49 protein-coding genes and 1 tRNA gene (1 of these 50 running past the window's edge) are annotated in these 57,065 nt (G+C 73.3%); 34 read left to right on the top strand and 16 right to left on the bottom strand.

Features of this window, described 5'->3' with window-relative positions:
• On the bottom strand, positions 1-1,669 hold the start of the coding sequence (locus AB0F18_RS03485; protein WP_362054528.1) for an acyltransferase domain-containing protein. Its footprint begins 2,462 nt before the window's first position; only the first 1,669 of its 4,131 coding nucleotides appear in the window; its start codon is at positions 1,667-1,669; its stop codon lies off the left edge, out of view.
• Positions 1,670-1,915: 246 nt separating this feature from the next.
• Here AB0F18_RS03485 and lpdA point away from each other — a divergent pair, with 246 nt between their 5' ends.
• Both lpdA and AB0F18_RS03475 read left to right on the top strand, forming a co-directional pair.
• A complete protein-coding gene (gene lpdA / locus AB0F18_RS03480; RefSeq protein WP_362054525.1) occupies positions 1,916-3,307 on the top strand; it encodes a dihydrolipoyl dehydrogenase in 1,392 nt (463 codons plus the stop codon).
• A gap of 167 nt (positions 3,308-3,474) precedes the next feature.
• A complete protein-coding gene (locus tag AB0F18_RS03475; protein WP_362054522.1) occupies positions 3,475-4,044 on the top strand; it encodes a DUF1772 domain-containing protein in 570 nt (189 codons plus the stop codon).
• 34 nt (positions 4,045-4,078) lie between these two features.
• Here the strand turns inward: AB0F18_RS03475 and AB0F18_RS03470 are convergent, their stop codons facing one another.
• A complete protein-coding gene (locus AB0F18_RS03470; RefSeq protein WP_362054519.1) occupies positions 4,079-4,570 on the bottom strand; it encodes an anthrone oxygenase family protein in 492 nt (163 codons plus the stop codon).
• Between the two features lie 183 nt (positions 4,571-4,753).
• Between AB0F18_RS03470 and gdhA the strand changes: the two genes are divergently transcribed.
• Both gdhA and AB0F18_RS03460 read left to right on the top strand, forming a co-directional pair.
• A complete protein-coding gene (gene gdhA, locus AB0F18_RS03465; RefSeq protein ID WP_362054516.1) occupies positions 4,754-6,103 on the top strand; it encodes an NADP-specific glutamate dehydrogenase in 1,350 nt (449 codons plus the stop codon).
• A gap of 147 nt (positions 6,104-6,250) precedes the next feature.
• Positions 6,251-7,588: an AMP-binding protein gene (locus tag AB0F18_RS03460; protein WP_362054513.1), complete on the top strand. Its 1,338-nt coding sequence runs from the start codon at positions 6,251-6,253 to the stop codon at positions 7,586-7,588.
• A 7-nt stretch (positions 7,589-7,595) separates the two neighbouring features.
• Here AB0F18_RS03460 and AB0F18_RS03455 read toward each other — a convergent pair whose 3' ends face one another.
• A complete protein-coding gene (locus AB0F18_RS03455) occupies positions 7,596-8,015 on the bottom strand; it encodes a MarR family transcriptional regulator (RefSeq protein WP_362054742.1) in 420 nt (139 codons plus the stop codon).
• Positions 8,016-8,204: 189 nt separating this feature from the next.
• On the opposite strand from AB0F18_RS03455, the gene AB0F18_RS03450 reads away from it, so the two are divergent.
• Positions 8,205-9,026, top strand: coding sequence for an alpha/beta hydrolase (locus tag AB0F18_RS03450; protein WP_362054510.1), 822 nt, complete (start codon positions 8,205-8,207; stop codon positions 9,024-9,026).
• Positions 9,027-9,101: 75 nt separating this feature from the next.
• Positions 9,102-10,019: a DMT family transporter gene (locus AB0F18_RS03445; RefSeq protein ID WP_362054507.1), complete on the top strand. Its 918-nt coding sequence runs from the start codon at positions 9,102-9,104 to the stop codon at positions 10,017-10,019.
• A 381-nt stretch (positions 10,020-10,400) separates the two neighbouring features.
• Here the strand turns inward: AB0F18_RS03445 and AB0F18_RS03440 are convergent, their stop codons facing one another.
• Both AB0F18_RS03440 and AB0F18_RS03435 read right to left on the bottom strand, forming a co-directional pair.
• The gene (locus AB0F18_RS03440) at positions 10,401-10,817 is read right to left on the bottom strand and encodes a cytidine deaminase (protein ID WP_362054505.1); all 417 of its coding nucleotides are present in this window, start codon (positions 10,815-10,817) and stop codon (positions 10,401-10,403) included.
• Positions 10,818-11,505: 688 nt separating this feature from the next.
• Positions 11,506-11,958: a hypothetical protein gene (locus AB0F18_RS03435; protein ID WP_362054502.1), complete on the bottom strand. Its 453-nt coding sequence runs from the start codon at positions 11,956-11,958 to the stop codon at positions 11,506-11,508.
• A 149-nt stretch (positions 11,959-12,107) separates the two neighbouring features.
• Between AB0F18_RS03435 and AB0F18_RS03430 the strand changes: the two genes are divergently transcribed.
• Together AB0F18_RS03430 and AB0F18_RS03425 are read left to right on the top strand one after the other, a co-directional pair.
• Positions 12,108-13,361, top strand: a complete 1,254-nt coding sequence (locus tag AB0F18_RS03430) for a sensor histidine kinase (RefSeq protein WP_362054499.1) — start codon at positions 12,108-12,110, stop codon at positions 13,359-13,361.
• Positions 13,352-14,002, top strand: coding sequence for a response regulator transcription factor (locus AB0F18_RS03425; RefSeq protein ID WP_362054496.1), 651 nt, complete (start codon positions 13,352-13,354; stop codon positions 14,000-14,002). Before AB0F18_RS03430 ends, AB0F18_RS03425 begins: the two co-directional genes overlap by 10 nt.
• A 51-nt stretch (positions 14,003-14,053) precedes the next feature.
• Here AB0F18_RS03425 and AB0F18_RS03420 read toward each other — a convergent pair whose 3' ends face one another.
• Positions 14,054-14,908 (bottom strand): helix-turn-helix transcriptional regulator, encoded by an 855-nt coding sequence (locus tag AB0F18_RS03420; protein ID WP_362054493.1) that lies wholly within the window; start codon positions 14,906-14,908, stop codon positions 14,054-14,056.
• Positions 14,909-15,210: 302 nt separating this feature from the next.
• On the opposite strand from AB0F18_RS03420, the gene AB0F18_RS03415 reads away from it, so the two are divergent.
• From AB0F18_RS03415 to AB0F18_RS03330, 18 genes are all read left to right on the top strand, one after another.
• Positions 15,211-15,468: a hypothetical protein gene (locus AB0F18_RS03415; protein WP_362054490.1), complete on the top strand. Its 258-nt coding sequence runs from the start codon at positions 15,211-15,213 to the stop codon at positions 15,466-15,468.
• Positions 15,469-15,543: 75 nt separating this feature from the next.
• On the top strand, positions 15,544-16,380 hold the full coding sequence (locus tag AB0F18_RS03410; RefSeq protein WP_362054487.1) for an alpha/beta fold hydrolase: 837 nt from the start codon (positions 15,544-15,546) through the stop codon (positions 16,378-16,380).
• Positions 16,381-16,422: 42 nt separating this feature from the next.
• Positions 16,423-17,370, top strand: a complete 948-nt coding sequence (locus AB0F18_RS03405; RefSeq protein WP_362054484.1) for an isocitrate lyase/phosphoenolpyruvate mutase family protein — start codon at positions 16,423-16,425, stop codon at positions 17,368-17,370.
• A complete protein-coding gene (locus tag AB0F18_RS03400; protein ID WP_362054482.1) occupies positions 17,367-18,440 on the top strand; it encodes a 3-oxoacyl-ACP synthase in 1,074 nt (357 codons plus the stop codon). The genes AB0F18_RS03405 and AB0F18_RS03400 overlap by 4 nt, the downstream gene beginning before the upstream one ends.
• Positions 18,437-20,731: an iron-containing redox enzyme family protein gene (locus AB0F18_RS03395; RefSeq protein WP_362054479.1), complete on the top strand. Its 2,295-nt coding sequence runs from the start codon at positions 18,437-18,439 to the stop codon at positions 20,729-20,731. Before AB0F18_RS03400 ends, AB0F18_RS03395 begins: the two co-directional genes overlap by 4 nt.
• 11 nt (positions 20,732-20,742) lie before the next feature.
• On the top strand, positions 20,743-21,942 hold the full coding sequence (locus AB0F18_RS03390; RefSeq protein WP_362054476.1) for an acyl-CoA dehydrogenase family protein: 1,200 nt from the start codon (positions 20,743-20,745) through the stop codon (positions 21,940-21,942).
• Positions 21,943-22,062: 120 nt separating this feature from the next.
• Positions 22,063-23,253: a cytochrome P450 gene (locus tag AB0F18_RS03385; protein ID WP_362054473.1), complete on the top strand. Its 1,191-nt coding sequence runs from the start codon at positions 22,063-22,065 to the stop codon at positions 23,251-23,253.
• A 250-nt stretch (positions 23,254-23,503) separates the two neighbouring features.
• Positions 23,504-24,568: a saccharopine dehydrogenase gene (locus tag AB0F18_RS03380; RefSeq protein ID WP_362054470.1), complete on the top strand. Its 1,065-nt coding sequence runs from the start codon at positions 23,504-23,506 to the stop codon at positions 24,566-24,568.
• Complete coding sequence (locus AB0F18_RS03375) at positions 24,558-25,760, top strand: saccharopine dehydrogenase C-terminal domain-containing protein (RefSeq protein WP_362054467.1); 1,203 nt, start codon at positions 24,558-24,560, stop codon at positions 25,758-25,760. Before AB0F18_RS03380 ends, AB0F18_RS03375 begins: the two co-directional genes overlap by 11 nt.
• Before the next feature lie 84 nt (positions 25,761-25,844).
• Positions 25,845-27,173 carry a SidA/IucD/PvdA family monooxygenase gene (locus tag AB0F18_RS03370; RefSeq protein ID WP_362054464.1) on the top strand — a complete coding sequence of 443 codons (1,329 nt, stop codon included), beginning with the start codon at positions 25,845-25,847 and terminating at the stop codon, positions 27,171-27,173.
• Complete coding sequence (locus AB0F18_RS03365; protein WP_362054461.1) at positions 27,173-28,420, top strand: FAD-dependent oxidoreductase; 1,248 nt, start codon at positions 27,173-27,175, stop codon at positions 28,418-28,420. Before AB0F18_RS03370 ends, AB0F18_RS03365 begins: the two co-directional genes overlap by 1 nt.
• Positions 28,417-30,705, top strand: coding sequence for a class I tRNA ligase family protein (locus AB0F18_RS03360; RefSeq protein ID WP_362054458.1), 2,289 nt, complete (start codon positions 28,417-28,419; stop codon positions 30,703-30,705). The genes AB0F18_RS03365 and AB0F18_RS03360 overlap by 4 nt, the downstream gene beginning before the upstream one ends.
• Complete coding sequence (locus tag AB0F18_RS03355; RefSeq protein WP_362054455.1) at positions 30,702-33,995, top strand: amino acid adenylation domain-containing protein; 3,294 nt, start codon at positions 30,702-30,704, stop codon at positions 33,993-33,995. The genes AB0F18_RS03360 and AB0F18_RS03355 overlap by 4 nt, the downstream gene beginning before the upstream one ends.
• Positions 33,992-35,602 (top strand): AMP-binding protein, encoded by a 1,611-nt coding sequence (locus AB0F18_RS03350; RefSeq protein WP_362054452.1) that lies wholly within the window; start codon positions 33,992-33,994, stop codon positions 35,600-35,602. Before AB0F18_RS03355 ends, AB0F18_RS03350 begins: the two co-directional genes overlap by 4 nt.
• The gene (locus AB0F18_RS03345; protein WP_362054450.1) at positions 35,595-35,885 is read left to right on the top strand and encodes an acyl carrier protein; all 291 of its coding nucleotides are present in this window, start codon (positions 35,595-35,597) and stop codon (positions 35,883-35,885) included. The genes AB0F18_RS03350 and AB0F18_RS03345 overlap by 8 nt, the downstream gene beginning before the upstream one ends.
• A 3-nt stretch (positions 35,886-35,888) precedes the next feature.
• A complete protein-coding gene (locus AB0F18_RS03340; RefSeq protein ID WP_362054447.1) occupies positions 35,889-36,497 on the top strand; it encodes a GNAT family N-acetyltransferase in 609 nt (202 codons plus the stop codon).
• Complete coding sequence (locus AB0F18_RS03335; protein ID WP_362054445.1) at positions 36,494-37,552, top strand: C45 family peptidase; 1,059 nt, start codon at positions 36,494-36,496, stop codon at positions 37,550-37,552. Before AB0F18_RS03340 ends, AB0F18_RS03335 begins: the two co-directional genes overlap by 4 nt.
• 51 nt (positions 37,553-37,603) lie before the next feature.
• Positions 37,604-38,341: a 4'-phosphopantetheinyl transferase superfamily protein gene (locus tag AB0F18_RS03330; RefSeq protein ID WP_362054442.1), complete on the top strand. Its 738-nt coding sequence runs from the start codon at positions 37,604-37,606 to the stop codon at positions 38,339-38,341.
• Here AB0F18_RS03330 and serS read toward each other — a convergent pair.
• Genes serS through AB0F18_RS03300 form a run of 6 tightly spaced genes read right to left on the bottom strand, consistent with a single transcriptional unit; the run spans position 38,328 to position 44,410 of the window.
• Positions 38,328-39,605, bottom strand: coding sequence for a serine--tRNA ligase (gene serS, locus AB0F18_RS03325; protein WP_362054439.1), 1,278 nt, complete (start codon positions 39,603-39,605; stop codon positions 38,328-38,330). The genes AB0F18_RS03330 and serS overlap by 14 nt on opposite strands.
• A gap of 18 nt (positions 39,606-39,623) precedes the next feature.
• The gene (locus AB0F18_RS03320) at positions 39,624-41,099 is read right to left on the bottom strand and encodes an APC family permease (protein WP_362054436.1); all 1,476 of its coding nucleotides are present in this window, start codon (positions 41,097-41,099) and stop codon (positions 39,624-39,626) included.
• A gap of 4 nt (positions 41,100-41,103) precedes the next feature.
• Entirely contained in the window at positions 41,104-42,087 is a 984-nt protein-coding gene (locus AB0F18_RS03315; RefSeq protein WP_362054433.1) for a VlmB-like protein, read from the bottom strand.
• Positions 42,084-42,677, bottom strand: coding sequence for a flavin reductase family protein (locus tag AB0F18_RS03310; protein WP_362054430.1), 594 nt, complete (start codon positions 42,675-42,677; stop codon positions 42,084-42,086). The genes AB0F18_RS03315 and AB0F18_RS03310 overlap by 4 nt, the downstream gene beginning before the upstream one ends.
• Entirely contained in the window at positions 42,674-43,219 is a 546-nt protein-coding gene (locus AB0F18_RS03305; protein ID WP_362054427.1) for a hypothetical protein, read from the bottom strand. Before AB0F18_RS03305 ends, AB0F18_RS03310 begins: the two co-directional genes overlap by 4 nt.
• Before the next feature lie 51 nt (positions 43,220-43,270).
• Positions 43,271-44,410, bottom strand: a complete 1,140-nt coding sequence (locus AB0F18_RS03300; protein ID WP_362054424.1) for an acyl-CoA dehydrogenase family protein — start codon at positions 44,408-44,410, stop codon at positions 43,271-43,273.
• Positions 44,411-44,658: 248 nt separating this feature from the next.
• Between AB0F18_RS03300 and AB0F18_RS03295 the strand changes: the two genes are divergently transcribed.
• Positions 44,659-45,672 (top strand): DUF2156 domain-containing protein, encoded by a 1,014-nt coding sequence (locus tag AB0F18_RS03295; protein WP_362054421.1) that lies wholly within the window; start codon positions 44,659-44,661, stop codon positions 45,670-45,672.
• Positions 45,673-45,686: 14 nt separating this feature from the next.
• Positions 45,687-45,839, top strand: coding sequence for a hypothetical protein (locus AB0F18_RS03290; RefSeq protein WP_362054754.1), 153 nt, complete (start codon positions 45,687-45,689; stop codon positions 45,837-45,839).
• Between the two features lie 110 nt (positions 45,840-45,949).
• Here AB0F18_RS03290 and AB0F18_RS03285 read toward each other — a convergent pair whose 3' ends face one another.
• The 3 genes from AB0F18_RS03285 to AB0F18_RS03275 form a co-directional block, all read right to left on the bottom strand.
• On the bottom strand, positions 45,950-46,621 hold the full coding sequence (locus AB0F18_RS03285; RefSeq protein ID WP_362054418.1) for a hypothetical protein: 672 nt from the start codon (positions 46,619-46,621) through the stop codon (positions 45,950-45,952).
• A 6-nt stretch (positions 46,622-46,627) separates the two neighbouring features.
• The gene (locus tag AB0F18_RS03280; protein WP_362054415.1) at positions 46,628-47,719 is read right to left on the bottom strand and encodes an iron-containing redox enzyme family protein; all 1,092 of its coding nucleotides are present in this window, start codon (positions 47,717-47,719) and stop codon (positions 46,628-46,630) included.
• Positions 47,720-47,982: 263 nt separating this feature from the next.
• Positions 47,983-48,067 (bottom strand) — tRNA-Lys (locus AB0F18_RS03275).
• Positions 48,068-48,244: 177 nt separating this feature from the next.
• Here AB0F18_RS03275 and AB0F18_RS03270 point away from each other — a divergent pair.
• A complete protein-coding gene (locus AB0F18_RS03270) occupies positions 48,245-48,628 on the top strand; it encodes a hypothetical protein (protein WP_362054412.1) in 384 nt (127 codons plus the stop codon).
• A gap of 66 nt (positions 48,629-48,694) precedes the next feature.
• On the opposite strand, the gene AB0F18_RS03265 is transcribed toward AB0F18_RS03270, so the two are convergent.
• Positions 48,695-49,051: a nuclear transport factor 2 family protein gene (locus tag AB0F18_RS03265; protein WP_362054410.1), complete on the bottom strand. Its 357-nt coding sequence runs from the start codon at positions 49,049-49,051 to the stop codon at positions 48,695-48,697.
• Positions 49,052-49,340: 289 nt separating this feature from the next.
• Here AB0F18_RS03265 and AB0F18_RS03260 point away from each other — a divergent pair, with 289 nt between their 5' ends.
• The 5 genes from AB0F18_RS03260 to AB0F18_RS03240 all read left to right on the top strand — a co-directional run bounded on the left by AB0F18_RS03260 (position 49,341) and on the right by AB0F18_RS03240 (position 56,973).
• Positions 49,341-50,624 (top strand): aminotransferase class V-fold PLP-dependent enzyme, encoded by a 1,284-nt coding sequence (locus tag AB0F18_RS03260; RefSeq protein WP_362054407.1) that lies wholly within the window; start codon positions 49,341-49,343, stop codon positions 50,622-50,624.
• A 239-nt stretch (positions 50,625-50,863) separates the two neighbouring features.
• Positions 50,864-52,495, top strand: coding sequence for an AMP-binding protein (locus tag AB0F18_RS03255; RefSeq protein WP_362054404.1), 1,632 nt, complete (start codon positions 50,864-50,866; stop codon positions 52,493-52,495).
• A gap of 53 nt (positions 52,496-52,548) precedes the next feature.
• A complete protein-coding gene (gene hemA, locus AB0F18_RS03250; RefSeq protein ID WP_362054739.1) occupies positions 52,549-53,745 on the top strand; it encodes a 5-aminolevulinate synthase in 1,197 nt (398 codons plus the stop codon).
• Positions 53,746-53,828: 83 nt separating this feature from the next.
• A complete protein-coding gene (locus AB0F18_RS03245) occupies positions 53,829-55,364 on the top strand; it encodes a long-chain fatty acid--CoA ligase (protein WP_362054401.1) in 1,536 nt (511 codons plus the stop codon).
• An 88-nt stretch (positions 55,365-55,452) separates the two neighbouring features.
• Positions 55,453-56,973 carry an MDR family MFS transporter gene (locus AB0F18_RS03240; RefSeq protein ID WP_362054398.1) on the top strand — a complete coding sequence of 507 codons (1,521 nt, stop codon included), beginning with the start codon at positions 55,453-55,455 and terminating at the stop codon, positions 56,971-56,973.
• Positions 56,974-57,065 lie beyond the last annotated feature (92 nt).

The following is a 57,065-nucleotide window of genomic DNA, read 5'->3' as shown; positions in this document are numbered from 1 at the left end:
CCCCGGCCGCCGCCTCCGGCCGCGAGGACACGGTCAGCCGGCGCCGGCCCGCCTCGTCCGGGGCCAGCACCAGCAGCTGCAGCCGTACGCCGCCCCGCCCGGGCAGCACCAGCGGGGCCTCGGCGGCCGCCTCCGCGACCTCCGGCAGGCCGACGGCCCCGCCCGCCGCCAGGGCCGCCTCCACGAGCGCCTCGACGGGCACCGCGCCGCCCGCCGGCCAGGGGTGGCTGCGCGCGGAGACCGTACCGGTGAACAGCACGGCGCCGGCCTCCGGCAGGTCCAGGCGGAACGCGGCCAGCGGATGCCCCGTCGCCGTCATCCAGGACGTGCCCGCGCCCCCGCCCGCCGGGGTCGCCGTCTCCTCCGGCGGGGACGGCTCGTGCGGGAAGGCGGGGCCGGGCAGGTCGCACGCGGACGGGCCGGCGGGGATCCCCAGCGGGAGCGCGGCGAGGGCGCCGTGCGCGTACAGGGTCGCGGTCGCGGTGAGCAGCGTCCGCACCTCGTCCCCCTGCCGCCGCAGGGACGGCACCAGGACGGCGCCCGCGCCGGCGTCGGCGAGGCAGGCGCCGGCCATGGCGGTCAGCGGGCCGTCGGGGCCCAGCTCCAGGAAGGCGGAGGCGCCTTCGGCCTCCAGGGTCCGGACGGCGTCGAGGAAGCGGACGGTCTCACGGAGGTGCGCGGCCCAGTAGCCGGGCCGCGCGACCTCGTCGGTGACCAGACCGCCCGTCAGGGCCGACACGAAGGCGATCCGCGGCCGGCGGAAGTCCAGGCCCGCGAGGACGGCGCGGAACTCCTCCACCACCGGATCCATGAGGGGGGAGTGGAAGGCGTGGCCCACCCGCAGGGCCTTGGACTTCACGTCCCGCTCGGCCAGCCGCGCGACCACGCCGGAGACGGCCTTGCGGGCGCCGGACACCACGACGGCGTTCGGCCCGTTGACCGCGGCGAGGGCCACGCCCGGCACCAGCAGCGGGGCGACCTGCTCCTCGCCCGCCTGGACGGAGACCATGGCCCCGCCCCCGGGCAGCGCCTCCATCAGCTTCCCGCGCGCGGTGACGAGTACGGCGGCGTCCTCCAGCGACAGCACACCGGCCACGTGCGCGGCGGCGATCTCGCCCGCCGAGTGCCCGCCGACGAACTTCGGCACCACACCCCAGGACTCCACGAGCCGGTACAGCGCCACCTCGACGGCGAACAGGGCCGGCTGCGCGGTCCCGGCCCGCTCCAGCGCTCCGGCGTCCCCGCCGAAGACGAGTTCCCTCACCCCGCCGCCCAGCGCCGCGCACACCTCGTCGAACGCGCCGGCGAACACCGGGAACGCCTCGTACAGCCCCCGGCCCATCCCCGGCCGCTGGCTGCCCTGCCCGGTGAACAGGACGGCCAGGTCCCGTTCCCGCGTCGCGGTGCCGCGCACCAGCCCCGCCGCCCGCCGGTCCCGGGCGAGCGTGTCCAGTCCCCGGGCCAGCTCCTCGCGGCCGGCGGCGAGGACCACCGCCCGGTGCTCGAAGGCCGTACCGGAGCCGGACAGGGCCCGGCTCAGCTCGGCCGGGGCGGTGGCGGCCGCCGCGTTCCCGTCCAGCCAGGCGCGCAGCCGCCGGGCCTGCGCGCGCAGGGCGTCGGGCGTGGTGCCGGAGACGGCGTACGGGAGCGGACGCGTTTCTTCGGCCATCGCTGCGTGTTCACCGATCCGTAGTGCGACGAGGACGTGCGGGGGAGATGGTGCCCACCCCTGGTGGAGGCGCACTGGAGAGCCGCTGAACCCGGCCGTGCGGATCGGCCCGCCCTTGAGGGACGGCGGATACGAAGTCCCCCAAATCGGGCCCCGACGAAGGGAGATGAGAGCATGTCGGAAGGGCGGCTGATCATGCGCTGGTCATGCGCTGGTCATGCCATGGGAGACGAAAGGTCATCAGCAATGGAGAATTCCGCCGACGGCGTGTACGACGTGGTCATCCTCGGTGGCGGTAGCGGGGGCTACTCCTGCGCCCTGCGCGCGACCCAGCTCGGCCTGGACGTCGTCCTCATCGAGAAGGGCAAGCTGGGCGGCACCTGCCTGCACAACGGCTGCATCCCGACCAAGGCCCTCCTGCACGCCGGCGAGGTCGCCGACGAGCTGCGCCGCAGCGAGTCCTACGGGGTCAAGGCCACCTTCGGCGGCGTGGACATAGCCGGGGTGCACGCCTACAAGGACGGCGTCATCTCCGGCCTCTACAAGGGCCTCCAGGGCATGCTGAAGTCGCGCAAGACCCTCACCCTCGTGGAGGGCGAGGGCCGCCTCGTCTCCCCGACCGAGGTCGAGGTGGACGGCGTCCGCTACCGGGGCCGCCACATCGTCCTCGCCACCGGCTCCCAGCCGCGCTCGCTGCCGGGCCTCGACATCGACGGCGACCGGATCATCTCCTCGGACCACGCGCTGTTCCTCGACCGGATCCCCGAGTCGGCGATCATCCTCGGCGGCGGAGTCATCGGCGTCGAGTTCGCCTCCGCCTGGAAGTCCTTCGGCGTGGACGTCACCGTCGTCGAGGGCCTGCCCCACCTGGTGCCCGCCGAGGACGTCGACATCTCGAAGTCCCTGGAACGCGCCTTCCGCAAGCGGAAGATCAAGTTCGAGCTGGGCTCGCGCTTCTCCGGCGTCGAGTACACCGAGACGGGCGTACGGGTCTCCCTGGAGAACGGCAAGCAGATCGAGGCCGAGCTGCTCCTCGTCGCCGTCGGCCGCGGCCCGGTCTCCGCCGGCCTCGGCTACGAGGAGGCGGGCGTCACCGTCGAACGCGGCCACGTCGTCGTCGACGAGCTGCTGCGCACCGGCCTGCCGACCGTCTCCGCCGTCGGCGACCTGATCCCGACCCTCCAGCTGGCCCACGTCGGCTTCGCCGAGGGCATCCTGGTCGCCGAGCGCCTCGCCGGCCTGCCCGTGACCCCGGTCGACTACGACGGCGTCGCCCGCGTCACCTACTGCGAGCCGGAGATCGCCTCCGTCGGCCTCACCGAGGCGAGGGCCAAGGAGCTCTACGGCGAGGACAAGGTCGTGGTCTCCAAGTTCAACGCCGGCAGCACCGGCAAGAGCAAGATCCTGAAGACGGCCGGCGACGTCAAGCTCGTCCAGGTCCTCGACGGTCCCGTCGTCGGCCTGCACATGATCGGCTCCCGCGTGAGCGAGCAGATCGGCGAGGCCCAGCTCATCTTCAACTGGCAGGCCCTGCCGTCGGAGGTGGCGAGCCTCATCCACGCCCACCCGACCCAGACGGAGGCCCTGGGCGAGGCCCACCTGGCCCTCGCGGGCAAGCCGCTGCACGTCCACGGCTGAGGCAACGGCCGACAACCCGCCAAACGGACGGGCCGGGAACCACTTCCCGGCCCGTCCGGGGTTTTCGGCGAAAGCCGCTGGTACGGCACCCGTACGGATGCCAGGATCACTGCGCGCGCGGGCGCGGGGCCCGCCGGTATCCAGCCACCAGGGTGAGGACGCATCCCATGAACCCGGACCACGGCGTGACCCAGGCACACGGCACATCCCCCGGCGGCACCGCAACCGGCACCGCCGGCAGGGCGCCCACCCTCCTCCTCGGACTCTCCACCGTCCTCATCGGCCTGATGGCGGGTCTGTTCTTCGCCTTCGACATCTCGGTGATGCCGGGCCTGGCCGCCGGCGACGACCGGACCTACGTCACCGCCATGCGGAACTTCAACGCCGCCATCGACGGCAACGGCCTCTTCGGCGCCGTCTTCCTCCTCGCGCTGCTCGCCACCGCCGCCGCGGCCTTCGTCGAGCACCGCAAGGGCAGACGGGGACCCGCGGTGTGGGCGGGCGCCGCGGCCGTCGCCTACCTCGTCGTCCTGGTGATCACCTTCGCGGTGAACATTCCGCTGAACAACGAGCTCGCGGGCGGGGGCGACGTGGCGAAGCTGACCGACTTCGCGGTCGTGGACAAGTTCAAGGGCACCTGGGTCACCACGAACGTCCTGCGCACCCTGCTCTGCACCGCCGCCCTCACGGCCCTGATCCGGGCCCTCCTCCTCCACGGCCGCGCCACCGCCCGCTGACCCGGCCGGGGGCCCGGCCCGGGCCCCCGGCACGCTACCCGTGCAGGGCCAGGGCCCACACCAGCAGCCCGAACGCCACCGTGCACAGCACCGTCCGCCCCACGTTCGCCCGGACCCACGGCCCCTCGAACGCGCGGCGCACGGCCCCCGGGTCGGCGATCCGGTCCACCGGGCCCGCCTGCGCCAGGGCGTTGTTGAGCGGGATGTTCACCCGGCCCGTGACGAGCATCGCGAGGACGTACGCCACGAACGCCCCGATCAGCGGCACCAGTGCCCCGCGCCCGCCCCCGGCCGCCAGGTGCAGGGCCAGGGCGAGCGCGGTGAACACCAGCGCCCCCAGATAGCCCAGCAGGAACCAGCCGTTGAGGATCGCCACGTTGATCCGCTGCATCGTCTCGACGACCGTCCGGTCGCCGGAGGCCCGCAGGCCCGGCATGACCGCCACCGAGAACCCGTAGAAGAGGCCGCTGACCAGCCCCATGGTGATCGTCGCCGCGATGAGTGCCGCGAACCGTGCCGTCTCCATGCAGGTCTCCCGTTCTGTTCCACTCCCGCGCGCCGGTCCGATCCTACGGGCGAGAACCCGCCACGCACCGCCCCAACCCCCCTCTCCCGCAAGCGAGATGGCACCTCCTCAGGCGCCCGGCCAGGGGGTACCCTCCCGCCTTGGGCCCGCACGCCCGCCCGTGACGCTGGAGAGGAACCAGACGTGACCGACCCGAAGCACAGGCTGGACGCACTGAGGGCCGACATCGAGCGCCGCAACCCCGCCCAGCCCGAGTTCCACCAGGCCGTACGCGAGGTCCTGGACACCCTGGCCCCGGTGTTCGCGGCACGCCCCGAGTACGCCGAGGCCGGCCTCGTCGAGCGGCTCGTGGAGCCCGAGCGGCAGATCATCTTCCGGGTGCCGTGGACGGACGACCGCGGCCGGGTCCGGGTGAACCGCGGCTACCGGGTCGAGTTCAACAGCGCGCTCGGCCCGTACAAGGGCGGCCTGCGCTTCCACCCGTCGGTGGACATCGGCGTGGTGAAGTTCCTCGGCTTCGAGCAGATCTTCAAGAACGCCCTGACCGGCCTGGGCATCGGCGGCGGCAAGGGCGGCAGCGACTTCGACCCGCACGGCGCGTCGGACGCCGAGGTCATGCGCTTCTGCCAGTCCTTCATGACCGAGCTCCACCGCCACATCGGCGAGCACACCGACGTCCCGGCCGGGGACATCGGCGTCGGCGGCCGCGAGATCGGCTACCTGTTCGGCCAGTACCGCCGCATCACCAACCGCTGGGAGGCCGGCGTCCTGACCGGCAAGGGCCAGGGCTGGGGCGGCTCCGCGATCCGCCCGGAGGCCACCGGGTACGGCAGCGTCCTGTTCGCCGCCGAGATGCTGGCGGTCCGGGGCGTCTCCCTGGACGGCCTCACCGCCGTGGTCTCCGGCTCCGGGAACGTCGCCCTGTACACCGTCGAGAAGCTCCAGCAGCTCGGCGCCAACCCGCTGACCTGCTCCGACTCACAGGGCTACGTGGTCGACGACAAGGGCATCGACCTCGCCCTCCTGCGCCAGATCAAGGAGGTCGAACGGGGCCGCGTCAGCGAGTACGCCGCCCGCCGCGGCCCCTCGGCCCGCTTCGTCCCCGGCGGCCGGGTCTGGGAGGTCCCGGCGGACGTGGCCTTCCCGTCGGCGACCCAGAACGAACTGGGGGCCGACGACGCCCGCGCCCTCATCGGCAACGGCGTCAAGGCGGTCTCGGAGGGCGCCAACATGCCCACCACCCCCGAGGCGGTGCAGCTCTTCCAGTCCGCGGGCGTCGCCTTCGGCCCGGGCAAGGCGGCCAACGCGGGCGGGGTGGCGGTCAGCGCCCTGGAGATGTCCCAGAACGCGGGCCGCGCGGCCTGGACCCGCGACCGGGTGGAGGACGAACTGGCCGCCATCATGCGGGAGATCCACCGGGTCGCCCACGAGACGGCCTCCCGCTACGGCGCCCCGGGCGACTACGTGACGGGCGCGAACATCGCGGGCTTCGAACGCGTGGCGGACGCGATGCTGGCCCAGGGCGTCATCTGACCCTGCCGCTGCCGGGCCCGCCATCCCCTTCCGTGGGGCGCGGGCCCGGGGCGCGGTCTCCCGCGCCCCGGTCGGCCCCGCTCGGCCGACGGTCCACTACCCACGCGTAACCTGGCCTCCCACCACCCCGCGACAGGGAGTTACCGCGTGCTGACCGCCCTAGACGGCACGTACGGCGACCGCGCCGACGCCATCGCCGTAGCCGGCCGTACCGCCTCGTACGAGCAACTGCTCGGCGCCGCGCGCGCCGTGGCCGCCGACGTCGCCGGCGCCACCGCCTTCGCCGTCACGGCGACCGCCTCCCTCGAAACCGTCGCCGCAGCCGTCGGCGGACTCCTCGCCGGAGTGCCCTTCGTACCGCTGCCCCCCGACGCCGGCCCCGCCGAACGCGAGCACATCCTCCGGGACTCCGGCGCCGCCCTGACCACCGTCGACTTCTCCCGCCGCGCCGCCGCCGCGCCGGGCGGGGCCGCGGGACCGCAGGACCCCGCCCTGATCCTGTACACCTCCGGCACCACCGGCCCCCCGAAGGGCGTGGTCCTCACCGCCGCCGCCCTCGCCGCCGACCTCGACGCGCTCGCCGCGGCCTGGCAGTGGACCGCCGAGGACACCCTCGTGCACGGCCTCCCGCTGTTCCACGTCCACGGCCTCGTCCTCGGCGTGCTCGGCGCCCTCCGCACCGGGAGCCGCCTCGTGCACACCGGCCGCCCGACCCCACAGGCGTACGCCGCCGCGGGCGGCAGCCTCTACTTCGGGGTGCCGACCGTGTGGTCCCGCATCGCCGCCGAACCCGCGGCCGCCGCCGCGCTGTCCGGGGCCCGCCTCCTCGTCTCCGGCAGCGCCGCCCTCCCCGCGCCCGTCTTCCGGGACCTGGAGCGCCTCACCGGCCACCGCCCCGTCGAGCGGTACGGGATGACCGAGACGCTGATCACCGTCAGCGGCCGCGCGGGCGGCGAGGTCCGCCCCGGCACCGTCGGCACCCCGCTGCCCGGCATCCGCACCCGCATCGCCGCCGAACCGGGCGCCGAGATCGGCGAACTCCAGCTGACCGGGCCGACGCTGTTCGCCGGGTACCTGGGCCGCCCCGAGGCGACGGCGGCCGCGTACACCGAGGACGGCTGGTTCCGCACGGGCGACATCGCGGCCATCGACCCTGAGGACGGGGTCCACCGCATCGTCGGCCGGGCCTCCATCGACATGATCAAGTCCGGCGGCTACCGGATCGGCGCGGGCGAGATCGAGAACGCCCTGCTCGACCACCCGAAGGTGAGCGAGGCGGCCGTCGTCGGCGTCCCGGACGCGGACCTCGGGCAGCGCATCGTGGCCTTCGTCGTCGCCGAGGGCGTCACGGGCGCCGAGCTGACCGACTTCGTGGCCGCCCACCTGTCGGTGCACAAGCGCCCGCGCGAGGTCCGCTTCGTCGCGTCCATCCCGCGCAACGCCATGGGCAAGCCGCAGAAGAAACTCCTGCTGACGGACGAGTAGCCCGGCCTCAGTGCGCCCCGCCGCGTACCGACAGGTGCCGGGCGAGCACCTCCAGGGCTTCGGTCACCTCAGGGAGCCGCTCGGCACCGGCCTCGCCCAGGGCGCGGGCGAGGGCCTCCTCCACCTTGGACGCCCCCGCGGCCCGTACGGCGGCCACCCGCGCGGAGACCCCGGGCGCCTGCCGCACCAGGGTCCGGCGGCGGTCGGCGGGGTCGGGGGCCGTCTCCACCGAGCCGGCCTCGCGCAGGCGGGCGACGGCGCCCGAGACCTGGCTCTGCGGCAGGCCCGTGCGCTGCGCCGTCTCGCCGACGGTGGTGTCCGGGTGCGCGGCGATGTCCCCGGCGACGATGACGACGGAGCGCGTGCCGCCCGCGTACTGGCCGGGTCCGCCGGGGGGTTCGGGCAGGGCTTCCTCGCCGAGCTTCATCAGGGCCCGGCCCAGCAGGAACAGTTCGATTCCATCCACCCGCCCCAAGTTACATCAGAAGAGATTCATCGAAATATATCCATCTGGATTGATGCATCGATCTTGATGCATCTCTTTCGATGGGTTAGCTTGGTTGCAGGGCGCCGGACGAAAGGGCCGCGCCGACCACGCGAAGGAGTCACCGTCACCATGTCCAGCCTCCAGGTCCCCGGCGCCACCCTGCACTACCGACTCCAGGGCTCCGGGCCGCTGTTGCTCATCTCCCAGAGCGGCGAGGGCGACGCCGACCGCACCGTCGACCTCGTCCCGCACCTCACCGACACGTTCACCGTCCTGACCTACGACCGCCGGGGCCTGTCCCGCAGCCGCCTGGAGGAGCCCGACCGGACCACCTCCCTCGCCGAGCACGCCGAGGACGTCCGCCGGCTGCTCGACGCCGTCACGGACGAGCCCGCCCTGATGCTCGGCTGCAGCCTGGGCGCCGTCATCGGGCTGCACGTCGCCGTCCGGCACCCCGGCCGGCTCTCCGCCCTCATCGCCCACGAACCGGTCGCCCCGCGCCTGCTGCCCGCCGCCGAGCGCGCATGGCACGAGGCGGAGCTCGCCGAGCTGCAGCACGTCCACCGCACCGCCGGACTTCCCGCGACCGTGCGGGAGGCCGCCCGGATGCTCGGCATAGACACCAGCGGCAAGGACTCCGAACCGGGCCTCACCCCGCAGCCGCTGAACGAACAGCGCCGCGCCAACTTCGCCTACTTCGTCGAGCACGACTTCTCGGCGATCATCCAGGACACCCTCGACCCCGCCGCCCTGACGGCCACCCCGACCCGCATCATCCCGGCCGTCGGCGCCACGACCCCCTCCACCGTCTTCGACCTCGCCTGCGCCGCCGCACTGGCGGACCTGGTGGACGAGGAGATACGGACCTTCCCCGGCGGCCACAACGGCAACACCAGCCACCCCAAGGCCTACGCCGAGCGCCTGCGCGACCTTCTGACCGCCCCCTGCTGACCGCGACCTGACGCGGCGTCATCGTGCGGGAATTGTCGTAGGCAAGGCCGGTTGGGCGTCAATAAATTGACGCGCATGGACCAAACGGCTGGCGACTCCAGCATCGATCACCGCGCCCTCGCAGCGGCTTCCGTCACCGTCGCGCTGTGGGCCTCCGCGTTCGTCTCCATCCGCGCCTCGGCGGAACACTACGGGCCCGGCGCGCTCGCGCTGGGCCGCCTCCTGACGGCCTCGGTCGCGCTGGGCGTCGTACTGCTGGTCAAGCGGGTGCCGCTGCCGCCCCGCCAGGCCTGGCCCGGGATCCTGGCGTCCGGGGTGCTGTGGTTCGGGCTGTACATGGTGACGCTGAACTGGGGCGAGCAGGGAGTCGACGCCGGCACCGCCGCCATGGTCGTCAACATCGGCCCGATTGTCATCGCCCTGCTCAGCGGCTGGCTGCTCAAGGAGGGGTTCCCGCCGATGCTGCTGGCCGGGATGGGCGTCTCCTTCGCCGGGGCCGTCGTCGTGGGGATGTCCACCTCCAAGGGCGGCACCTCCTCCCTGACCGGAGTGCTCCTCTGCCTGGTCGCGGCGCTCGCCTACGGGGCCGGGGTGGTCTCCCAGAAGCCCGCGCTGCGGCACGCGGACCCGATCCAGGTCACCACGTACGGCTGCTTCGTGGGCATGGCCTGCACCCTCCCGTTCGCCGGCCAGCTGCTCACCCAGCTCCCCGAGGCACCCCTGTCGGCCACCCTCAACATGGTCTACCTCGGCCTCTTCCCGACGGCCCTCGCCTTCACCACCTGGACCTACGCCCTGTCCCGCACCACGGCGGGCAAGATGGGCGCCACGACGTACGCGGTCCCGGCGGTGGTGGTCCTGATCGCCTGGTTCGCCCTGGACGAGATCCCGGCCTGGCTCACCCTCGTGGGCGGCGCCATCTGCCTCACAGGCGTAGCCGTCTCCCGCAGGCGCCCGACGGGGAGGGGCCGGCGGGTGGAGGTGTCGCGGTAGCGGGTGGTGGGGCGGGGTCGGGGGTCGGCGGGGTTTTGGTTGGGCGGTCTCAGGGAGGGGCTGGGGGCTTCCCGTCAGTCCCACTGTCCTTCCGGTTCGGGCCGCCCTGTCAAGGGCGCTCCCTTCGGTCGCGTCGCTTCGCGATGTCGCTGCGCTCCACCCTTGACAGCCCGTCCCGCCCCGGAAAGACAAGGACTGTCGGGAAGCCCCCAGAGGAACGGTCCGGTCGATCCTTGACCATCCGGCTCCCTCAGCGATGAGGCGAGCAGACCGGGTCCGGCAGACCGGGCATCCGACCCCTCCGGATCCTGATTCGGGACCAGGGCCCGCCCCAGATCGCTACGCGCTCCTCATATCTCTGCGTCCGGCGGCCGTCTGGGGTCATCCCTCGGGGTCGAGCTGGTGCTCGGCCCAGACGTACGTTTCGGGCAGCAAGTCGGCGATGGGAACGGCTCGGACGCGGTCGTCCTTGCCGACGATGACCTTGAGGGTGGGGAAGTAGTCGAGGAGGACCTGCCGGCACCGGCCGCACGGCGGGACGACGCCCCGTTCGCGGTCGCCCACGGCGACTATGGTCTCCAGCTCGTAGGCGCCCTGGGCGGCTGCCGTGCCGATGAGGACCAGCTCGGCACAGGGGCCGCCGGTGAAGTGGTAGGCGTTCACCGCGGTGATGATCCGGCCGTCCTGGGCGCGGGCCGCGGCGGCCATGGTGTGGTTGTCCCCCCGGCAGCGCGTACGGGCGACGTGCGCTGCGGCCTGGACGAGTTCGTGGTCGACGGAGTGGTTCTGCGTGCTCATCAGGCGACCTTGACCCAGCCTGATGAGTGCGGCAAGCCAAATATCGCCCGACACGGCCCGTCTGGTCTTCCGGAGACCCTCCTGATCGCCCTCGGCTGCGGGTATCAGCCCAGGACGGCCGCTGGACGCCGAAATATGGGCAGCGCGTAGCGATCTGGGGCGCCTGGCGGGCCCCGAGGACTATCTCCTCGTCCTGGGGTGCGGGTACAAGCCCAAGACGGCCGCCGGACGCCGAGACGAGTGGAGCGCGTAGCGATCTGGGGCGCTTGGCGGGTCCGGAGGACGATTTCATCGTCCTTGGGTGCGGGGATCGGCCCCAGACGGGCGGCGGACGCCGAAATCTGGGCAGCGCGTAGCGATCTGGGGCGTCGGGCGGGCCCTGGTCCGGAATCAGGATCTGGAGGGGCCGGATGCCCGGTCTGCCGGGCCCGATCTGCTCGCCTCATCGCTGAGGGAGCCGGATGGTCAATGAACAACCGTCCCGTTCCTTTGGGGTTTTCCCGGCAGTCTTTGTCGTTTCGTGGCGGGACGGGCTGTCAAGGGTGGCCGAAGGCCATCGCGAAGCGACGCGACGAAGGAGCGCCCTTGACAGGCCGGCCCGACGCGGAAGGACGATGAGACTGACGGGAAAGCCCCAACCCCTCCCTGAGATCGCCCCGCCGGGATTCCGACCCCCCCGCGACACCCGTCACTGCACCTTCGGGAAGGCGGTGCGCAGGGCCGAGCCGCGGGTGGTGAGGGCGATGCGGAGGACCGGGAGCATGCAGAGCGTCTGCATCGCCGCGTACCACCACGGGCAGACGCCCGGGATCAGGTCGACGCCGATGATCGCGACCGGGAAGACGACCGAGACGCCGCGCAGACGGTCGAAGGCCCGGCGGGAGCCCTGGGAGGCGGAGACGGTCAGGCGGTGGAGCAGTACCGCGATGAAGGGCAGCAGGATCGCGCGGATCCACATGAACGGGTTGACCATGTGCCCCGTGCTCGCGACCACGACCACCGCCACGAAGGCGGCGGCGGTGAGGGCCCCGTAGACCTTGACCCCGCCCCGGGTCGCGCCGAAGGCGGCCCGCGCGGCGGGGGCGTTGAGGAGGGCCGGGGTGGTGTCGTCGGAGGCCTTCGCGTTCGTCTTCGTCTTCATGCCCACGACGCTACGAAGCCCCCCGCACGGCCGGTATCCGCCTGGGCCCACAGAGGGGTGGGGCCAGCCCCACCCCCCCATTAAGCCGGGAGGCTGCGGCCTCCCCGCAGGGCACAGTGGGGAGTCCGGAAGGGAAGTGAGGGGGAGTCATGGGACCGGTGGGGTCGTGGGTGGTACGTGCCGGCGCAGGCTTCGGGCGGGCGTGTGTCGGGGCGGTCGTCTGTCTGCTGGTGCCGGGGGTGTGGGCCGCCGCCGTGGGGCTGGGGGTGTGGTGCGGGGCGGAGCACCCGTGGTCGTGGATCGGGCCCGCCGTGATCGTGTGCGTGGGGACGGTCGGCCTGGCCCGGCCCGTGTGCCGGACGGTGCGGTCCCTCGTCGCGCGGTGGACCGGTACCGGGATCCCCGACGGGTACCGGCAGCCCGGGCCGGTGACGCAGCTGTCCACCGGGTACTGGTGGAACGGCTTCAGCTACGAACGCAGCCGCCGGGACGCCGTCATGGACCAGCGGATGCGGCTGTGGTGGAGCGACCCTGCCACCTGGCGTGACCTGCGGTTCGTCCTCGTCGCGCCGGTCACCGCCGGGGTGGTGGCCGCCCTTCCGCCGGCCGCGGTGACGGCCGGGGGACTCGGTCTCGGGCAGGCGGCGGCCGTCCCCCGCCCCGTCGGCGGGCTCGCCCTGGTCCTGGCCGTCGCCGTCGCCCCGTACGCCTGGCGGGCCGTCGAGAAGGTGGCCGTACGGTTCCTGCGCCCCTCGCCCGCGATGGTGCTCGCGGAGCGCGTCGACGAGCTGACCGCCCAGCGCGCGGACGCCACCGTCGCGCAGGCCGCCGAGATCCGACGGATCGAGCGGGACCTGCACGACGGCGCGCAGGCCCGCCTCGTGGCCCTCGGGCTCGCCCTGGCCACCGCCGAGGCGCTGATGGACCGGGACCCCCGGCAGGCCAAGGCCCTGATGCGGGAGGCCCGGGCCGGTGCCACCGCCTCGCTGACCGAACTGCGCGAGCTGATCAGGGGCATCAGCCCGCCGGTGCTGAGCGAGCGCGGGCTCGTCGACGCCGTCCGCGCGCTCGCGCTGGACGTCCCCCTCGACGTGGCCGTCAGCGCCGCCGGCCCGCTGCGCCTGGACCCGCCCATCGAGTCCGCCGTCTACTTCGGCATCGCCGAGCTGCTCACCAACGCCGTCAAGCACGCCGGGGCGAGCCGCGCGCGGGTCTCCCTCGTGCGGGACGACACCGGCCTCGTCGTGGAGGTCGAGGACGACGGCCGGGGCGGGGCCGACGCCCGGCCCGGCGGCGGGCTCGCGGGACTGCGCCGCCGCCTCGCCGTCTTCGACGGCACGCTCGGGATCACCAGTCCCGCCGGAGGCCCGACCCGTGTCAGGATGGCCGTGCCATGCGAGTAGCCGTAGCCGAAGACCTCTACCTCCTGCGTGACGGGATGGTCCGCCTGATCGAGGCGTTCGGGCACGAGGTGGTGGCCACGGCCGCCACCGGCCCGGAGACGCTCGAAGCGCTGCGGACGCACCGCCCGGACGTGTCCGTCGTCGACGTCCGCATGCCCCCGGACCAGTCGGACGAGGGCCTGCGCGCGGCCCTGGCCGCCCGCGCCGAGATCCCCGGGCTGCCGGTCCTCATCCTCTCCCAGCACGTCGAGCAGCTGTACGCCCGCGAGCTGCTGGCCGACGGCTCCGGCGGCGTCGGCTACCTCCTCAAGGAGAGCGTGTTCGACGCCGAGCAGTTCATCGGCTCCCTGGAACGCGTCGCGGCGGGCGGGACCGCCATGGACCCGGCCGTGATCGCGAAGCTGCTGTCCGGCAGCGCCCCCGACCGGGGGCTGGGTCAGCTCACCGAACGCGAGTACGCGGTGCTGGGCCTGATGGCCGAGGGCCTGTCCAACCAGGCCATCGGGCGCCGCCTCTTCCTCAGCGAGGGCGCCATCAGCAAGTACACGACCTCCCTGTTCGGCAAGCTCGGCATCACGGACGACGACGACGACACCAACCGCCGCGTCCGCGCCGTCCTCACCTACCTCAACAAGACCTAGCGGGCGGCCGGTCCGTCAGGGGGCCGCCCTCCGCCCGCCGGGCCCCCGCGGTCACACCACGTACGTGGTCTCGTTGCGCCCCAGGAGGTAACCGAGCTGTAATCGGTTGTGCGCGCCGAGTTCCTGCTTGATGGCGGCGATATGGGCCTGGAGGGAGCGCTCGCTGATCCCTATGCGGCGCGCGATGGCCTTGTCCGAGTAACCTTCCACCAGCAGTCGGCTGATCGACTCCCGGATCGCCGGGACCACCTCGTCGGCCGCCTTCGCGGCGTGGAGGGGGACGAAGGGAAAGGGTTTCGCCCGGTCCCAGGCCTTGTCGAACGTGTCGCGGAGAAATCGTACGATAGTCGGTTCGGTAATCGAGATCGCCGTGGTACGGTCCTCGTTCGCGGAAATGAAGGCCACGTCGTCCACGATGATCAAACGGTCGAAGAATTCTTCGAGCGTTCGGACCTGGGCACCATATTCCGTGACGGCGCGGACGTATTCCTTCGTCGCCTCGTCGAATCTCGTGGTGTGCTGATACAGGGTCCGCATGGCGATCCCCGCCGAGATTTGCCGGCGTACGGATTCCAGCGCGTCCTTCAGCACCGCGCTGGGCCGCGCCCCGTCGGGCTGGGCGGTGAGGATGTCCCGCCGGACCGATCCCAGGGCCTCGTTGATCGCCGTCGAGATGCTGCCCAGGCCGTGCAGGTACCGCACGCCGGGGCCGACCACCTCCTCGGCCGGGGTCTCCATCGCCGCGGCGGGGGCGGGGCGCGCCGCCTGCTGTGCGGCTTCCTGCGCCAGCAGGCCCAGGTGCGTTGCGAGTTCCCGCAAGAAGGCCTGCGGTTCCCCCGCGGCGGCCTTGCACAGCTCCTCAGGTGCACCGCTCTGTGCGGTTTTGACGTATTTGACTACGTCCACTACCCACCCCTGTCTGTCCGGTATGGAGCTGTTTGCGGCGGTTGAGACCCCGTGGGTTCCCGCAATGCGTAAACCGGAGCCATCGTAGGTCTAGTTCCTCTCAAGCGGGCAGGGGAGATTTGGTCTCACCGCAGGAACGAACACCGAGAAGGCGCACCGGAGATCAGGACCACCCGGATACCGCCTCGGTTTGGCGTTCCTGGAATGTCCACACACGAAACAACCCGAGGGGACTGGGCAAAATGGGGAAGAACCGCATGGTGACTCGTCCGGCCAACCGTGTTTCGGGAATCCGCGGACGCGTGGTTCTCGCGACGGCCGGCGTGGCCCTCGGGCTGGGCACGGCGGTCGCCGGCTTCGCCACCCAGGCCACCGAGAGCGCCTCCCCCGCGGGCTCCGTCAGCCACCTGCGCTCCGGCGACGTGGGCTGGAACCGCGTGAACCCGCACGTCGTCGCCGGTGCGGCCGATGAGGCGGGCGACGTCGGCTGGAACAACCCGCAGCCCGTCACCACCCCCGCGCCCACCCCCACGTCGAGCGACGACGTTGGCTGGAACTGATCCCCCGCCGACGCCCCTTCCTGCACTGCATCACCTCCCGCCACTGACCGACCGGCAAAGGAATGGCTGATCCTCGTGGTTGCCTCCCCCTGGTTCCTGACCTCCGAGACCGCCGCGGGCCATGACCTCGACGCCGTCCGCGTCTACTGCTTTCCGCACGCCGGCGGGAACCCCCGGACCTTCCTCGGCTGGCAGCCCGCGCTGGAGCCCGACGCGCTGATCGCCGCCGTCTGCCCGCCCGGCCGCGGCCACCGCTTCCGCGAGCCGGCCCCCGCCTCCCTCGGCGCCCTCGCCGACGGAGCCGCGGCCGCCATCGCCCTCGCCGACGCCGCCGGCCGGCGGCCGTTCCTCCTCTTCGGCCACAGCTTCGGCGCGGCCCTGGCCTTCGAGGTGGCCCGCCGGCTGGACGGCGTACGCGGCTTCGCCGGCCTCGTCGCCTCCGGGTGCGCGGCCCCCTCCCTGCTGCCCACCCCCCGCGTGGTCGAGGCGGCCCGCCTGGAGGGCCGCGCCTTCACCGAGGCCGTCGGCTTCTTCGGCGGGCTGCCGCCCGAGGTGATGCACGACGAGGCCGTGCAGGAACTCCTCCTGCCGCCCCTGAGGGCCGACTTCCGCATGGTCGCCGCCCACCGCTACCGCCCGGGCCCCCCGCTGACCGTCCCGGTCACCCTGCTCAACGGCACGGACGACCCGCACGTCGGCCCCGCCGCACTGGACCCCTGGACCCGCGAATGCGCCGCCCGGCCCGCACGCCACTGGGCGGTCGGCGGCCACTTCTACTTCGAGGACCGGCCGGACGCCGCGACCTCCCTCCTGCGTTCCCTCGCCCGGGCGGCCGCCGCGGCCGCGGAGCTGACGAAGCCGGTCGCCTCCGGATCAATCGCCCCTGGTGATGAGTACGTTGAGCTGATCTGACGGCCCGCCCGACGTACGACAGCACCCCTGCGAGGACCCCTCATGAGCCACACCACCCCCAGCAGCGACCCCGCCGCCCGACTCCGGCGCGGCGAGGCCTTCCGGGACCTGCACACCGGCCCCGGCCCCTTCGTCGTCCCCAACCCCTGGGACGCCGGCACCGCCCGCATCCTGGCCTCCTTCGGCTTCGCCGCCCTCGCCACCACCGGCGCGGGCCTCGCCCACAGCCTCGGCCGCCCCGACGGGGCCGATCAGCTGACCCGCGCCGAGCTCCTCGCCAACGCCGCCGCCCTCGTGGACGCCACCGGACTGCCCGTCACCGCCGACCTGGAGAGCGGCTTCGGCGAGCGGCCCGAGGACGTCGCCGAGACCATCCGCCTCGCCGCCGAAGCCGGCCTCGCCGGCGGCTCGATCGAGGACGCCACCGGCCGCCCCGAGGACCCGCTGCGGCCGCTGGACGAGGCCGTCGAGCGGGTCGCCGCCGCCGTGGAGGCCGCCAAGGGGCTCGACTTCCCCTTCACCGTCACCGCCCGCGCCGAGAACTTCTTCCTGGGCCGGCCCGACCTCGACGACACCATCCGCCGCCTGCGGGCGTACGAGGCCGCCGGCGCCGACGTGCTCTACGCCCCGGCCCTGCCCGACGCCGAGGCGATCCGCGCCGTCTGCGCCGCCGTCTCCCGGCCCGTCAACGTCCTGATGACCGGCGCCCTGAAGCTGTCCGTCGCCGACCTCGGCGCCCTCGGCGTCCGCCGGATCAGCACCGGCTCCGCCCTCTCCCGCGCCGCGCTCGGCGCCCTCACCCGCGCCGCCCGCGAGATCACGGAGTCGGGCACCTTCGGCTTCGGCGCGGACGCCCTCCCGTACGCCGAGGCCAACGCCCTCCTGGCCGCACCGCCCGCCACCGCGCCCGTGCCCGCCGCCACCGGTTCCGCCGCCCCCGCCCCGACCGCCCCGTCCGCCGCCGACCGAGAGAGCGATCCGGCACCGTGAGCCTTCCCTACACGACACCCAGCGCGCCCGCCGGGCCCGCCGGCCCCGGGGCCCGGCCGGCCCCGGCCGCCGTCCACCTGTCCGCGCCCCGCTACGTCCTCGGCGAACTCCGCTCCGACCACACCACCGTCGAGGGCCTGCGCGAGCGGGCCCGCCGGTTCGGCATGCCGCCCCGCGCCGACCTGTGGGGCTGGGGCGCGGTCCACCGCACCGCCAAGTCCCTGGAGACCCTCGCCGCCGAGACCGCCCGCGCCACCCTCGACGCCGCCGGCGCCGCCCCGGCCGACGTGGACTGCCTCATCCTGTGCTCCACCCGCTTCCCCGGCGGCCCCCGCACCCACGGGGCCTTCGTCGAGAACGTCATGGCCGCCACCGGCCTCGGCGCCGCCGCCTTCACCGGCCTCACCCTCGGCCGCTGCGCCAACCTCCTCGCCGGGATCCGCACCGGACAGGCGTACGTGGCCTCCGGCATGCACCGCACGGTCATGGTCATCACCACCGACCGGATCACCGACGAGTCCGCCCGCATGGAGAACTACGCCCTCTTCAGCGACGGCGCCGCCTCCTGCCTGATCAGCGCCGGCCCCCTCGGCCCCGACGCCTACGAGATCGTCGCGGGCGCCGGCGCCCAGGACCCGGCCGGACTCGACTGGTCCAACGAGATCAGCTCCGACCTGGCCCGCGAGGTCAACGAACGGATCCTCGACGAGGCCGGCATGAAGATCGACGACATCCGGGGGGTGTTCCACGCCAACCTCTACAAGCCCCTCGTCGTCCTCAAGGAGCGCCAGGCCGGCTTCACCCGCGAGCAGCTCTTCCTGGACAACATCCCGCGCCTGGGCCACTGCTTCGCCGCCGACCCGCTCATCAACCTCGTCGACCGCGCCCGGGACGGAGCCCTGCGGCCCCACGGCCACTACCTGCTGGCGTCGAGCGTCCCGGGCGTACGGATCGCCGTCCTGCTCCGCGCCCTCCCGACGGCCGCGCGCACCCCCGAGGACCCGCCCGAAACGACCGGGGCCGCCCCCGAACCCGCAACCGCAGCCGCCCCCGAAGGATCCCTGGCATGAGCGCGTCCATCACCCCCGACGAGGAAACCTCCCTCGACATGGCGCGCAGCTTCTACGCGCCCGCCTTCGCCCTCCCCGACCTCACCACCTCCCTGCCCGCCGGCCCCTTCGAGGCCTCCCCGCAAGGCGCCGCCGAAGCCTCCCGGATCACCGCCGGGCCGCCCGCCGACCTCTTCCGGCGCCTGATCGCCGACCAGGAGAGCGAAGCCGTCCTGCTCGCCGCCCGCCGCGTCCTGGCCGCCTTCCTGACCGCCGAGGCCGAGGCCGAGGACCGGGGCGAGGACGACGGGCTCGCGGCCGGCTCCGACGCCGACGCCGTCGCCGCCCACGTCCTGGCCGCCCGCACCGAACTCGCCGCCGTCCTCACCCCGCTGCGCACCCACCCCGACCCGGAGGTCCGCGCCGCCGTCCTGCGCCAGCGCGCCCCCCTCGCGCTGACCGGGGGCTGCTGGCTGGACACCCTCTCCCAGGCCGCCACCCAGCCCGCCGAGATCGTCGGCCGCCTCTTCGGCCAGCACTGGCTGCTCCAGGGCGAGGGAGTCTCCGAGGCCGGCCTGCTCGGCCGCCGCCGCAGGGCCCTCATCGCCCAGGGCGTCCACCTGCCCGGCGTGGAGTCCGCCGCCTTCCTCGACGCGGCCGGCGCCCGCCCGCTCACCGCCCTGCACGGCGCCTTCCACCTGGCCCTGTCCCGGCTGCCCGCCTCCTTCCTCCCCGAGGTCGTCGGCGTCCACTACGCCGCCCACGCCCTCGGCCTCGACGAACTCCTCCTCGGCACCGGGCCGATGCTCACCGAGAGCGACGTCCGGCCCGTGCTCGCCGCCTACCTCGCCTTCACCGAGGAGTCCCCGACCGGCCCCGCCGACCGCCGCCGCGCGCTGGCCGCCGTACGCCTCCTGCTGCGCCTGGAGCGCGAGCACACCGCCGCCCTCGCCGAGCTCGCCGCCTGGCACGACGGGCTCTCGCTCGACGCGAAGGTCGCCCGGATCGTCGAACGGCACGCCCCGCACGCCGGCCGCCAGCACCGTGCCGTACGCCTGGGCACCCGCGGGCTCACCGACTGGCTCGACACCGGGGAGCTCGACGCCGCCGCCTTCGTCCGCGAACTGCGCGGCTCCCGCCAACTGAAGCCCGCCCGCGACGGCGGCCCCTGCCGCTTCCTGAAGGCCATCAAGTTCGGCGGCCCCATGTTCGGCATCTTCGACGAGCGCGAGGCCGCCGTCCTCACCGCCTGGGCCCGCGCCATCGCCGACGGCGAGCCCGCCGGCGCGGACCTCACCCCCGCCACCGCCGGGGACGCGCCCGCCCGCACCTGGAGCCGGCGGCTCGCCGACGCCGACCCCGCCGACATCCTCGTGGGCGAGCCCGAAGGCCCCGAGGACCACCGCCGGTTCTTCCACCGGCTGGTCAACTTCGAACGCCACCCCAGCGTGCTGCCGCTCGCCCGCGCCCGCGCCGAGGCCGGCCTCGCCGAGGCCGAGATCCTCTTCGAGCACGGGGCCGAGGGCCTGCTCACCGACGCCTCCTGGTTCCCGTACACGCCCGAAGCCCTGCTGGATCGGGTCGAACGGATCTACTGGGACAAGCTCGTGGACCCCTACGAGCCGCTCACCGAGATCCCCTCCCGCGACGAGGTCGTCTTCGAGCAGTCCACGTACGCCCTCGGCAGCCTCATCGACGGCACCTGGGCCCACCGCGTCGGCAACCTCGGCCGCCGCGGCCGCCGCAGCGACGACATGCTCTTCGCCATCTACGCGGACGAGATGGGCCGCGGCGACATGGACAAGAACCACATCACGCTCATCCACAAGGTCCTGGCCAGCATGGACATGGACCTGCCGCACATCCGGCAGGAGGCCTTCCTGCACCAGGGCGACCTGCCGGACCACCTGTACGGCTTCTCCGTCCACCAGCTGTGCCTGTCGCTCTTCCCCGACAGCCTCTACAACGAGATCCTCGGCTACAACCTGGGCATCGAGATGTTCGGCCTCGGCGCGATGCGGATGCGCGAGATCCAGAAACTGCGCCGTCACGGCCTCGACGTCTCCTATGAAGAGGCCCACCTGTCCATCGACAACTTCTCCGCCGGCCACGCCCGCCAGTCCGCGGACATCGTCGTCGCCTACCTCGACGAGGTACGGCACCTCTCCGGCGAGGAGGCCGTCCAGCGCGAATGGCGGCGGATCTGGCGCGGCTACGCCTCCTTCGCCTTCTTCATCGAGCACGCCCTCGTCAAGCGGGTGCGCGCGGCCGGGGCCGAGGACGCCGACGCCCCCGCCGAACTGGTCATCTGAGGAGCCGGACCATGGAACCGACCACGAGCTTCGACACCGAGGTGCTCGCGCTCCCCTTCTACGAGGACTCCCACCGCCGGCTCGCCGCCTCCGCCGGGGCCTGGTGCGACGGCAACCGGGTGCTGTGGGAGGAGATCCGCGGCCTCGGCCCCGACGCCGCCGGACGCCGCCTGGTGCGCGCCCTCGGCGCGGCGGGCTGGCTGTCCGAACTGGACCCGCTGGGCGTCCCCGTGGACGACTTCCGGGCGGTGTGCCTGCGCCGCGAGGCCCTCGCCTACGCCGAGGACCTGGCCGACTTCGCCTTCTCCGTCCAGGCGCTGGCCGCGACCCCGCTGCTGCGCTTCGGCAGCGAGGCGCAGCGCCGCCGCTACCTGCCCGGGATGGCCGCCGGAACCCTGATCGGGGCCTTCGCGGTCTCCGAGAAGGAGGCGGGCTCCGACCTGGCGTCGGTCGGGCTGGAGGCGGTGCGCGCGCAGGACGGCTCGTACGCGCTGAGCGGCCGCAAGGCGTGGATCGCCAACGGCACCATCGCGGACCTGTTCGTGGTCGTCGCCCGCACGGGGGAGGGCCCGGGTCCGCTGGGGCTGTCGGCCTTCCTGGTGCCGGCCGGCACCCCGGGGCTGCGGGTCGAGCGGATCGACGCGATCGCCCCGCGCTCCTTCGCCCACCTCGCCTTCGAGGACTGCCGGCTGCCCGCCGACGCGGTGCTCGGGCGGCCGGGGAAGGGGTTCGTGGTCGCCCTGGACCTGCTGGAGCGGTTCCGTACGACGGTCGGCGCGGCCGCCCTCGGCTTCGCCCGGCGCGCCTTCGACACGGCGCTCGCGCACGTGCTGGCGCGGGAGGCGTACGGGGCCGTGCTCTTCGACCTCCAGCTGGTCAAGGCCCGGCTCGCCGACATGGAGGTGCAGCTGAACGCCGCCGCGCTGCTGGTGGCCCGGGCCGCCTGGGAGACCGACCGGGGCAGCCGCCGCTTCGCCCGGCACTCCAACATCGCCAAGGTCCACGCCACCGAGGCCGCCCAGGAGGTCGTGGACTCGGCTGTGCAACTGCTGGGCGCGGCGGGGATCGTACGGGACTCGGTCACCGAGCGGCTGTACCGGCAGATCCGCTCCCTGCGCATCTACGAGGGCACGTCGGAGGTCCTGCGGATGGCCATCGCGGGCTCGCTGGACATGCGGCGGGCGGCCCGAGTGGCCCCTTCTCGCGCCTGAACCGGCGCCGCTCTCGCGGATGTGGTTGATCGCCGTCGTGGCTACTCAATTGATGGTTGCGGTGTTCGTTGCTCTTTCGAACTCCGCGGCCCGTACCAACAGTTCAGCAAGGAGTGAGTCGTGAGCAGCACCACCACCCTCAGCACCCCCGTCGAGGCCGTTCGCCTCGCGGACCCCTATCCCTTCTACGCGCGGCTGGTGGCCGAGCGCCCCTTCGCCTTCGACGAGGCGCTCGGGGCGTGGGTGGCCGCCGACGCGGCCGCGGTGCGCGCGGTGCTCGGCAGCGGCGCGCTGCGGGTGCGTCCGGTGGCGGAGCCGGTCCCGGCCGGGATCGCGGGGACGGCGGCCGGGGAGGTGTTCGGCGAGCTCGTACGGATGACGGACGGCGCGGCGGCGGCCCGGCTCAAGGGGGTCGTGGCCGAGGCCCTGGCCCGCGCCGACCTCGGGCACGCCGGGGCGCTGGCCGCTCGTTTCACCCGGGAGGCGCTCGCGGAGGGCGGCGAAGTCCCGTACGAGGAGCTGATGTTCGGGGTCCCGGCCCGGGTGGTGGCGGCGCTGGGCGGCCTGGCCGACGGCGCCGACCGCGAGGCGGCCCGCGCGATCGGCGACTTCGTCCGCTGCATCCCCGCCTCCGCGACGGAGGACGACCACCGGGCGGCCGCGGCGGCGGCCACCCGCCTGCGCGAGCTTCTGGGCCCGCCCCTCGCCTCGGCCTCGACGGCCCCCCTGACGGCTCCGGAGGCCGCGCCAGCCTCCGGGACCGCGTACCCCGCCGGGCCGGCGAACGGGCTGTTGCGTGAGCTCTTCACGGCAGCCGAGCGGGCCGGGTGGGAACACCCCGGGCCGCTGCTCTCCAACGCCATCGGGTTCCTCTCCCAGACCTACGACGCCACCGCCGGACTCATCGGCAACACCCTCGTCGCCCTCGCCCGGGGCGCCGGCGCCGCCGACACCGGGGCGCTCGTGCGCGAGGTGGTCCGGTACGACGCCCCGGTCCAGAACACCCGCCGCTTCGCCGCCGACACCTTCACCCACGCCGGCTCCGCCGTGGAGCCCGGGCAACAGGTCCTCGTCCTCCTCGCCGCCGCCAACCGGGACCCCGCCGTCAACCCCGACCCCCACACGCTCTCCCCCGGCCGGGTGAATCCGGCCGTCTTCACCTTCGGCGCGGGAGCCCACCGCTGCCCGGGCGGGGAGCTGGCCACGGCCCTCGCCACCGCCGTGGTGACCGAGCTCCGCACGGCAGGCTGGAGCGCCACAGCGACCCCCGCCTACCGCCCTCTGGCGAACGCCCGGATCCCGCTCCTGTAGGGGGGTTGCGAAAGTCCCGCACGGCACCCACGGCGCCCAGCACGCACTCTCGCCGCACCGGCCGAAATCCCGAGTACGTCCAGTACGAGGGCTTCCGGCCGGCACGCCGAGAGCACGCACCGGCCACCGCGGGCACCGCGCAGGACTTTCGCAACCCCCCGGCGCGAGAACGTCCAGGACGCAGCCCCCGCCACCGCGATCAGGCCGGGGGTCACCCACCCCCATGCCTCCAGACAGGACAAAACGCAACATGTCGGACAGCACTCACCTCTGGATGCGACACGAGGCCCGCCGTACGGAACGCCGCGCCCCCCTCACCCCGCAGGACGCCGCCCGCCTCGTCGAGGCCGGTGTCCGCATCACCGTCGAGGAGTCGGCGCAGCGCGCGTTCCCCCTCGCCGACTACGCCACCGCCGGCTGCGCCACCGCCCCCACCGCCTCCTGGCACGAGCAGGCCCCCGACGAGGCGTACGTCCTCGGCCTCAAGGAACTCCCCGCCGGCCCCGGCGCCCCCGCCCTGCGCCACCGGCACATCTACTTCGGCCACGCCTACAAGGGCCAGGCCGGCGCCCGCGAGCTGCTCTCCCGCTTCACCGCCGGCGGCGGGGCCCTGCTCGACATGGAGTACCTCACCGACGAGTCCGGCCGCCGCGTGGCCGCGTTCGGCTACTGGGCCGGCTACGTCGGCGCCGCCCTCGCCGTCCTGCACCACCGCGGCGCCCTCACCACCCCGCTGGTCCCCACCGACCGCCCCGCCCTGGACGCCCTCCTCGCCTCCACGGCCGGCGACGACACCGCCGCCCTCGTCATCGGCGCCCTCGGCCGCTGCGGCCGCGGCGCCTGCGACGCCCTCGTCCGGGCCGGCCTGGAACCCACCCGCTGGGACCTGCCCGAGACCCGCGCCCTCGACCGCACCGCCCTCCTCGCCCACGACCTCCTCGTCAACACCGTCCTGACCACCACCCCCGTACCGCCCTTCCTGACCAAGGCCGACCTGGACGAGCCCGCCCGCCGCCTCTCCCTGGTCTCCGACGTCACCTGCGACGTCACCTCCGACTGCAACGTCCTGCCCGTCTACGACACCACCACCACCTGGGACGAGCCCGTCCGCACCCTCCGCGACGGCGCCCGCCCCCTCGACCTGATCGCCATCGACAACCTCCCCTCCCTCCTCCCCGTCGAGGCCAGCACCGCCTTCTCCGCCGAACTCGCCCCGCAGCTCCTGCGCCTGGCCGAGTGGGACGGCGTCTGGGCCCGCGCCCTGCACCTCTTCCGGACGGCCGTCGAAGCCCAGGAGGCACCACGTGTCAGCTGACCAGCCCGCCGGGAACGCCGCGGCCCCCGCGTCCGGCACCGTCCACTGGATAGGCACCGGCCTGTCCACCGGCCGCTCCGGCCTCTCCCTCGTCTGCGAACGCGCCCGCCGCGTGGTCCTGTGGGACCGCACCGCCGAACGCGCCGCCGCCCGCCTGGCCGCCCTCGGCCTGGCGGGCCGCGCCGAGGTCCGCGCCCTCACCCCCGCCGCCCTGGCGGCGGAGACGGGCGCGGGCGACGTCCTCGTCTCCATGCTCCCGGCCGCCGAGCACACCCCCCTGCTCGGCCTGGCCACCGACCGCGGCGCCCACTTCGCCTGCACCAGCTACACCACCCCGGAGCTGGCCGGACAGGCGCGGCGGGCCGCCGCGCGGACCCGTACCGTCGTCCTCACCGAGGCCGGGCTCGACCCCGGCATCGACCACCTCATGGCCCACGACCTCGTCGCCCGGGCCCGCGAGGCGTTCGGCCCCTCACCGGCGACCGCCGTGTTCACCTCCTGGTGCGGGGGCCTCCCGGCGGTCCCCGGACCGTTCCGCTACCGCTTCAGCTGGGCCCCGTACGGGGTCCTCGCCGCCCTCGGCAACCCGGCTCGCTACATCGAGGCGTGCGCCGAGCTCACCGCCTCCCGCCCCTGGGAGGCGACCACCCCGCTGACCCTGGCGGGCGAGGAGTTCGAGGCCTACCCCAACCGCGACAGCCTCCCCTTCGTCGCCCAGTACGGCATCCCGTACTACTGGCACCTCGACACCTTCGTCCGCGGCACCCTGCGCAACACCGGCTGGCGCACCGCCTGGAAGGAGGTCTTCGACACCGTCGCCGCCGGGGACCGGGACGCCGTCCGCGCCCTGGCGTACGACCTCGCCGCCCGCCACCCGGCCGGCCCCGCCGACCGCGACCGCGTCGTGCTGTCCGTCTCCCTGGAACTGCGCACCAGGGCGGGGGAGCGCTGGCGCGGCTCCCGCCTGCTCGACCTCACCGGCGGACCGGACGAGTCCGCCATGGCCCGCTGCGTCTCCCTCCCCGTCGCCTACGGGGTGACCCGGATCCTGGCCGGCGCCCTCCCCGCCGGGCTGAACCGGGCCGCCGAGACCTCCCCCGAGGCCTCCCGCTGGCTGTCGTTCCTCGGCGCCCACGGGCTCGCCGGCAGCTACGAGGAGACCGCCCCCACCCCCACCGGAGTACCGGCATGACCGCCTGACGCTCCCACCCCACCCCTCCCTCACCCCACTTCCCCCTCACCTCAGCCACCGCAATCGAACGAGAGGTTCCGAACCATGGGGCACGAGAGCTTCCGGCCGGGCATCACGCACTTCCGCTGCGTGGGAGTCGGCGTGGGCCCGGCCAACCTCAGCCTGGCGTCCCTGCTGCACAGCAGGCCGGACGTACCCAATCTCTTCCTCGACCGCAAGGAGTCCTTCGGCTGGCACGACGGCCAGCAGATCCCCGGCACCAGCCTCCAGGTCTCCCAGTTCAAGGACCTGGTCAGCCTGGCCGACCCCGCCAACCCCTTCTCCTTCCTCTCCTACCTGCACGCCAAGGGCCGCGTCTACCACTTCCTCAACGCCCAGTTCGACGACGTGCCGAGGCTGGAGTTCCGCAACTACCTGGCCTGGGCCAGCCGCCGCAACGAGAACGTCGTCTTCGGCGAGGGCGTGGAGGAGGTCGACTTCGACGACGGACTCGGGGTGTTCACGGTGCGCACCGCACGCCGCACCGTCACCGCCGAGAACGTCGTCGTCGGCGTCGGCAGCCGCCCCTGGGTCCCGCCGCTGGGGGAGCACCACCTCGGCCCCACCCAGTTCCACGTCTGCGACTACATGGCCAACGCGCAGGACGTCGGCGGCAAGCGGGTCGTCGTCATCGGCGGCGGCCAGTCCGGCGCGGAGGCCTTCCTCGACCTGATCTCCCGCGGCGGCTGGGACCTGCCCCGCCGCGTCTCGTGGATCTCGCGGCGGCAGAACTACTTCCCGATCGACGACTCGCCCTTCACCAACGACTACTACATGCCCAGCCACGCCGACTACTTCTACGGACTGCCGCGCGAGCGCCGCCAGTCGCTGAACTCCCGCAACGTCCTCAGCAGCGACGGCATCTCCGAGTCCACCCTGCGCGAGATCTACCAGGGCATCTACGTCCACCGGTTCGTCGAGGGCAACGAGGACCTGGTCGCCCTGCACCCGGGCCGCGAGGTCTTCGACGTCCGCCCCGGCCCCTTCGGCGGCTGGGAGGTCTGCGCCCGGCACACCCAGGAGCCGGAGTCCCTGGAGAAGTTCGAGACCGACGTCGTCGTCTGGGCCACCGGCTACCGGCCCGCCGCCATGGACTTCCTCGCCCCGCTCGCCGGACGGCTGGAGCACGAGGACGAGGAACTGCGCGTCGACGAGGACTACGCCGTCCGCTGGGACGGGCCCGCCGACCGGCGCCTCTTCGTCCAGAACGGGGTCCGCGGCCAGCGCGGCCTCGCCGACCCCAACCTCAGCCTCAACGCCTGGCGCAGCCGGCGCATCGCCGACCGGCTGTGCGGCGTACGCGGGGACGAGCAGCTCGCCTCCTTCATCGAGTGGTCCTCCAAGACCCCCCAGGACGAACGGTGGACCGCCTGATGACCACGGACCGCGCCGGCTCCTGCCGCCCCCTCTCCACCGACCCCGAGGCCCACCCCGTGCCCGCGGCCCCGACGACGCACACGGCCGCACCCGGCGGGCCCGCGGCCGGCCCCGCCGCCGACCCCACCACCGCCCCCGCCTACCGCACCACCGCCCCCCGTGCCGGCGGCCCCACCGGGGCCCGTACCGACGTCGCCGTCGTCGGCGCGGGCATCCTCGGCGTCCTCATCGCCCGCGAGGTCCTCTCCCGCGACCCCTCCGCCACCGTCACCGTCCTCGACCGGGACATGATCGGCTCCGGCGCCACCCGCCGCTCCGCCGGACTGCACTTCCCGCGCGGCGCCGACGACACCGTCCGCGCCCTGGCCGCCGAGAGCGAACGTTTCTACGCCGACCTCCACACCGCCCGCCCCGACCTGCCCATCCACCCCCTCGACATGACCGTCCTCGCGCCCGAGTCCGCCGAGGAGGCCCTGCGCGAGACCTACCTCCCCGAGGCCAAGCTCCGCTGGACCGGCGAACTGCCCCCGTGCGTCCCCGCCCTGCCGAAGGACTTCGGGGCCTGGGAGGCCGACGGCTGCCAGTACGCCGACGTCCACGCCCTCACCCAGCTCCTCGCCGCCGGCCTGCGCCCCGCCGTCTCCTTCCGCGAGGGCGTCGCCGTCCGCACCGTCGCCGCCGGCCCCGGCGGGGCCCGCCTCACCCTGACCGGCGGCGCCACCCTCGACGCCGGCCACGTCGTCATCGCCCCCGGCCCCTGGCTGGAGGAGCCCGCCTGGCGCGAGCTCGTCGCCCCGCTCGGGGCCAGGGTCAAGAAGGTCGTCGCCCTGCACGTGGAGACGCCCCCCGCCCCCGGCGACCGGGCCGTCGTCCTGCACGAGGAGGACGCCTTCCTGCTGCCCGTCCACCACCGCGGGCACTGGCTGCTCAGCTACACCTGCCGGGAGTGGGACACCGACCCCGCCACCGTCGGCCCCGCCGTCACCGCCGGCCACCTGCGCGAAGGCCGCGCCCTGCTCACCCGCTACGCCCCCGCCCTGGCCGCCCACTGCCGGTCGGGCCGGGTCTTCTGCGACGCCTACGGGCCCCACGGGACACCCCTGGTCACCGCCCTCGACCCGTACGGCCGGCTCGTCTTCGCGGGCGCCGCCGGCGGCTCCGGCTACCGCCTGGCCCCGGCGCTCGCCGCCCGTGCCGCCGACCTGATCCCTTCCCTCCCGTCCCCGCGAAAGGCCACGACATGATCATCGCGAGTTATGACGACGACGTGCTGGAGCAGGCGTTCGGCATCGACATGAGCCGCGTGGAGGGCCTCGGGACCGGCGCGGGCTGGGGCCGGATCGCCCCCGGCCGGGCCACCGACGAGCACCACCACGACGAGACCGAACTGTTCGTCATCGTCTCCGGCCGCGGCGAGTTCCTCATCGACGGCGAACGCCACGAGGCCGCCCCCGGCACCGTCGTCCTCTTCGAACCCTTCGAGTCCCACGTCCTGCGGAACACCGGTCCGCAGGACACCGCCGACGGCGGCACCGACCTGGTCTTCTTCACCCAGTACTGGCGCGACGCCGAACGGGCCGCGCACGCCGCCGCCGCACCCGCCCGCACCGGCTTCGGCGACCGCCCCGTCTTCGTCTTCTCCACCCCGCCCACCCCCAACGGCGACCTGCACCTGGGCCACCTCGCCGGCCCCTACCTCGGCGCCGACGCCTTCACCCGCTTCCAGCGCATGAACGGCACCGAGGCCTACCACCTCACCGGCAGCGACGACTACCAGAGCTACGTCCTCGGCGCCGCCCGCCGCGACGGCCGCACCCCCGCCGAGACCGCCGCCCACTACAGCGCCGAGATCGCCGAGACCCTGCGGCTGATGGACATACCCCTCGACCAGTACACCGTCACCGACCAGGACCCCGGCTACCGCGAGGGACTCCAGGACTACTTCAGCCGCCTCGTCGCCTCCGGCGAGATCGCCGTCACCGCACACGAAGCCCTCTACGACGCCGCCGACGGCCAGTACCTCTACGAAGCCGACGTCTCCGGCGGCTGCCCCGGCTGCGGCGCCGCCACCTCCGGCAACCTGTGCGAGGAGTGCGGCGAACCCAACACCGTCGCCGACCTCGCCGCCCCCCGCTCCACCGTCTCCGGCCGCGCACCCCGCCCGGCCCCCGCCGCCCGCTGGACCCTGCCCCTGCACGCCTACGCCGGTGACGTCCGCGCCCACCACCGGCGCGGCCGCGTCCCCGCCCGGCTCCGTGAACTCGCCGACCGGCTCTTCCGCCGCCCCGCCCTCGACCTGCCCCTCACCCACCCCTCCGGCTGGGGCGTCGAACCCCGCGAGAACGACACCGACGGGCAGGTCATCTGGGTCTGGCCCGAGATGAGCTACGGGTTCCTGCACGGCATCCAGTCACTGGGCACCCGCCTCGGCCGCCCCTGGCGGGCCGCCGAACCCTCCGCCGACTGGAAGATCGTCCACTTCTTCGGCTACGACAACAGCTTCTACCACTCCGTGCTCTACCCGGTCCTCTACCAGCTCGCCCACCCCGGCTGGACCCCCGACATCGACTACCACGTCAACGAGTTCTACCTGCTGGAGGGCGAGAAGTTCTCCACCAGCCGCCGGCACGCCGTCTGGGGCAAGGAGGTCCTCACCCCCGACACCGTCGACGCCGTCCGCTACTTCCTCGCCGCCACCCGCCCCGAGGGCAGCCGCACCGACTTCCGGCGTGCCGCCTACGAGGCCGTCCTCGCCGACACCCTCATCGGCACCTGGCAGCAGTGGCTGACCGACCTCGGCGCCCGCGTCGCCAAGCACCACGGCGGCCGCGCCCCCGACGCCGGGAACTGGACCCCCGAGCACACCGCCTTCCTCGCCCGCCTCGGCACCCGCCTCGACGCCGTTACCGGAGCCCTCGGCAACGACTCCTTCTCCCTCGCCCAGGCCGCCGCCGAACTCGACGGCATCGTCCGCGACACCGTCCGCTTCACCCGCGCCGAATCCCTCCTCACCGACACCCCCGGCTGGGAGGACGAGAACCGCACCGCCGTCGCCCTCGAACTGGCCGCCGCCCGCCTCCTCGCACACGCCGCCGCCCCCGTCATGCCCCGCTTCGCCGCCCGGCTGGCCGCCGCCCTCGGCACCGGCACCCCGCGCACCTGGCCCCGTACCGTCGAACTCCTCACCCCCGGCAGCGCCGTCGACCTCGCCGACGCCGTCTTCTTCCAGCCCTCCCCGGACGCGGCCGCCGCGACCGAGCCCGTCCTCACCCCCTGGCTCACCCAGGTCGCCCGCACCGCCCTGCGCCTCGGCGCGGACGAGCAGATCGCCCACCGCACCCTCACCCAGCTCGCGGCCGGCTCCCTCCAGGCCGTCACCGTCCAGTACCAGATCCTCGACGCCCTCGACGTCGACCTCTCCATGGACGAACTCCTGCACGGCGGCACCCTCGCGGAACTCGCCGCCGTCATCGCCGAGCGCGCCGAGCCCTCCGCCGTCGCCGCCCTGACCTCGGGGGAGGCCCGATGAACCAGCCCCGCCACATCCTGCGCGAGATAGCCGAACGCGGCCTGACCGTCACCCTCGCCGACGGCGACCTGCGCCTCCAGGGCAACCGCGAGCGGATGGACCCCGAGTTCATCGCCCGCGTCAGAACCGCCAAGCCCGCCCTCGTCGCCCACCTCGCCCGCGAGGCCGAACAGGGCCCCGGCTTCCCCCTCACCCCCCTCCAGCGCAGCTACTACCTCGGCCGCAGCGGCGTCTTCGAGGTCGGCGACGTCTCCAGCCACGTCTTCCACGAGATCGAGGGCGACTGGGACCTCGACCGCCTCCAGGCCTCCCTCGACACCGTCGTGGCCGCCCACAGCGGCCTGCGCTCCCGCTTCCTGTCCGACGAACGCCAGGCCACCGAGCACGGCGCCCACGCCCCCCGCATCGGCGTCCTCGACCTGCGCTCCCACACCCCCCGCCAGCAGGAGGCCATCCGCGCCGAACTGCGCGCGATGCGCTCCCACCAGGTCCTGCCCGCCGACCAGGCCCCGCTGATCACCGTCGAGGCCACCATCCTCGACGACGACAGGATGGTCCTCCACGTCGGCCACGACGGGCTCGTGATGGACGGGATCAGCATGTTCCTGTTCTTCCGCGCCTGGTGGCACGCCTACCAGAGCCCCGGCGCCGACGTCCACGAGGAACTCCCCTACGAGGACTACGTCGCCGCCCTCGAAGCGGCCCGCGACAAGGCCCCCGCCCAACGCTCCCGCGCCTACTGGCTGGACCGCGCCGACGACCTCGCCCCCCACCCCGACCTGCCGCTGCGCACCAGCCCGTCCGCCCTCACCGAGACCCGCTTCACCCAGCGCCGCGTCACCCTCGACCGCACCGCCTGGACCGCCCTCAAGGACCGGGCCGCCACCGCCGGCCTGACCCCCTCCGCGCTGCTCCTCGCCGCCTACGCCGAAACCCTCGCCACCTGGGGCGCGGGGGAGAGGTTCACCCTCACCACCACCGTCGCCCACCGCCCGCCCGTCCATCCCCGCGTCTTCGAGGCCATCGGCCAGTTCTCCGACACCCTCCTCGTCGAGGCCGAGACCGACCGGAGCCTGACCTTCGCCGAACGCGCCCAGCTCCTCCAGGCCCGGCTGCACACCGACATCGACCACCGGCACTACTCCGGCGTCGAGTTCCTGCGCGAACTCGCCCGCCGCCGCGGCGGGATCGCCGGCGCCCGCATGCCGTACACCTTCAACAGCGCCATCGGACACGTCAGCAGCGAGGTCGACGGCTCCGCCCTGGAACTCTTCGGCAAGGAGGTCTTCTCCGTCAGCCAGACCCCCCAGGTGTGGCTCAACGCCTTCGCCATGGAGCAGCACGGCGCACTCGTCGTCCAGCTCGACGGCATCGACGAACTCTTCTGCGAGGGTCTCCTCGACGACCTCGCCCACGGCTACCGCACCCTCCTCGAAACCCTCGTCGACGGGGCCTCCTGGCAGCGGCACTGCTTCGACCTGCTGCCGCCCGCACAGCGCGAACGCCGCGCCGCCGCCAACGACACCGCCACCGACCTGCCCGACGAGATGCTCGGCGACGCCATCGTGGCCCGGGCCGCCCGCACCCCCGCCGCGCCCGCGATCCTCACCTCCGACCGGACCGTCAGCTACGGCGAACTCCTGCACCGGGCCGCCACCGCCGCCACCTGGCTGCGCGCCCAGGGCGTCGGCCGCGGCGAACTCGTCGGCCTCGTCTGCCACCGGGGGCCCGAGCAGATCGTCGGCATCCTCGCGACCGTCCTCGCCGGAGCCGCCTACCTGCCCGTGGACGCGGCCCTGCCCGCCGCCCGCCAGGAGTACATGCTCGCCGACGGCGGCGTCCGCTGCGTCCTCACCAACACCGGCCGGCCCTCCGAAGGCGCCATCGCCGCCTTCGACCTCACCCGGCCCTGCTCCGGCCGCGCCGAACTCCCCGAGCGGCCCGCCGGATCCCACCCCGACGACCTCGCGTACGTCCTCTACACCTCCGGCACCACCGGCGCCCCCAAGGGCGTCATGGTCACCCACCGGAGCGTCGCCAACCTCGTCGCCGACTGCCGCGACCGCTTCGGGATCACCGCCGAGGACCGGTTCATGGCCGTCAGCGCCTTCAACTTCGACCTGTCCGTCTGGGACGTCTTCGGCGCCCTCTCGGCCGGCGCCGCCCTCGTCATGCCCGACCGCGACAAGGCCGCCGACCCCGCCCACTGGCTCGAACTGTGCTGGCTCTACGGGGTCAGCGTGTGGAACTCCGTCCCCGCCATCGTCGGACTCCTGCACGGCCAGGCCCGCTCGGACGGCGACGTACCGCCGGGGCTGCGCCTGGTCATGATGAGCGGCGACCGCATCCCGCCCGCCCTCCCCGCGCAGCTGCGCGAACTGGTCCCCGGCCTGGAGGTGTTCTCCCTCGGCGGCCCGACGGAGACGACGGTCTGGAACATCCTGCACCCCGTCGGCGAGGACGAGGACGGAAGCGAGTCCATCCCGTACGGCCGCCCCAACTCCAACAACCGCGCCTACGTCGTCGACCGCGACGGCCTCGACGCCCCCGACTGGGTCACCGGCGAGATCACCGCCGCGGGCGCGGGCCTGGCCCGCGGCTACTGGGGCGAGCCGGAGCTCACCGCCGAACGGTTCTACGAGGACCCCGTACGCGGCGAACGGATGTACCGCACCGGCGACCTCGGCCGCTACCTGCCCGACGGCAGCATCCAGATCCTCGGCCGCAGCGACTTCCAGATCAAGATCAACGGCTACCGGATCGAGGCCGGCGAGGTCGAGACCCGCCTCGCCGCCCTCGCCGAGGTCGCCCGGGCCGTCGTCGCCCCCCAGGGCAACCGGCTCATCGCCCACCTCGTCCCCTCCGGCGGCCACCGCCCCCACCTGACCGAGATCCGCCAGGCCCTGCGCGCCGACCTGCCGGAGTACATGCTCCCCGCGGCGCTGCTCTGGCACGAGGAGCTCCCCCTCACCCGCAACGGCAAGGTGGACCGCGCACGGCTGGCCGAACTCGGCGCCCAGGCGCCCGCCGCCGGCCGCGCGTCGGGCGGCAGCGCCCCCGCCACCCAGGCGGAGAAGATCCTCTGCGACATCTGGTCCACCGTCCTGCGCCGCCCCGACGTCGGCGCCCTGGACACCCTGACCTCCCTCGGCGGCGACTCCATCGCGGCCGCCCGCATCCTCACGGCCGCCCGCAAACGCTTCGGCGTCACCCTCACCCTCGACCAGTTCTCGGAACGAGACACGGTCCGCGCCATGGCCGCAGCCCTCATGCCCAAGGCAGCCCGATGACCGCCCCCTTCCAGGGGCGCGGGGAACTGCGCGCCCAGCCACAGTCGGCCCGCACCCGACAGACCACACCCCCGGCGGCGCCGGAGACGATCCGGCGGATCGTCGCCGAGCGCCCGGCGGGCGGCCACATCCACGTCGCCCGCCTGGACGGCACCCGCACCATGCCCCTCCACGAGCTCCACGACCGCGCGACCCGCCTGGCCCACCACCTGCGGAGCACCCACGGCATCGGCCAAGCCCACCGCATCGGCATCCTCGCCGCCAACAGCCTGGAATGGGTCCTCCTCGACCTCGCCGCCCTGCGGCTCGGCGCGCAGACCGCCGGCCTGGAACCCGGCAAGTTCACCCCCTCCGCCGAACTCGCCGACCGCTACGACCTCCACCTCCTCTTCACCGACCAGCCCGCCGACGGCGTCCCCGGCGTCCTCCCCATGGACGACGTCCTGGCCCTCACCGAACCGGGGGCCGGCCCCGACGCCGAGGCGCCCCTCCCACCCGTCACCTGGACCACCGGCGACGTCACCACCATCAAGTTCACCTCCGGCAGCACCGGCGTCCCCAAGGGCCTCGGCGCCACCGCCGGCAGCATCGACAGCTCCCTCACCGCCGTCCAGGAGATCTTCGAACACACCCCCGACGACCACCTCTTCGTCTTCCTTCCCCTCTCCCTCCTCCAGCAGCGCTACTGGGTCTACTCCGCCCTCCTCCACGGCCACGACGTCACCGTCACCACCTACGAGGCCGCCTTCGCCACCCTGCGCCGCGTCCGCCCCACCGTCGTCATGGGCGTCCCCGCCTTCTACGAGACCGCCCGCCGCCAGATCGGCGCCCGCCTGCGCCGCACCCCCGGCCAGAGCCCCGAACACGCGGCCCGCGCCCTGTTCGGCGACCGGATCCGCTACCTGTGGACCGGCTCCGCCCCCGCCTCCCCCGCCGTGCTCCGCTTCTTCAACGACGAGGCCCGGCTGCCCCTCTACGAGGGCTACGGACTCAACGAGACCTGCATCGTCACCAAGAACCACCCCGGCGCCCACCGCGAGGGCAGCGTCGGCCGGGCCGTCCGCGGCAAGGAGGTGCTCATCGGCGAGGACGGGGTCATCAGCGTCCGCAGCACCCACCCCGTCAACAACCACTACGCCTACGCCCGCCCCGGCGACTCCGAGAAGGTCTTCTCCCCCGACGGCACCGTCCGCACCGGCGACCTCGGCCACCTCGACGAGGACGGCTACCTCTTCGTCCACGGCCGCGCCGACGACGTCATCGTCCTCGACAACGGCAGGAAGGTCATCGTGCGGCCCATCGAGGAACTCATGCGCGCCGACCCGGCCATCGCCGAGTGCGTCCTGTTCAGCCCCACCCAGACCGACCTCGTCGCCGTCGTCTCCCCGGCCGGCCTGCCCGCCGACCACCGGGCCATCGCCGCCCGCCTCGCCGCCGTCAACGCCGCCACCACCCCCGACGAGCGGATCAGCCGCGTCCTCGTCGCCGACCCGCCGTTCAGCATCGAAGGCGGCCTGCTGACCTCCCAGTACAAGCCCAAGCGCCCCGACATCCGGGCCGCCTACCACGCCCCGCTGCACTCCCAGGAGGCCGGAATCCATGCCTGACACCACCGACACCACCGACAGCACCCTCCAGGACGCCGCCCGCGAGCAGCTCGCCCTCGTCCTGATCCCCGAGGTCCCCGCCGAGGACCTGGACCCCGACGCCGACATGGTCGCCGCCTACGGGCTGACCTCCCTCAACAAGGTCCTCTTCCTCACCGAGGTCTGCGAGGAGACCGGCGTGGACCTCGCCCACTTCACCGAACACGACCTCGCCGACATGAAGACCCTCCGCGACGTCACCGACGCCCTCGCCCGCCACCGCCACGCCCCCACCGGAGCCTGAACCATGACCAGCTGGACCGAGCAGGCCGCCGTCGTCCTGGAGAACGACCGGGTGCGGCTCACCCCGATCACCGGAGCCGACCGCGAGGGCATCCGGGCCGTGGCCATGGACCCCGGCATCTGGCGGTACTTCGTCGCCGCCGTCTCCACCGACGCCGAGTTCGAGGCCTTCTTCGACGCCAACCTCGCCGACCACGCCGCCGGCCGCCGCACCGTCTTCACCCTCACCGACAAGGAGAGCGGCCGCATCGCCGGCAGCATGAGCTTCGGCAACATGGCCGAGGCCGACCGCCGCCTGGAACTCGGCTGGTCCTGGCTCGGCCGCGACTTCCGCGGCCGCGGCGTCAACCACTGGGCCAAGGCCCTCCTGCTGGAGCACGCCTTCGAGGTGCTCGGCGCCGAACGCGCCGAGTTCAAGACCGACGTCCTCAACGTCCAGGCCCGCCGCGGCCTCGCCAACATCGGCGCCACCGAGGAAGGCGTCCTGCGCAGCTTCAACTACATGCCCGGCGGCCGCCGCCGCGACGCCGTCTTCTACAGCATCCTGCGCGCCGAATGGCCCACCGTCCGCGCCCACCTGGCGCGCGGCCCCAAGAAGGCCGTACCGGCATGAACGACCCCGGCATCACCCACATACGGGCCTCCGGCACCCCGTACGAGATCGGCCGCGCCCACGGCGCGGCCCTCGCCGCACCCCTGCGCGCCTTCCTCGACGACGGCCTGGCCCGCCTCAACCACCTCGTCCGGCGGCCCCTGACCCTCCCCGCCCTGCGCCCCGCCATCGCCGCCCACCGGCAGGCCGTCACCGCCTGCCTGCCCGACCTCGCCGAGGAGGTGGCCGGCCTGGCCGACGGCGCCGGGACCTCCGAGGACGAGGCCTGGCTGCTCCAGCTGCGCCGCGAGATCCTGGGCTACTCCAGGATCCGCACGGGCGGCGACTGCACCACCTACGCCCGCACCGGACCCGGAGCCGGACCGCCCGTCCTCGCCCAGACCGTCGACCTCAGCGGCGACCTCGACACCCACATCAGCGTCCTCGACATCGCCCGCGCCGGCACCGCCCGCCGCTCCCTGGTCCTCAGCTTCGCCGGCCTCCTCGGCTACCTCGGCCTCAACAGCGACGGCCTCGCCATCGGCCTCAACCTGGTCCTCGGCGGCACCTGGGGCCCGGGCGTCCCCCCGTACCTGGCCATCCGCCACCTCCTCGACACCGCCGCCGACACCGGCCAGGCCCTCAAACTCCTCGCCGACCTCCCCCTGGCCAGCTCCCGCTCCCTGATGCTCTGCGACCCCGAGCGGGCCCTGTACGTGGAACACCTCGACGGCGACCTCCGCGTCACCGAAGCCGCCGCCCCCGGCGCCCTCACCCACACCAACCACTACCTCCACCCGGACTTCGCGCCGGCCGACGAACTCAACGTCTTCGCCCGCAACTCCTCGCTGCGCCGCCTGCGCGCGGCCGGCGAGGGCCTCGCCGCGCTCCCCGCCGACGCCACCCCCGAGGACCACCTGGACCTCCTGTCCCGGCCGCCCCTGCGCGTCCCCGACCGCGGGGACATCCGGGCCGAACGCACGGTCGCCGCGGCCGTCATGCTCCCCGCGGCCGGCCGCCTCCACCTCCGCCCGGGCGACCCCGCACGCTCCCGCACCCGCGTCTTCGGCCTGTAGGCCGCGGCCGGGCCCGGGACCGGGGAGGGCCGTGCCAGAGAAAGGAGCACGATGGACGCATGGCTGGTCGACCTCGACCAGGTCGCCCCCCAAGACATCAGCGCGCACTACCCCGAGGGCCTGACCGAGGAGGAGCTGCGGCGCGGCGCCGAGTTCGTCCACGCCCGGGCGGCCCACCGCTTCTTCCGCGCCCGCCTCACCGTCCGCCGCCTGCTCGCCGAGCGGCTCGGGCTCGCCGCGCACGACCTGCGCATCCACTACGACCCGGCCGGCAAGCCCTACCTGCCCGACCAGCCCGGTACGCACGTCAGCTGGTCCCGCTCCGACGGGCTGCTGCTGCTCGGCGCCACCGAGACCGGGCCCGTCGGCGTGGACGTGGAACTGGTCCGCCCGGCCACCAGCAGCCTCGACGTGCTCACCTTCGTCTACCCCGGGGTCCCCGACGGGGTCGGCGCCGACACCTTCTTCCACGCCTGGACCCTGCTGGAGGCCGCCGTGAAGGCCACCGGGCGCGGTCTGACCGACGGCGCCCGGGAGGTGGACCTGGCGTTCGGGCCGGACGGGTCGGTCACCCTGCGCGGGATCACCGGGCACGGCGCCCTGCCCTGGCACGGGCACACCGCGCTCCAGCCCACCCGGCAGGACTGCCCCTGGGCGATGACCGCGTTCGTGTCCCGGGAGCTGCCCCCGGTCACCGTCCTGACCTGGCCGGACCGCGCCGGCGACCTCGTACGGTCACCGGCGCGGGCCTCGGACCGGCCCCCGTCCGAAGGGCTCAGGCCGCGCTGACCACCGCCGAACCGTCCGCGGCGATCGCCGAGAAACCCGTGTACGGGACCAGCGCGGGCGGCACGGCCACCGAGCCGTCCGCGCGCTGGTACTGCTCCAGGATCGCCACCAGCGTGCGGCCCACCGGCAGCGCAGACCCGTTGAGGGTGGCCGCGAAGGCCTTCCGCCCGTCCCGGCCGCGCACCCGGATGCCGGCCCGGCGGCCCTGGAAGTCACCGCAGTCGGAGCAGGAGGAGATCTCCCGGTAGGTCCCCTGGCCCGGCAGCCACACCTCGATGTCGTAGGTGCGCCGGGCCGCGAACCCGAGGTCCCCGGCCCGCAGTTCCACGACCCGGTGGGCCAGCCCCAGCCGCTGCAGGGCCGTCTCCGCGTGCCCGGTGAGCAGCTCCAGCTCCTCGGCGGCCCGGTCGGGGTGGCAGATCCGCACCAGCTCCACCTTCTCGAACTGGTGCAGCCGCACCAGCCCGCGCGTGTCCCGCCCGTACGAGCCCGCCTCCGCCCGGTAGCAGGGCGTGAACGCGGTCAGCGCGAGGGGCAGTTCGCCCTCCTGGAGGGTCTCGCCGCGGTACAGGTTGACCAGCGGCACCTCCGCCGTCGGGATCAGCAGCAGGTCCCGGTCGGCGGCGTTCGTCAGGAACAGGTCGTCCTCGAACTTCGGCAGCTGCCCGGTGCCGGTCATCGTCTCCCGGCTGACCAGGTGCGGCACCCCGTGCTCGGTGTAGCCGTGCTCGGTGGTGTGCAGGTCCAGCAGGAACGCGGCCAGCGCCCGCTCCAGCCGGGCCCCCGCCCCGCGGGTCACCGCGAAGCGCGAGCCCGACAGTTTGGCGGCGCGCACCGGGTCCAGGATGCCCAGGCGGGTGCCGACGTCCACGTGGTCGCGCGGGGCGAACTCGAAGCCGGGCACCTCCCCCCAGACCCGCCGCACCACCGGCGGGTCCTGATCGGTCCCGTCGGGGACGCCGGGGTGCGGCCGGTTGGGGACGGCCGGCAGCAGCGCGCCCAGCCCGTCCTCGGCCGCCTTCAGCTCCTCGGACACCGACCGCAGCCGCTCCCGGGCCTCCTGGAGCCGGGCCCGGGCGGCCGCGTCGGGCGGCCCGCCCACCTTCGCGGAGCGGTTCTGCTCGGCCCGCAGCTTGTCCCGCTCGGCGATGAGCCGGGCGCGCCGTTCGGTCAGGGTGCGCAGGGAGTCCCGGTCCAGGACGTAGCCGCGGCGGGCCAGATCGGCCTGGGCCTCGTCCTGGAGCAGGCTGTGCGGGTCGTGCATGACGGCTCCTCGGTCTCGTTACGGGATGTCCTGCGGGTCCGGTACGTCGTGCGCGGCGGTGGCGATGGCCCGGTACCGCTCGGGCGCGCGGGCCCGCAGCCAGGCGGCGTAGCCGAGCCCGCCGAGCGCGGCGGCGGCCATCAGCCACGGGATCCGGTTGACCCAGACGGAGTCGGTCCCGGTGACCAGCGCGAAGTTGTCCAGCAGCAGCCACAGCGCGCCCGCCAGCCCGGCCAGCGCCAGTACAGGGGCGAGCCGGGTCCGCCACCAGTGGGCGTCGGGGTGCCGGCGGAAGAAGAACAGGACGGCGACGGCCACCGCCGCCTGGAGGGCGACGATCCCCACGGTGCCCAGGGCCAGCATGGTCGTCGCCAGGGTGGTGTACGGGTGCGCGCCCGCGAGCGCGAACAGGCCGCAGACCACGGCCGTGGCCGCCGACAGCACCACGCTCGCCCGGTGCGGCGAGGCGTGCCGCGGGTGCACCCGTGCCAGCGACGCCGGCAGCACCCGCTCGCGGCCCAGGACGAACAGGTACCGGTTCGCGGCGGTGTGCAGCCCGAGCAGCGCCCCGAACAGGCTGGTGCACAGCAGGACCTGCATCACGCCCGTCGCGAAGCCGCCGAGGTAGTCGTCGGACAGCCGGAAGAACAGGTCGCCCAGCTGCTTCCCGGCGGTCTCCGCCACCCGGTCCGCGCCGATCGCCCCGACGGCCGCCCAGCTGATCAGCGCGAAGAACACGGTGATGAGCACGACGGACGCGTACGTGGCGACGGGCACGCTCCGCTTCGGGTCGCGGCTCTCCTCGCCGTAGAGCGCGGCCGCCTCGAAGCCCACGTACGAGATCAGCGCGAACATCAGCGCCACCCCGAGCCCCGGGGTGAGGACGGTGCCCGGCGCGAACGTGGCGGCGGGCAGGGTGTCCGTACCGTGCCGGACGCCGATGGCCAGCGCGAGCAGGCCCAGCACCGCCACCTCGGCGACCATCAGCACCGCCAGCAGCCGGGCGCTCAGGTCGATCCGCCGGTAGCCCATCACCGCCGTCAGGGCCAGCGCCCCGCCCGTCCACAGGGGCCAGGGCACCGGCAGCCCGTGGGCGGTGGAGACGAGCTCGGCGAAGTACCCGAAGGCCCCCGCCACGCCCGCCACGGCCGCCGTGTAGGCGACGACGGCCGTCAGCCCGCCCGCGACGGCCAGGGGCCGCCCGAGCCCCTGCCCGATGTACGTGTAGAAGCCGCCCGCGCCCACCACGTGCCGGCTCATCGCCGCGTACCCGACGGAGAAGCAGAGCAGTATCAGGCCGGCGAGGGCGAAGGTGGCGGGCACCCCCGCGCCGTTGCCGATGGCGTAGGCGAGGGGCACCGAGCCCACCACCCCGGACATGGGGGCCGCCGCCGCGACCACCAGGAACACGATCCGGGGGGTGGTCAGCGTCCGCCGCAGCCCGGGCTCGGGCGCGCCGGCCCGGGTTTCTCTGGCGGGAAGGGTGGAGGTCACCGGTTCACCTCGGGTGGGTGCGGATCAGGTCGACGGCCTCCGGGATGCCCATGTACGGCAGCCGCACCTCGGCCATGTCGTCCGTCCACCGCTCGGCGAGGTCGTAGCGCTCCTTCGGGGTGGTCTCCAGCAGCTTGCAGCCGGGGAACACCTCGTAGTCCTTGAGCAGCCCGGCGTGGGCGAACATGCCCTGCTGGAACAGCTCCTCGCGCTCCAGCACGAACTCCTCCGAGGGCAGCTCGTCCCACAGCTGCCGGCCGCGCCGGATCAGCTCGATCAGCCGGGGCCGGTACGAGGGGTTGCGCGCGAGGTGGTCGCGGACGATCGAGCTGCCGACGGTCAGGTGGCGGATCTCGTCGATGGACGCCCCGCGGGCGATCTCGGCGGCCGCCGGGTCGAGGAGGGTCCACTTGCGCTCGCTGAGCTCGGCGGCCGGCGCCAGCACCCCCTCGATGACGATGGTGAACACGGCGACCGCGCCGATGAAGTCGCCCTCGTCGCGCACGACGGTCGTGGCGAACTCGGCGATCGGGTTCAGCACCCGCCGGGTGTAGTCGGTGCCCTGCTCCCTGATGAACTCCAGCAGCCCCGCCTCGGGCACCCCGAGGTCCACCAGGTGCTTGCGGAAGATCATCGCGTGCCGGGCCTCGTCGACCACCTGGGTGGTGAAGAACTCCTGCTCGACGACGCCGGGCGCGCCGATGACGTAGTGGGACAGCACGTTCACGGCCCGGGACTCGGCCAGCGACCGGTTGCCCAGCTCCAGCACCAGCGCCTCGCGCAGCGGCCCCTCCTCGCGCATGTGCGCGGGGGTGACGGCGTCGTGCCCGGCCTCGGCCCGCCCCCGCAGGGTGCCCTGGGCGACGGCCGACAGCCAGTACCCCAGGTCGCACTCCTCGGCGGTCAGGGTCATCTCCTGGGCGCCGTCGAGCAGGTTGGGCGCGCGGTCCCAGTCGGCCTCGACGGGGATCTGCGGAAGGGTGGTCATGACACGACCTCACTGGGAGAAGCGGGAACGGACACGGAAACGGCGGGGGTGACGCAGGCGCTGTGCATGCGGCCGGCGAAGCTGAGCATCGGCGAGTCGACGGTGTGGGAGCCGCCCGTGACCTCGGCGAGGAGCATGTCGTGGTCGCCGACCTGGTGCCAGCCCAGGACCCGGCAGGCCATGTGGGCGAGGCTGCCGCCGATCAGCGGGGCCCCGGTCAGCGGGTCGGTGGACCAGTCGAAGCCGTCGAACTGGGCGTCGCCGAGCGGGCGCTGCGGGTTGGCGAAGCGGCGGGCGACGTCCTGCTGGGCCGAGCCGAGGACGTTCACCGAGAAACGGCCGGCCCGGCGGACCATCCCCGCGAACGTCGACGTGGGCCGCAGGCAGGCGCCCAGGACGAGCGGGTCCCGGGAGAGGGTGACCACCGCGCTGGCGGTGGTGCCGTGCCGGACGCCGTCACGGCTGACGGTCAGCACCGTCACGCTCGACGCCAGCCGGCGCAGCGCCAGGCGGGCCGCGTCCGGGTCCTCGTACCCCTCGGCCGACGCCGAGGGCGAACGGTCCGTCAGCCAGGCGTGGTAGCGGCTCACCGGTTCACCCCGACGGCCGGGGCGGTCGCGGCGATGGTCGCGCCGGTGTTCGTCGTGGCAGCCTCCTCGTACGGCAGCGGCACCGGGCCGTCGGTGGCCGAGCGGCGCCTGAGCATGGCCGTCACCTGGTGCACCAGCGGGGTGTCCTCCGGCTCGAAGGGCAGCCCGAACGGCTTGAGGAAGTTGCCGAAGACGCCGCGGTCGCCGAAGACGTGGAACGGCAGGGCCAGCAGCGCCCACTCGGGCCCGATCAGCCACATCCACAGCAGGCCCACGGCGGCCACGCTGAGCAGGCTGTGCATCGAGTTGTACAGGACGTAGAACGCCTTGTGGATCCGCCCGTCGGCGCTGCGCCGGTAGGCGATCGCGCCGGGGATGTAGCCGATCAGGTCGATGTAGAGGAACAGGCCGATCGCCGCGAACCAGTTGATGTCCAGGAAGTGCCACAGGATGAACCCGATCGTCACGGCGAACGCGACCAGGTACTCCAGGCGGTGCAGGTTGAAGGTGACCGGCGATTCCACCGGGTTCTTGATGTCCATGAAGGGTGTCCTCACTGCGGGCGGGCCGCACTACGGGATGCTGCCGGTACGTCAGGACAGGCGCAGCGGGCCGCCGGCGAACCAGCCGGCCAGCTCCGCGGCCACGCTGGCGCGCGACGGCGGGTGGAAGGCCAGGGCGCGGACCGCGGAGGCCAGGTAGGCCACGTCACCCGAACGGATGTAGGCCATCCCGCCGAGCATCTCGACGGCCTGGTCGACGGTCTGGGAGAGCAGGTCCTGGGTGGCGTAGCGGGCGGTGAGCACCGCCGCCACCGCCTCGTCGCCCTCGGTGCCGTCCTCCAGGGAGCGGGCCGCGCCCTCCACGAGGGAGACCGCCGCGTCCATCCGTACCGCCAGCTGCGCCCGCTCCGGGGCGCTGCCCCGCCCGCCGGCCAGGACCTGGGCGACCAGCGCGGACGCGGCGCCGACGTACGAGGAGGTGGCGAGGAGCTCGAACCAGGTGAACCCGGCCGTCTGCAGGTCGTCGAGCCGCTCGGCGTCCTCGGGGGTGCTGTGGATGACGAGGTCCTCGGGGACCTCCACGTCGGTGAGCCGGACCTCGTGGCTCTGCGAGGCGGCCAGTACCGGGGTGGCCCAGAACGGCCGGGTCGTCACGCCGGGGGAGGAGGCCGGGATCAGCATCAGCGCCAGCGCCGAGCGCCCGTCCTCCTCCGTCACCTGCACGCTCGCCGTCAGCACGTCCATCGAACCGGAGAGGCTGCACGGCTTCTTCGCACCGTTGACCCGGTAGCCGCCGCGGGTGCGCTCCGCGACGACCGACGGCGCCAGGATGTTCTGGTCGGTCCGCCCCTCCGCCCAGCCGGACGCCAGCAGCAGCCCGTCCGGGGCCACCGCGGACATCAGCTTCAGCTGGGCCGGGGTCAGCCGGCCGGTGACCTCCGCCAGCCGGAACAGCATCGCCACCGTGAAGTGGTGCATGGTCGTGGCCACGCCCAGGGACGGCGAGACGGAGGCGATCGCCCGCTGCACCCGGACCGCCTCCAGCGGGCCGGCTGCGGCGCCGCCGTACGCGGCCGGCACGAGCAGCCCGGGACCGCCGTGCTTGCGGTACAGCTCCAGCACCGGGCTGTCCGCGCCCTCCCGGGCCGTGAGCGGCAGCTCTTCGAGTGCGTCGAGAAGACCTGCGTGGAATTGCTCGCAGATCCCGCGCGCTGTCGTCAGGGAACGCATCGCCGTGTTCTCCTCGGGCTCTCTCGGATTTCCCGTCCGGACCACCGGGGATTCCCGGAGATCCGAAAGTCAATATGCGAATGAAAGTCTTCCAGCCACCATCTGACTGAGGCCTGACGCACATCTGACCAGCGTTTTCGCCTGACTCTGTCCTGACGGACGGCTGACCGGGGGCGGGAGTGGGGCTTGTGGGCCCCGGCGGGCCGTGCCATAAGTAGCGGGAGTGCTGCCGCGAGAATGGATTTCACATGACCGGAACGATTCTGGAGACGGATGTCGCGCTCGACGCCATCCGGCAGTACGCGGACGCCGGAAATCCGAGCGCCTATTTCGCCTTCAGTGACGGGAACAGCTATTTCCGGCTCCCGGACGTGCCCGGGGTGATCGTCTACCGGCCCGTCGGCCGCTACCTGGTCCAGTTCGGCGGCCCGTTCGCCCCCTTCGCCCCCGCCGGCCCGGACGGCCCCCGGGCCCGGCTGCTGGCGGGCTTCACCGCCTTCGCGGCCGGGCAGGGCCGCGAGATCGTGTCCGTCCAGCTCCAGGGCGCGGACGCCGACGTCTACGTCGACCAGGGCTTCACCGTGAACCAGATGGGCGCCTCGTACGCCGTCGACCTGGAGACCTTCACCCTGGCCGGCACCAGGTTCATGCAGCTCCGCAACAAGATCTCCCGCGCGCTGCGCAGCGGCCTGGAGATCAAGGAGGTCGCGTACGAGGACCACGCCGACCAGATCGCCGAACTCGACACCGCCTGGCTCTCCACCAAGGGCGAGGGCGTCAAACCGCTGGAGTTCCTCGTCGGCCAGACCGGAGGCCGCTACCAGCACCTGCGCCGGCTCTTCGCCGCCGTCCGCGACGGCGAGCTGATCGGCTACGTCTCCTACGCCCCGGTGTACGGGCCGCAGCCCGGCTGGATGCACGACCTCAGCCGCCGCCGGCCCGACTCCCCGCCCGGGGTGATGGAAGCCCTCAACAAGGCCGCGATCGACGTGTTCACGGCCGAGGGGACCCGCTGGCTGCACTTCGGCTTCACCCCCTTCACCTCCCTGACGGCCCCGCAGTTCCCGGGCCACAGCCTCGGCTTCCACTGGTTCATGGAGCACCTCTGGGAGCACGGCGCGCACATCTACCCGGCGCGCACGCAGCTGGAGTACAAGCAGAAGTGGGCGCCCTCCGCCGTGCTGCCGGAGTACATCGCCTTCCAGCACGGCGCGAGCCTGCCCGCGCTGGTCCACGTCTTCCGCGCCTGCAACGCGGTCTGAGAGGGAGGTCCTCCGTGATGCCGTCCGAGGAGATCGAGACCCAGGGCCTGCTGGTCGTGGACCGCTTCCAGGCCTGCGCGGCCGCCCCCGACGACCTGGAGGCCGCCCGCCTCTGCGACGCGGACCTGGCCCGCCTGGACGAACTGCTGCGCGCGGCAGGGGAGTAGCGGACGCGCGCAAGGGCCCCGCCGGCACGGCCGGTGGGGCCCTTCCGCGTGCGCGCGGACAGCAGAGGAGGGGGCGGCGGGGAGGTTCCCCACCACCCCCTCGGGCGGTGTCAGCGCAGCGCCGGGCGGGTGCTGATCAGGGTGCCCGCCGGGCCGCGGACCAGCATCGGGCGGCGGCGGAGGGCCGGTTCGGGGCCGGCGGGCCGGGACACGTGGCCGACCAGGAGGTCCTGGACCACCGGGCCGCTGGGGCCCGCCACCAGCTCGTGGCGCGCGTGCGCGACCGTACGCCGGTCGAACAGCAGCCCCTGCCCCGGCTCCAGCGCCGCCTCCGGCAGCGGCCCGGTCCGGCCGGCGCCGTACAGCCGGGACCGGGCCGTCCCCGCCCCGGCCCGTCCCGCCACCGCCACGAGGCCGAACCCGGCGCCGCCCCCGCCCTCCGGCCCGGGCAGCCGTACCGGGACCACCGCCCCGGCCGGCGCCACCGTCCGCACCAGGTGCAGCTCGATCAGCCAGTCCGCGTGGACGTCGAGCCACGGCCCGCCGAGGGCGCGCCGCAGCAGCGCCGCGAGCCCCGCCTCCAGCCGCCGGTCGGCCCCGTCGTAGGGGACGTCGTACGGCACTTCGTACGAGGGGACGGGCAGGAAGAGCCAGTCGTCGTCCGCCGTCCACGACATCCGCAGCCGCACGACGCGGTACGGGGCCTCCTGGAAGCCGGCCGCGACCGCTCCCGGCACGGGATCCAGCGCGACGAGCGCGAAGCCGTGCTCCCGCAGGGACACGGCGGATCAGCCCGCGGCGACGGGCGTGCGCTCGACGGAGAGCCGGGCCAGGTCCAGGCGCTCGTCGAGGTGGCGGGCGGAGGAGTTGGCGCGCCACAGCGCGCCGCGGGCGATGCCCCTGCGCATGTAGGCGGTGTCGGCGCTCGGGATGACCACGTTGTGGAACCAGCCCGCCGCGTGCTGCGAGTCGATGGTGATGTGCAGCCGGTGGTAGGTGATCCCGACCTCGGGGAGGCCGAGGCGCTCCCAGGCGCGGACGACGTTGCGGAACCGGTCGGGGGCCAGCCACTCGGTCATGCCGAGGAAACCGACCGCCTCCGGGTACAGGTGCCGGTAGCGGCACAGCAGCACCGCGAGGTTGCCGGAGTGCAGGTCGGTGGTGGTCATCGCGGCTTCGAGGTCCTCGTCGCGGACGTCGAAGACCTCGTAGATCTTGTTGAAGAGGTGGGTGTGCACGGCCTCGGGGTCGCCGTTGCCCATCTCGTCCCAGTAGTTGGCGGCGATCTCCATCTTGCTGGCGCCGGCCGTGCCGATCTGCATCATCGCGAGGAAGTCGTCGAAGCGGCCGTCGATCAGCGACTCCTGGATGACGTACGTGCGCAGGTCCTCCTCCCGCGCCTCGCGGTTGATGAACTCGGTGTAGTAGGGGTGCTTGAAGGCCCGGTGCCCCCGTACGAGGCCCTTGAGCCAGGACAGGAACGGCTTGGGCTCGGTGGGCGCGGACTCCAGCAGGCCGGGCTCCAGGTGGCCGTCCTCGGCGGCCAGGGTGGCGTTCTCCAGCAGCCGGGTGACCTCGTGCAGCAGCACCGAGCCCTCGGCGCTCGGCCGGTCCGGGATCTGCATCACGGTCTGGTAGATGCGCGAGAGCAGGAGCTGCTGGTGGTAGTGGGCGTCCTCGCGGCCGGGGCCGGCGACGGCCGCGGCGTTCAGGTCGGTGACGGCCTCGACGATACGGGCGCGCTCGCCCAGGAACTTGGCGTCGATCTCGTCGGCGTCGACGGTCAGCCAGGACGAGATCTCGTCCACGAGCGCGGCGGCGTCCGTCCTGCGGAGCACGGGAACGGTGTGGTGGTCGCTGCTGGGCAACTGCGTCTCCATGTCTGTCGGGGTCGCTCGGGAAAGCGACGCCTGTATCGGGTCGCGCCGGGCTGTGGGAAGGAAAGGTGCGCATCCGGCGACGGGACGCTCGGACGGAAGGGGCCGGAAGGGGCCGGAAGGGGCCGGATACGGTCGTCCGCGGGTCCGGGAGGACGGCACGCGGGCGCTGGGACGCCCTGCCGGGCGGGTCCGGCCGCCGCATGCCAAAGACACGCGCACCCCTGGTACCGGATCGGGATGCGCGTGCCTGGGATGAGCACCTGCGGAGAGGGCAGGATTCGAACCTGCGTGGGCAGAGCCCGTCCGGCGAAGAGCCGGACCCCATTCGGCCGCTTTGGGTACCTCTCCTTCGGCCTTTCTCGTGCCATCAGCTTGGCACGTTGCGGCTGACGGGCGGCTGATGGATATCTGAGACGGGAATTCCGCCGGCGCTCCGGCGGTCAGGGGCCCATCAGCGCCCCCTGGGATAGTGAAGGCGATCGAGTTGATTCGCCACTTCACCTCACCAGGTACAGGGGAGTTCCCGTGAGCGCCGAGACCGCCAAAATCGCCGTTTCCCGTCTCTACAACGACGAGAACGGCGAATCGCATTTCATCGACGAGACGCTGGAGGTGACGGCCCTCAATTTCGCCCCGCCCGCGCCGTCGCTCTTCGTCTCCGAGGGCGTGCCGGCCAAGCAGGCCGTGTACCTCTACATCCCGGCCGGGTGGTTCGGCGACTTCCACCCGGCGCCGCGCCGCCAGATCATGACCCTGGTCAGCGGCAAGATGGAGTGCGGCGTCAGTGACGGCACCTGGCGCACGTTCGTGCCCGGCAACACGCAGCTGGTCGAGGACACGAAGGGCAAGGGGCACGCCACCAAGGCCCTGGAGGACTGCGTGATGATCGTCTCCCAGCTCGCCGACTGACGCAGCGTCACCACACGTGAAGGGCCCGGGCCTTGAAGGCCCGGGCCCCTTCCTTCTTCCCGGCGGTCAGCCCTTGACGTAGCCGAAGCTCTCGGCGAGCTTGCCGCCCTCCAGGCGGTGCACGTTCACCCCGCGCACGAAGTCCTTCGGGCCGCCGCCCCAGCGCAGCGTCCAGCGGCAGACGGAGCGCTCGCCGGCCACCCAGACGTCCTCCACCTCGAAGGTCATGTGCTCGTTGCCCGCGATCGCGGTCCAGAACTGGAGGCATTCGTCATAACCGACGTGCTTGGTCCCGTCGGGGGCCGGGCCGGAGTTCTCCAGCCGGCAGTTCTCGGCGAGGATGTCCTTCAGCAGGCCGGGGTCGTGCAGCTGGAATGCCTGGTTGAACTGTTCGATAACCTTGCGCGTCTGCTCGTCGGACATCGGAACTCCTCAAGTCTCATGACTCTCACGGATGGTGGACCGTCGGTCCGGCCGGACCGGGCCGGGGCCACAGGAGAAAGTAATACAGTCCAACGGCTTCCTGTCCAAGCCTTTGGAAGTTCCGGCCATTTGAGTCAGTCGCACGTCAGTGCCCGCCGCCTAGCTTTGTACTATGACCACAGCAGACAGTGCGCCTCTCGCATTGGCCTATCAGCAGGCCATCGAATATCTGGCGGGCCTCGCCGATCGGCCGGTGGGTGCCACTGCCGGCTCCGAACAATTGCTGAAAATGTTCGGTGGCCCGCTGCCCGCCGGGCCGGCCGACCCGACCGAGACCATCGAGGTCCTCGGCCGCGCCGTCGCCGAGGGCGGCATCCCCACCGCCAACGGCCCCCGCTACTTCGGCTACGTCACCGGCGGCACCCTGCCCGTCGCGATCGCCACCGACTGGCTCGTGGCGGCCTACGACCAGACCGCCAGCCTCTACAACCTCTCCCCGGCCATCGCCGTGGCCGAGGACGTCGCCGCCCAGTGGGTCCTGGAGCTGCTGGGCCTGCCCGCGCACGCCTCCGTCGGCTTCCCCACCGGCTGCACCATGGCCCACCTGACCTCCCTCGCGGCCGCCCGCCACAAACTCCTCGCGGAGGCCGGCTGGGACGTGGAGCGCGAGGGCCTGGGCGGCGCGCCCGACGTGGCCATCGTCGCCGGCGCCCAGCACCACATGACCATCGACCTCGCCGCCCGCTACCTCGGCTTCGGCACCGCCCGGATCCGCAACGTCCCCGTGGACGACAGGGGCCGCATGATCCCCGCCGAACTGGAGGCGACCCTCTCCGGACTCGACGGGCCGGTCATCGTCTGCGCGCAGATCGGCGACGTCAACTCCGGCGCCATCGACCCCGTCGGCGAGATCTGCGACATCGCGCACCGCTACGGGGCCTGGGTGCACGTCGACGGCGCCTTCGGCCTGTGGGCCGCGGCCAGCCCGAAGCTCCGCCCCCTCGTCGACGGCGTGGAACGGGCCGACTCCTGGGCCCTGGACGCCCACAAGTGGCTCAACGTCCCCTACGACTGCGGCATCGTCGTCATCGCCCACCCCGAGGCCCACCGCGCGGCCATGCTCAACGAACGGGCCGGCTACCTCCCCCCGGGCACCGACGGCGAACGCGACGCCATCGAATGGGTCCCCGACTTCTCCCGCCGCGCCCGCAGCCTCCCCGTCTGGGCCGCGCTCCGCTCCCTGGGCCGCACCGGCGTCGCCGACCTGGTCGAACGCTGCTGCGCACACGTCCGGCGCTTCGCCGAGCAACTCTCCGGCGTTCCCGGGGTCGAACTCCTCAACGACGTGGTCCTGAACCAGCTCCTGGTCCGCTTCGGCGACGACGACGAGACGACCCGGCGCGTCATCGCCCGCATCCAGCGCAGCGGCACGTGCTGGTTCGGCGGCACCCTCTGGGAGGGCCGCGCCGCGATGCGCGTCTCGGTGGTCAACTGGCGCACGACCGAGGAGGACGTGGACCGCAGCATCGAGGTCATCCTGCAGGCCCTCGCGGAAGAACGACCCACGGCCTGATCCCCCTGGCCACCTCCCCACCCCGCCCCGGCCGGACCCGACGCCACGGGTCCGTTCGGGGTGGCCGGACTGCCCCGGCCGTGCGCTGCCCGACCGGTCACCCTGATGACGCCGGTCGCTCGTTCAGGCACGCCATTCGCACATGGGCGCCGTCTCCACCCGCTGGAAAGCTGAGCCACGTCGGTGGAGGACAGCGGTGGCCCGCTCGGCGGGGCTCCGCGCGCTGAAGCGAGGGGACCATGGCTGTTGCGGAGGGCCGGCCTGCGGAGCCGACGGGCTATGCCGCCCGGATCATGGCGGTGCTGGCGGCAGACCCCGACCGGCCCGCCGTGCACTGGCGTGGACGGGCCGTCACGGCGGGGGAGTTCGCCAGGTCAGTGGCCGGCGCGATCCGCGCCCTGCGCGCACTCGGTGCCGGCCCCGGGAGCGTGGTCGGCTGCCTGGTCGCGCCCAACAGCCCGGACATGCTCACCGCGCGCTACGCGGCTCACCTCCTGGGCGCCGCCGTCTGCTACCTGCGGTCCACCAATCCCGGTTCGACCACTCCCGTGCTCTCCGTCGACGCGCAGCTGAGGGTCCTGCGGGACACGTCGGCCGACGTGCTGTTCACGGACGCCGAGAACGCCGGGCGCGCGCAGGCGCTGGCCGAGCGGGCGGGCGGCGGCCTCCGGGTCACCGGTTTCGGCGTCGCGGGGACCGGAGCCGTGCAGGCCACCCCCGCGGAGACGCCCGACCTGGAAGCGCCCGGGCCGTGGGACCCGCGGGCACTCGCCGTGATCTCGTTCACCAGTGGAACCACCGGGCGTCCCAAGGGGATCCGCGTCTCGATACGGGCCTGGGACAGCGTCGTCAGCGCGACGGCCGCATCGGTCACCGAAGCCGACCCGCGGATCCTCGTCACCACCCCGCTGAGCCATACGGCCGGGCCGATGGCCGACGCGGTTCTCGCCGCCGGCGGAACCGTTTTCCTGCACGAGGAATTCGAACCGGCGAAGGCCCTGCGGGCCGTGGCCGAGCACCACATCACCCGGACCTTCATGGCCACGCCCCACCTGTACCTGGCGACGGACCGGGCACGCGCCCATCCCGCCGACCTGTCCTCGCTGCGGCAGCTGATCTACAGCGGCTGCGCCGCGGCACCGGCGAGGATCGCGGAGGCCGCAACCGTGTTCGGGCCCGTACTGGTGCAGGGCTACGGAACCACCGAGGGCGGCCGGATCGCCCTGCTCGACCCCGGTGAGCACCTGGACCCGCACCTGCGGTCCACGGTGGGCCGTCCCTTCCCGGAGGTCGAGGTCAAGGTGTGCGACCCCCAGTCCGGTGAGGAGCTGGCCGCCGGCGTGGCCGGCGAGGTGTGGGTGCGCTCACCCCACGTGATGGACGGGTACCTGGGCGACCCCGAGCTCACTGCCCGGGTCCTGCACGACGGGTGGTACCTCACGGGTGACATCGGCAGCCTCGACGAGCGGGGCTACCTGCACCTCGTGGACCGGGTCGCGGACATGGTCAAGACCGGCGGCGTCAAGGTCTACCCGGCCGTGGTGGAACGGGAGATCGCCGCCCTGCCGGGCATCGCGCACGTGGCCGTCTACGGCGTCCGCGACGCGGACAACATCGAGCACGTCCACGCCGCGATCGTGCCGAGACCCGGAGCGCGGATCAGCCCCGACACGGTCCGTTCCCACATCGGCGCGACCCTTTCCGCCACCCACGCCCCCGAGGAGATCCGGTTCCTCGCGGAGCTGCCGCTCAACGACTCGGGCAAGCCGGACAAACGACGGCTTCGCCTGCTCGGCTCAACCGGTCAAGGACCACGCACGATCCCTCTCGCCCCGGTCCCGTCGGATGCCTCGAAGGCCCAACGGCCGTAATCAGAAAGAGAGTTCGCACAGTGACCCAGCATCTGGACTTCTTCTCGACCGAGATGACGGAGTTCGCCGACCACAGGCGCGACTTCCTGGAGATCGGCCGCCGCGCCGGGCGCTTCCCCAGCGCGACGGCGCGCACCGAGGCCGATGGGCCGGACCGTGAGATCAGCGTCTGGTGCAGCAACGACTACCTGGGCATGGGGCAGAACCCCGCGGTGCTGGAAGCGATGAAGACCGCGCTCGACGCCTTCGGCGCGGGCTCCGGCGGTTCCCGCAACATCGGCGGCACCAACTACGTCCACGTCCTGCTGGAGAAGGAACTCGCTGCGCTGCACGGCAAGGAAGCAGCCCTGATCTTCAGCTCCGGCTACACCGCGAACGACGGCGCCCTGACGGTCCTCGCCGGCCGGATGCCCGACACGCTGGTCTTCTCGGACGCGCTGAACCACGCCTCGATCATCGACGGTCTGCGCCACAGCGGTGCCGAGAAGCGCATCTTCCGCCACAACGACATGGCGCACCTGGAGGAGCTGCTCGCCGCGGCCGACCCGGCGCGGCCCAAGATGATCGTCCTGGAGTCGGTCTACTCGATGTCCGGCGACATAGCGCCGCTCCGCGACGTCGTCGACCTCGCCAAGCGCTACGGCGCGACCACGTTCATCGACGAGGTGCACGCCGTCGGCATGTACGGGCCGGAGGGGGCCGGCATCGCCGCCCGCGAGGGGATCGCGGACGAGTTCACCGTCATCATGGGGACGCTGGCCAAGGGCTACGGCACGGCCGGCGGCTACATCGCCGGTCCCGCTCCGCTGATCGAAGCGGTGCGCAGCTTCTCGCGCTCCTTCATCTTCACCACCTCCCTGCCGCCGGCGCTGGCCGCGGGCGCGCTCGCCGCCGTCCGCCACCTGCGCTCCCACGACGACGAGCGGCTGCGGCTCAAGGACAACGCGCAGCTGCTGCACCGCCTCCTCGACGAGCGGAGCATCCCGTACGTCTCGCCGATGTCCCACATCATCTCCGTCTTCGTCGGCGACGACGGGCTCTGCAGGAAGGCGTCCGCCCTGCTGCTCGAACGCCACGGCATCTACGTGCAGGCGATCAACGCGCCCAGCGTCCGCGCCGGCGAGGAGATCCTCCGGGTCGCCCCCTCGGCCACGCACACCTCCGCCGACGTCGAGAAGTTCGCCGAGGCGCTCGACGGCATCTGGCAGGAACTGGGCATTCCCCGGAAGCGGGTCGCGCAGGACCTGTGACCTGTGACCTGTGACCCCCGGAGCACCCCTGACCTCGCGTCCGGGGTGCTCCGTCGTAACCGCCATCCACGAGCGGAGGCTTCATGTCCCTGTCGGTAGCGGCCATACTCGCCGAGTCGGCGGCCCGGCGCCCGGACCATCCGGCCGTCGTCTTCGGGACCGAGGAACTGACGTACGCCCACCTCTGGCTCAGGGCCAGGAAGTACGCGTCGGCCCTGGCCGGTCTGGGCGTCGGCCCCGGCGACCGGGTCGCGCTGCTGATGGGCAACTCGCCCGAGTTCCCCGTGGCCTACTTCGGTGCGCTGGCCCTGGGCGCGGTGGTGGTGCCCGTACACGCGCTGCTCAAGGCGTCCGAGATCGACTACGTGCTGCGCGACAGCGGCGCCACGGCCCTGATCTGTGCCGGGCCGCTGCTGGTGGAGGGGCAGCAGGGAGCCGAGGCCGCCGGAGTGCGGCTGTTCACGGTCCTGGCGGACGACGGCGCGGGCGCGCCGCGTCTCGACGTCCTCGCCGGGCGGGCCGCCCCGATCGACCACTACGCGCTCCGCGAGCCGGGTGACCTGGCGGTGGTCCTCTACACGTCCGGGACCACCGGCCGCCCCAAGGGCGCCATGCTGACGCATCTCAACATCACCATGAACGTCGACGTCGGCATGCTCTCCCCGTTCGACTTCCGGGCCGACGACGTCCTGCTCGGCTGCCTGCCGCTGTTCCACACCTTCGGGCAGATCTGCGGGATGAACACCTGCTTCCGGGCCGGCGCCACCATGGTGCTCATGGAGCGGTTCGAAGCCGGGCGCGCTCTGGAGCTGATGACGGAGCACCGGTGCTCGGTGTTCATGGGCGTTCCCACGATGTACATCTCGCTCCTCGAAGCGGCCGCGCGGGACTGCCGCCGGCCGCCGCTCGACCGGGCCTTCTCCGGCGGCTCGGCGCTCCCGGTCAAGGTCCTGGACGAGTTCCAGCGGGTCTTCGGCTGCAGCATCTACGAGGGATACGGCCTCACGGAGACCTCCCCTGTGGTCGCGTACAACCAGAAGGCCTGGCCGTGCAGGCCGGGCACGGTGGGGAAGCCCGTCTGGGGGGTCGACGTCGAGATCGCCAGGGCCGATCTGGAGGGCCGGATCGAACTGCTGCCGGCGGGCAGCGTGGGCGAGATCGTCATCCGCGGCCACAACGTGATGGCCGGGTACCTCAACCGGCCGGAGGCCACCGCCGAGGTACTGGTGGACGGTTGGTTCCGGTCCGGCGATCTCGGCGTGAAGGACGGGGACGGCTACCTGTCCGTCGTCGACAGGAAGAAGGACATGGTCGTGCGGGGCGGGTACAACGTGTACCCCCGCGAGATCGAGGAAGTGCTCGTGCACCACCCGGCCGTCGCGCAGGTCGCCGTCGTCGGAGTGCCGCACGAGGTCCACGGCGAGGAGGTCTGCGCCGTGGTGGTGGTGCGGCCGGGCCACCGGCCCGGGGCGGGGCTGGGCGAACGGATCGTGGCCTGGAGCAGGGAGCGGCTCGCCGCGTACAAGTACCCGCGCCGGGTCGAGTTCGTCGACGCCTTTCCGCTGGGTCCCAGCGGAAAGGTCCTCAAGCGGGAGCTGACGGCCCTTCTGGGCCGCTGAGGCCGATTTACACAACACGTGTTGCACAAGCGACATGTGTCGTGGAAATATCGGTGCGGTAAGAACCTTCGGAAAGGGAGAGGCACCCATGAGCAAGGACAATGCGGCGCCGCCGGCGGCCGCGGCCGACTCCGAGCGCATCGGCCCGGATCTGTGGTGGCTCGCCGGCATCCTGGTGCTGGGAGGCTTCGCCACCCTGTTGGACAGCACGATCGTCAACGTCGCGGTCGGCACGCTCGCCAAGGAGTTCGAGGCCGGCCTGTCCGCCGTCCAGTGGTCGGTGACCGGCTACCTGCTGGCGCTCTGCGTGACCATCCCGCTCAGCGGATGGGCGGTGGAGCGCTTCGGGGCCAAACAGACCTGGCTGTTCTCCCAGGTGGTGTTCCTCGCCGGTTCGCTGGCCGCCGGACTGTCGTGGTCGGTCGAGAGCCTGATCGTCTTCCGGGTGCTCCAGGGCGTCGGCGGCGGCCTGGTCATGCCGGTCGGCCAGTCGCTGCTGGCCCAGGCGGCGGGCACCAACCGGCTCGGCCGGCTGATGGGCATCGTCTCGATCCCCGCGATGTTCGCCCCGGTCGTCGGACCGACGCTCGGCGGAGTCGTCATCGACCACATCGGCTGGCGGTGGATCTTCTTCCTCAACCTGCCCCTCGGCCTCGCGACCATCCTGCTGTCCCTCGCGAAGATCAGCAACGTGGTGGCCCCGGGCAAGTCCCGCCTCGACGTCCTCGGCCTCGTCCTGCTCGCACCCGGTCTCGGCGCCTTCCTCTACGGCCTGTCCGAGGTGGGCGCGGAAGGCGGCCTCGGCAACGGGGGGACCCTCGCCGGGCTCATCGTCGGCGCGGTACTGATCGCGGCCTTCTGCGTGCACGCGCTGCGCGTCCGGTCCGCTCCGCTGATGGACCTGCGGCTGCTCAAGGAACGCAATTTCAGGAGCGGCACGTCGGCCACCTTCTTCCTCAGCATGGCCATGTTCGGCGTGATGATCCCGCTGCCGCTGTACTTCCAGATCGTCCGCGGGGCGGACGTCATGGAGTCCGGCCTCCTGCTGATGCCGCAGAGCATCGGCTACTTCCTGGCCATCGTGCTCGTCGGCAAGCTCACGGCCGCGCTCGGACCCCGCGCGGTGACCATCCTGGGCGTGGTCCTGGCGGCAGTCGCCACCATTCCGTTCGGGCTGATCTCGGCCGACAGCAGCAAGGTCCTGCTGTGCGCCTCCATGGTCGTGCGCGGCTTCGGGTTCGGCGCGGCCATGCTGCCGTGCATGACCACCGCCTACTCGGGCCTGCAGCCCGCGTCGGTGCCGCACGCGACCAGCGCCTTCAACATCTTCCAGCGGATCGGTGCCTCCCTGGGCACCGCCGCGCTCGCCGTCGTGCTCCAGCAGGGGGCGACGGACGAACTGGCCGGCCGGGCCCTGAAGCTGACCCAGGTCGCGCCCGGCGGCGACATCGCCCACTCGCTGGCGGGGGCCTTCTCGGCCACCTTCTGGTGGGCCCTGGGACTGACCGTCCTCGCGCTCCTGCCGTGCGTCGCCCTGCCCGGCCGTACGCCGCGCAGCGCGTCCGCTCCTGCCTCCCAGAACGTGCCGGTGGGCGAACCCGCCGTCTGATCCGGTACAGGCTCGGGCCCGGCATGCGCGCGCATGCCGGGGCCCGGCGGGTGGTTTGGGGGGGCGGGGGGGGCGGGGGGGGCCGGGGGGGC

Origin of the sequence: Streptomyces sp. NPDC029216 (assembly GCF_040648015.1) — a bacterium.
In the GTDB taxonomy this organism is placed as follows: domain Bacteria; phylum Actinomycetota; class Actinomycetes; order Streptomycetales; family Streptomycetaceae; genus Streptomyces.
Note: the sequence above shows the minus strand (reverse complement) of the source record. Positions and strands in the feature narration are given on the sequence as shown.

What these genes read in the sequence shown, in the direction of transcription:
- AB0F18_RS03425 (WP_362054496.1), top strand. Translation starts at nt 13,352, where the DNA reads ATGCGAGTAGCCGTAGCCGAAGACCTCTACCTCCTGCGTGACGGGATG.
- AB0F18_RS03300 (WP_362054424.1), bottom strand. Translation starts at nt 44,410, where the DNA reads ATGCGTTCCCTGACGACAGCGCGCGGGATCTGCGAGCAATTCCACGCA.
- AB0F18_RS03365 (WP_362054461.1), top strand. Translation starts at nt 27,173, where the DNA reads ATGACCACGGACCGCGCCGGCTCCTGCCGCCCCCTCTCCACCGACCCC.
- AB0F18_RS03475 (WP_362054522.1), top strand. Translation starts at nt 3,475, where the DNA reads ATGAACCCGGACCACGGCGTGACCCAGGCACACGGCACATCCCCCGGC.
- AB0F18_RS03240 (WP_362054398.1), top strand. Translation starts at nt 55,453, where the DNA reads ATGAGCAAGGACAATGCGGCGCCGCCGGCGGCCGCGGCCGACTCCGAG.
- AB0F18_RS03350 (WP_362054452.1), top strand. Translation starts at nt 33,992, where the DNA reads ATGACCGCCCCCTTCCAGGGGCGCGGGGAACTGCGCGCCCAGCCACAG.
- AB0F18_RS03255 (WP_362054404.1), top strand. Translation starts at nt 50,864, where the DNA reads ATGGCTGTTGCGGAGGGCCGGCCTGCGGAGCCGACGGGCTATGCCGCC.
- AB0F18_RS03360 (WP_362054458.1), top strand. Translation starts at nt 28,417, where the DNA reads ATGATCATCGCGAGTTATGACGACGACGTGCTGGAGCAGGCGTTCGGC.
- AB0F18_RS03380 (WP_362054470.1), top strand. Translation starts at nt 23,504, where the DNA reads ATGTCGGACAGCACTCACCTCTGGATGCGACACGAGGCCCGCCGTACG.
- AB0F18_RS03395 (WP_362054479.1), top strand. Translation starts at nt 18,437, where the DNA reads ATGAGCGCGTCCATCACCCCCGACGAGGAAACCTCCCTCGACATGGCG.
- AB0F18_RS03265 (WP_362054410.1), bottom strand. Translation starts at nt 49,051, where the DNA reads ATGTCCGACGAGCAGACGCGCAAGGTTATCGAACAGTTCAACCAGGCA.
- AB0F18_RS03340 (WP_362054447.1), top strand. Translation starts at nt 35,889, where the DNA reads ATGACCAGCTGGACCGAGCAGGCCGCCGTCGTCCTGGAGAACGACCGG.
- serS (WP_362054439.1), bottom strand. Translation starts at nt 39,605, where the DNA reads ATGCACGACCCGCACAGCCTGCTCCAGGACGAGGCCCAGGCCGATCTG.
- AB0F18_RS03390 (WP_362054476.1), top strand. Translation starts at nt 20,743, where the DNA reads ATGGAACCGACCACGAGCTTCGACACCGAGGTGCTCGCGCTCCCCTTC.
- AB0F18_RS03335 (WP_362054445.1), top strand. Translation starts at nt 36,494, where the DNA reads ATGAACGACCCCGGCATCACCCACATACGGGCCTCCGGCACCCCGTAC.
- AB0F18_RS03280 (WP_362054415.1), bottom strand. Translation starts at nt 47,719, where the DNA reads ATGGAGACGCAGTTGCCCAGCAGCGACCACCACACCGTTCCCGTGCTC.
- AB0F18_RS03260 (WP_362054407.1), top strand. Translation starts at nt 49,341, where the DNA reads ATGTTCGGTGGCCCGCTGCCCGCCGGGCCGGCCGACCCGACCGAGACC.
- AB0F18_RS03405 (WP_362054484.1), top strand. Translation starts at nt 16,423, where the DNA reads ATGAGCCACACCACCCCCAGCAGCGACCCCGCCGCCCGACTCCGGCGC.
- AB0F18_RS03345 (WP_362054450.1), top strand. Translation starts at nt 35,595, where the DNA reads ATGCCTGACACCACCGACACCACCGACAGCACCCTCCAGGACGCCGCC.
- AB0F18_RS03470 (WP_362054519.1), bottom strand. Translation starts at nt 4,570, where the DNA reads ATGGAGACGGCACGGTTCGCGGCACTCATCGCGGCGACGATCACCATG.
- AB0F18_RS03330 (WP_362054442.1), top strand. Translation starts at nt 37,604, where the DNA reads ATGGACGCATGGCTGGTCGACCTCGACCAGGTCGCCCCCCAAGACATC.
- AB0F18_RS03245 (WP_362054401.1), top strand. Translation starts at nt 53,829, where the DNA reads ATGTCCCTGTCGGTAGCGGCCATACTCGCCGAGTCGGCGGCCCGGCGC.
- AB0F18_RS03355 (WP_362054455.1), top strand. Translation starts at nt 30,702, where the DNA reads ATGAACCAGCCCCGCCACATCCTGCGCGAGATAGCCGAACGCGGCCTG.
- AB0F18_RS03440 (WP_362054505.1), bottom strand. Translation starts at nt 10,817, where the DNA reads ATGAGCACGCAGAACCACTCCGTCGACCACGAACTCGTCCAGGCCGCA.
- AB0F18_RS03370 (WP_362054464.1), top strand. Translation starts at nt 25,845, where the DNA reads ATGGGGCACGAGAGCTTCCGGCCGGGCATCACGCACTTCCGCTGCGTG.
- AB0F18_RS03305 (WP_362054427.1), bottom strand. Translation starts at nt 43,219, where the DNA reads ATGGACATCAAGAACCCGGTGGAATCGCCGGTCACCTTCAACCTGCAC.
- AB0F18_RS03455 (WP_362054742.1), bottom strand. Translation starts at nt 8,015, where the DNA reads ATGAAGCTCGGCGAGGAAGCCCTGCCCGAACCCCCCGGCGGACCCGGC.
- AB0F18_RS03450 (WP_362054510.1), top strand. Translation starts at nt 8,205, where the DNA reads ATGTCCAGCCTCCAGGTCCCCGGCGCCACCCTGCACTACCGACTCCAG.
- hemA (WP_362054739.1), top strand. Translation starts at nt 52,549, where the DNA reads ATGACGGAGTTCGCCGACCACAGGCGCGACTTCCTGGAGATCGGCCGC.
- AB0F18_RS03430 (WP_362054499.1), top strand. Translation starts at nt 12,108, where the DNA reads ATGGGACCGGTGGGGTCGTGGGTGGTACGTGCCGGCGCAGGCTTCGGG.
- lpdA (WP_362054525.1), top strand. Translation starts at nt 1,916, where the DNA reads ATGGAGAATTCCGCCGACGGCGTGTACGACGTGGTCATCCTCGGTGGC.
- AB0F18_RS03445 (WP_362054507.1), top strand. Translation starts at nt 9,102, where the DNA reads ATGGACCAAACGGCTGGCGACTCCAGCATCGATCACCGCGCCCTCGCA.
- AB0F18_RS03315 (WP_362054433.1), bottom strand. Translation starts at nt 42,087, where the DNA reads ATGACCACCCTTCCGCAGATCCCCGTCGAGGCCGACTGGGACCGCGCG.
- AB0F18_RS03435 (WP_362054502.1), bottom strand. Translation starts at nt 11,958, where the DNA reads ATGAAGACGAAGACGAACGCGAAGGCCTCCGACGACACCACCCCGGCC.
- AB0F18_RS03295 (WP_362054421.1), top strand. Translation starts at nt 44,659, where the DNA reads ATGACCGGAACGATTCTGGAGACGGATGTCGCGCTCGACGCCATCCGG.